The following is a 57,671-nucleotide window of genomic DNA, read 5'->3' on the forward strand; positions in this document are numbered from 1 at the left end:
GAACGCCTTCTTGGATGCGGTCGAAGGCCGGCCGGAGCAGGTCATGCGGATCGCGAGCCTTGCGCAGACGTTCGCGAGCGGCGAAGCGCTGACGGCGAAGCAGGCTGGGCGGTTCCGCCGGTTGCTGCACGAGCCGAACGGAACGCGTCTGATCAACCTGTACGGACCGACCGAGGCGACGGTGGACGTGACGCATTTCGATTGCACGGCATACGAGATGCTGGACACGGTGCCGATCGGCGCGCCGATCGCTAACACGCGGCTGTACGTGGTCGGAGCGGGAGATCGGCTGCAGCCGATCGGCCTGGCCGGGGAGCTGTGCATTGCCGGGGACGGCTTGGCGCGGGGATACGTGAACCGGCCGGAGCTGACGAGCGAGAAGTTCGCCCCGAATCCGTTCGAGCCGGGGGAGCGGATGTACCGGACGGGCGACTTGGCCAGGTGGACGGAGAGTGGGCAGCTGGAGTATTTGGGCCGGATCGACCACCAGCTCAAGATCCGGGGCAACCGGATCGAACCCGGGGAGATTGAAGCGGCGCTGCTGAAGCACGAAGCGGTGACGGAAGCGATCGTGACCGGAGTAAGCGATGCTGCCGGGATGGAGGCGCTGTGCGCGTATTACGTCGCCTCGGCGGAAGCCACGGCGGCAGAGCTGCGGGATTGGATTAGCCGAAGCTTGCCTTCGTATATGCTGCCGACGTATTTCGTGCGGCTGTCGTCGATGCCGCTGACCGCAAGCGGGAAGGCAGACCGCAAAGCGCTGCCGAAGCCGCAGGACGGCGCGATGGAACGCGCGGCGTACGAAGCGCCTGTCGGGCAGATGGAAGCGGAGCTTGCGGAACTATGGCGGGAGCTGCTCGGCGCTGAGCGGATCGGGCGGCACAATCCGTTCTTCGAGATCGGCGGTCATTCGCTCTTGCTCGTCCGCGCGCACAACGAGCTAGAGAGCCGATATCCCGGCGCGCTCAAGCTGACCGATCTCTTCTTATATCCGACCGTATCGAGTCTGGCGGAGCATCTTCAGGCGGAGCTCGTGGGCGACAGAGCCCGAGAAGCCGCTCTGTTAATGCTCCCGCCAAGCTATTTCGCGGGGGCCAGGGATGCGGGTCAATGGCAAACGTTCGACGCCAAGCTGGCGGTCGGTAAGGTGGAAGGGCTGCGAGCGATTGCGGCATCCGCGGGAACGGGGCTGTACCCGCTGCTCGTCGCTTCCTTCTTGTTCGTGCTGTCCCGGCACGCTGGCGGCGAGGAGATCTCGGTCCAATCCGGCATTCCTGGCGGGCGTCTGACGAACATCGCGGGTCATATGTCGAACCCGGACGACTTTGCGGGTCTGCTCGCATCCGTCGCCAGCCGGCTTCAGGACGCAGCGGAGGACAATGGCTCATTCGGCTACCGGCTCGCGGACTTGAGAAGACGCGCCATTCCGAAAGGCGACCGCGGCGTTCTTGCGCTGATCGCGCCTCAAGACGGGCTGGAGATCAGCCCAAGCGGGCTGCATCCCTTCGACATGGCGGCGCTCCTGCGCATCCGTCCGCACGAGGTCGAGTTCCGTTTCGCATATGACGGCAGAAGACTGCGGACAACCAAGCTTCAATCGCTGATCGGCGATTATCTCAAGTTCGCCGCTTATCTGGCAGCGCAAGCGGATCGCCGGACGGCGCAGCCTGCGGTGACGCGGGAGAGGGAGGAGGAGATCCATTGAGTGCCGCTTTTTTGTTTCCCGGGCAAGGATCGCAGTACAAGGGAATGTTCAGCGCCCATAGGAGCCGATATCGCATCGTGAGGCAGACGTTCGAGGAAGCATCGGATACATTGGGCTACGATCTCGCGGCTATGTGCGAGCAAGAGCCAGAGGCGGAGCTCGCCCGGCCATCGGTCGCGCAGCCGGTGCTTCTGACGGCCGGCGTGGCTGCTTACCGGGCATGGACCGAGAAGATGGAGGGCGCTCCTATCGCGCTGGCCGGACATAGCTTGGGGGAATATACCGCGCTTGCGTGCGCCGGAGCCATTCCGTTCGCCACCGCGCTTCTTCTGGTCAGGCACAGAGGCTTGCTCATGGAAGAAGCCTCCGCGGACCGGCAGGGAGGCATGCTTGCGGTGAGCGGCCTGGATCAATCGACGATCGAATCGCTGTTCTCGGGACGACCGGAATGGGGCCGAGATTTGGCGCTTGCCTGCTGCAACAGCACGCGTCAATTCGTTTTGTCCGGCACAACATCCCTCCTGCGCGATGCCGCTTGGCAGCTCGAGACAGTCGGCGCAAGGACGATTCCGCTGAAGGTAGGCGCGGCGTTCCACAGCCCGCTCATGGCCGGCGCCGCGAGCAAGCTGGAAGCCGCGCTGAGAGTGCGTGAGCGCGAATTCAAGACGCCGCGATTGCCCGTCGTCTCGAGCGTGACGGGTGCACCGTATGCAGGCGGAGCAGAGGAGATCGTTAACACCTTGGTGCGACAAATGACCGAGCCCGTGCGCTGGACGAAGGCGATCGGTTGTCTCAAGCGGTGTGGCGTAGATGTACTCATCGATTCCGGTCCCAATCGCACGCTCGCCAATTTGGCAAAGGAGGACGATCCGGCTATCGTCTCGCTCGCGTTCGATGATCCGGCTGATCATACCCGGATCGCCGGTTCGCCGCGGAGGAGTCTGCCGGACGCCGACGCGAACCGCCGGGTGTTGGAAGCCTGCCTGGCGGCCGCCGTGTCGACGCGCAACGCGAATGACGACAGGCAGGCTTATGCCGAGGGCGTCGTCCGGCCTTACCGGGCGATCGAGTCGATGCTTCTGCAAGCGGAGCGCTCGGGAGAGGCGCCGTCGGATGCCGACGCGCGGCAAGCGCTTGAACTGCTGGACGCCATCCTGTTGACTAAGGGGATCGGCGAGCGTGAACGGAAGGACCGATTGCGCGCATGCCAGCGGCGACATAACCGGAAAGAAGGGGAATTATGGGTTTGAAATACGTACGAATGGCGCTCAACCTTATTTTGTATGTGGGCGCGACACAGCTGGCGTTCCGAGCGACGGACTGGATTGCTTCCCGAAGCGGAGAGCTGAAGCGACTATTGGACAACAATCCGCCGGCGCTGCTGATCGTCGTAGCTTGCGAGATCTATCTGCTGCTCGCGCTCATGGCCCGCATCCGCGGCCGCATCTGGAAGAGCGAGCCGCGCCGGCTGCTAGATGCCGTCAAATACAGAAGACTCAGCGCAGGCGAGGTAGGAGGATCGATTGCGCTCGGCGCCGGCTGCGCGCTGTTCTTCTTCGGCCTGATGGAGCTGCCGCTGCTGCCGGACGGGACGCTTGCTCAGCTTCATGATTACGTTAACGTATTCTCGAAGTCGGATGCGTTTATATTTGCGGTGCTGGGCGCCGGCGTGATCGGCGTGCTGTTCGAGGAGATATTTTTCCGCGGCATCCTATTCGGCGAGCTGCTGCGCGGGCTTCCGATGCCAGCCGCTTTCGCCGCGCATGCACTCGTCTATGCCTATTTCCAACCGAATCTAACCATCAGCTTCACCGCGTTCGTCCTGGCGCTGTTCTACAGTTACCTGTATGTCAAGACCGGGTCGGTCTGGTCGACCGCGATTGCGGCCGCCACGCTCAATATTGGAATCGTGAGCGCCAAGGAGGCGGACGTTATTGACGCGCTAGGCAGCGCGCATTCCGCCATTGCGTTCCTTCTGCTGCTGATCGGATCTGCCTGCGTGCTGCTGGGCTTGTTCCTGATCTATCGCCATGGCGGCAAACACGCGAATGCAGGGGGCAAGGTGGAGCGAATAGCTCGGGCGATTGCCTGGGCAGGCGTATATATTGCAATCTACTATGCGGTGTTGAACGGCGTTATCTATGTTTGGTCCCAAGTGCTGACCCGTATTGAGGCGATCCGGCCGTGGCTGAATGACGGATTGAACAATTTGTGGGCGCTTGACTTGAATGATTTGGTTGCGGTGCCCATCTACATGTTCATCCTTAGCCGTTACCGCAAGGCGCCTCTGCTGGCGCACTGCCGCTTCTCCCGTATTGATGGCCGCACGATCGCCCAGATCGGCGCGCTGTCCGTGTCGATGGGCTTGTGGGTTATGGGCGTCTCCAAAATCCCGATCGTAGAAGATACGTTCCCTCAGTTCGACACGTTGTTTAACTCGTTGGTAGGAGGACCATTGCTGACATTTCTTGTCTTTCTGCTCGTCCACTCCGTGTACAAAGAGATCTTGTTCCGCGGCTTAATCTTGAACGCGTTCCACGCCGGGATGCCGCTCGCGGCGGCGCTGGCGCTGGATGCGCTCGTCTACGGCTTGCTGTTCTTCCAGTGGGATCCGGCGCTTACGGTCTATGGCGGCATGGGGACGGTCATTTTCGGCTTACTGTATGTTTGGTACCGGTCGATTTGGGCGCCGATCGTGGCTCAAATCGGACTGTTCGGCACCTACTATGCCTCCTGGCACGGCATTTCTGCGTTCGGGCTCGAATTCGGCGCGGCTCACGTTGTCGTCATCATGATCAGCTCGGCTTCTGTCTTATTCTTCATGATTCGTCTCTGGAAGCAGCGTCCATTGGAAGCACCGGCGCAACCGAGGTCCCCTGGCGTCTTCGAAGGAACCGCGCAAGCAAGCGTATGATGCAAGGGTCGGCTCAAGAGAAAGGAGGAGACGCGAATGTTGGATGTAACGGGCTTTCGGTTCCATGCGGACGATGATGCGGAAGAGACAGAGACGGAGGAATCTCGTGAAGAGATATCGCCGCGGGATATCGCGATCATCGGGATCGGCGTCCGCATGCCGGATGCCAATGATATTACCCAGTTCTGGCGCAACCTGCGCGAAGGCAAGGATTCATGCGCGCCGTTCCCTGCGGCGAGAGCGGCGGATGCGGCCGCCTACATGAGCGCGATTGGAATAAATCCGGATAACGTCGATTATTTCGACGGGGCTTATTTGAATGAAATCGACAAGTTCGATCCGGGTTTCTTCCGCATGTCGCCGCGCGATGCAGCGCTGACCAGCCCCGCCCAACGATTGTTCCTGCAGACGGCCTGGAGCGCGATCGAGGATGCGGGATATGGCGGCGGCAATCTCAAGGGGGCGAGCACAGGCGTCTATATCGGCTGTTCGGCAGACGCCATCCATGATTACAAGCGGCTCATCGAACAGGAGGACCCTTCCGGCATACCGATCGCCATTCCCGGCAACTTGACGTCGGTGATCGCAAGCCGCATTTCGTACGTGCTCGATCTGAAAGGGCCTGCCCTCTCGGTAGATACGGCTTGTTCGTCTTCCCTTGCGGCGGTCCATTTGGCTTGCCAGGCCATCCGCGCCGGCGATTGCGAGACGGCGATCGCCGGCAGCGTCAAGACGCTGCTGCTGCCGGCCGATACCGGCATGCGGGTCGGAATCGAATCCAAGGACGGCCGGGCACGCACGTTCGACGACGCTTCGGAAGGAACCGGAATGGGGGAAGGGACGGCCGCGGTGCTGCTGAAGCCGCTTGCCCGAGCGCTGGCCGACGGAGATTCGGTGTATGCGGTCGTGAAGGGCTCGGCCATGAATCAAGACGGCAGTTCCGCCGGCATCACCGCTCCGAACGCGGCGGCGCAGGAGGAGGCGCTCGTGCAGGCATGGCTATCCGCCGGCATCGACCCGGCGACCGTCTCGTATATTGAAGCCCATGGAACAGGCACCAAGCTGGGCGATCCTATCGAAATCGAGGGCATAAGCCGCGCATTCAGACGGTTCACGGATAACGCGCAGTTCTGCGCGATTGGCTCGGTCAAGACGAACATCGGCCACCTCGATCATGCGGCGGGCATCGCAGGTCTCGTGAAGGCGGCGCTGGCGCTTCACCATAAGGAGCTGCCGCCGAGCCTGCATTTTAACCGGCCCAATCGACATATCGATTTCATCGAATCACCTGTCTACGTGAACGATCGACTGGCGCCGTGGCCGAGCGGGCTAACGCCGCGAAGATGCGGGGTTAGCGCCTTCGGATTGAGCGGGACCAACTGTCACGTCGTTCTGGAGGAAGCGCCGTTAATGCAAGATGAGCCGCAGGCTGCAGGCGTGGACGCGGAAGCTTGTCTATTCGTGTTGTCCGCCCGAAGCGCTGATTCGCTAGCCCGGTCTGCGGGTGCTTACGCCGAATTTCTAGCACAGCCCGGCCATCAAGAGCTCAACCTCGCGGATATTTGCTACACGGCGAGCACGGGCCGAAGCCACTTCGAACATCGGCTGGCATACGTGGTATCGGATACGGAAGAGCTGATCCGTATGCTGCGCCAGGTTGCCGCATCCCGGTACGTCGAGAGGGGTGCGACTGGCGGGTCGCCCGATCGGGTGGCGCCTGTCGAGCCGGCCCGCGAGTTGATCGGGCAAGCGGCAAGAGAAGGCTTCGCAGCGTTGGGCAAGGAGCGGCTTGAACGCTTGGGGCAGCTCTATGAGGAGGGCGCAGACATTCCGTGGGAACAGCTATACGGCTCGGAAAGACGCAGGAGGCTGCATTTGCCGACGTATGTCTTCGATAATGTGCGCTGCTGGGTAGAAACCAAGCGCGTACCGGCTCCGCGAGAGAGCGGCGGATGTTCGGTAAGCGGTGAACAGCATGTTGAGCCAAAGACGATCGATGCTGCAAGCGACACCCGCGCGATCGAGGAGACCATCGCGGAACTGTGGGAGGGTCTACTCGGCGTGCGGCCGGGGGAGACCGATGATTTCTTCGCGCTAGGCGGCCACTCCTTGTCGGCCGTTCAGCTGGCCGCGCAGTTGGGATCGGCCTTCGGCATGGACCTGCAGCCGGCTCAGGTGTTCACTGCGCCGACCGTCGGGGCGTTAGCGGATGAGATCCGGCGACATACGTTAAGCTTACCGGATCGGATCAAGCCTATCGAAGGAAGCGGTCCGTATCCGGCTTCCTCCGCGCAGAGAAGATTGTTCATCCTAAGCGAGCTGCACGACGACAATATCGGCTACAACATGCCGGCGCTGTTGGAGATCGAAGGCGAAGTGGAGGAAGCGCGCTTCATCGACGCGCTGAGGACGCTCTTCGCCCGCCATGAATCGCTGCGCACGACCTTCGGCTGGCAGGACGGCGAGATCGTCCAGCGCATTCATGCCGATGCGGAGCCGGTCTTCGAGCGATTGCAAATCGATGAGAGCGGGATCGAATCGGCCGTCCGTTCGTTCGTTAGGCCGTTCAGGCTCGACCGTCTTCCGCTGCTGAGGATCGGGATGCTGACGACGCCGGAAGGCAGAAGGCTGCTGCTGTTCGACATGCATCACATCATCTCCGACGGCTACTCAATCGGGAAGCTTACCGGTGAGCTCGCGACTCTCTACGCAGGCGATGATCTGCCGCCGCTACGCATTCAATACAAGGACTATGCGGCATGGCAATCGAGCAGGATCGAGTCGGGCGCGCTGCTCGCTCACGAACGTTACTGGCAATCGCGATTCGCCCATCCAGCGCCTCGGCTCCGCTTCCCTTCGGATCGCCTTCCGCATCGCCAACGGCTCGGCTCTGCGGAATACGAAGGGAGAACGGTGTTTTTTGAAACGGACGCAGCGTTAAGCAAGGGGTTGAACGCGCTTGCAGCCGAGACCGGGACGACGCTGTTCATGGTGCTGCTCGCGGTGTTCGGAGTGCTGCTGGCTGAACGCTCGGGGCAGGACGATCTCATCGTCGGTACGGCTGTTGCGGGGCGCACCCGCGTGGAGCTGGAGCCGCTGATCGGCATGTTCGTCAATACGCTGCCGCTGCGCCAGCGGCCTTCCGCGGGCAAAACGTTCAGGCAGTTCCTTGCCGAAGTCAAGGCGGATGCCCGCGAGGCGTTAGCCTTTCAGGAGTACCCGTTCGAGCGGCTGGCCGATACCATGTCAGGCGACGCCGGGGCGGATAACAGCCCCGCGATTCTCGATGTCATGTATATCCATCAAAATACGACACCTCCCGTGCTTCGCTTTGGCGACGCGTCCCTGCGCCCGCATCCATTTGATTTTGGCATCGCGAAGTTCGACATGGCGCTTCAGTCTTGGGAGACAAGGGAGGGACTCGCGTTCGCGCTGGAGTACCGGACATCGAGATTCGAACATCGGGACATGACCGAATGGACGGAGAAATACGTTCGGCTGCTGCGTCATGCTGTGGCGACGGATGATTTTGCGCTTGAAGAAATGTTCACGGGCGCTAAGGCACGGCGCAGACTTGAGGAGACGGACATTCGCGCGCGCAAAGAGACCGTGTTTGCGGAATTTGATTTCTAGGAGGACGAATGGAATGGGGATCGGTGAGCCGAGCATACACGGGTTCGCATTGGAACTTGAACGTGATGAAGACGAGGAAGCAAGACGCTATTGGTTGGCTGAGCTGTCGAACCTTCCTGTGCCGGCTGCTATTCGTCCGGACCGCGGGGATGGCGCTTCGCGAAGCAGCCGCCGAACAGTACGGCTCGGCTGGCCGGATGGCGTGGCCCAGGACCTCATCGCGCTGGCGAGAGGGGAAGATACGCTGCTGCATGCTATCCTCGCGTCCGCGCTTGCGGTCGTGGTGTACAAATACGGGGGCGGCGTCGATTTCGTCCTCGGCGTTCCCGAATACGGCGGCTTCGGCGAGTCTCGGGCGAACGGTCTTCTTCCCATCGCATGCAGACTGAGCCCAGGCATGACCGTCAAGGAGCTGCTGAAGGAGACGAACCGCAAACTGGCGGCGGCTTACCGGCATCAGCATTATCCGATCGCTCTGGCGAGCGGCGAGGAAGGGGCGCATCCGCATCCATATGACCGGGTCGTATGCGGGCTGACCAATATCCATGATGATTCCGCCGCGTGGCAGACGGATACGCATGCGCTTGTCTTCTCGGCGACCCGCACGACGGAGGGACTGGAGGGAACGCTGAGCTGCGATGCCTCTCTATATGGCGAGCAGAGCATCGATACACTTGCGGATGTTTTCCTGCACGTGCTGGAGCAGATGACGGCCGCCCCCGATGGAACGATCGGGTCGATCCAGCCGGCGCGACAACGGGATGCGGCGCTCATCCGGTCGACGTTCTCCCCTTGTCAGGACGACGTCGAAGGGCCAGTGCTCATGCACCGGCTGATTGAGAAGCAATCGAAGTTGGACTACGGACGAATCGCCGTGGTAAGCGAACGGGAGAAGTTGACGTATGGCGAGCTTAACGAGCGAGCCGACTTACTCGCTGTGCGCCTGCGGGAGCGAGGCGCCGGAGCCGGATCCATCGTCGGAATTCTGATGGAACGGTCCGTTGGACTCGCGGTTGCCGTGCTGGCGGTACTGAAGACTGGCAGCGCCTACTTACCGCTCGATCCATCCTATCCCGATGCTCGCCTGACTTATATGCTGGAGGACAGCGGGGCCGCGATTCTGCTGACCGGAGCAGCTGGCGCAGAGCGCCTCTGCTATCGCGGGGAGACGATTGTCTTCGACGCAGCCTTCCAAGAGGGAACGGAGAGTCGTTCGAAGGATGACACGCCAGTCGCTAATCCGATTCAAGACGAGAACGCTAATGCCGGAGCGATCGATGTTCAAGCGGACGTATCGGCCGATAGCCCTGCTTACGTCATCTACACGTCGGGTTCAACAGGCAAACCCAAGGGCGTTGTGGTTGCTCACCGCGGATTCGCCAATTTGGATGCGTTATTTCGGCATACGCTTCGCATCACGGCGAAAGACCGGGTGCTTCAATTCGCGAGCGCCTCGTTCGACGCGTCCGTCTGGGAACTGGCGATGGCGCTGTTTAACGGCGCGGAACTGCATCTGCCGCCGCCCGGAGCGCTGGAGGACTACGAACGGTTCACCGCATATATGAACGAGGCTGGCATAACGGTCGCCACGCTGCCTCCGATATTCGCCGAGCATCTTGTCCCTGAACGTCTGCCGTTGCTGAGGCTGCTTATTACGGCGGGCTCATCGTCGAATCCCGCGCTGGCGCGGCGGTGGGAGCAAGCGGCTACTTATGCGAACGCCTACGGTCCGACGGAAGCGACGGTGTGCGCCTCGATCTGGTTAGCGGGTGCGGAGGCAGAGGAATCGGCCGCCTCTAAGGCGGAGGAGATCCGGCATACGGTGCCTATCGGCAGGCCGATCGCGCACGCTGAGCTGTATGTTTTAGGGCCGGACGGTCAGGAGCAGCCGATCGGCGTGATGGGGGAACTGTATATCGGCGGCCGAGGCGTGGCGCTCGGCTATCTCGGGCGAGAAGAATTGACGGCCGAGAAGTTCGTCCCGAACCCGTATCGAGCGGGCGAGACCATGTACCGCTCTGGCGATTACGCCAGGTGGCTGCCGGACGGCAACCTTGAATATATGGGCCGGATCGATCATCAGATCAAGATCCGCGGGTTCCGCATCGAGACCGGGGAGATCGAGAACGCTCTCCTCCGGCATCCGGCTATTACGGAGGCTGCCGTGATCGCGGAGCGATCGACGAACGGCGACGAGTCGCTCTGCGCTTATCTGGCAGCAGCCGAACCGATTGAACCATCGCGAATGAAAGTCTGGTTGTCCGACACGCTGCCTGCGTACATGATCCCTTCATCCTTCATCACGCTGGATCGCTTGCCCTTGACGGTTAACGGCAAAGTCGACCTGGCCGCTTTGCCGGATAAGACCAAGACGCGCGTTGAAACCTTTGCGCCTCTCGCCACAGACACTGAGCTCGAGTTGTCGCGATTGTGGAGCCAGGCGCTCGGCGGCTGCGTCTGCGGTCCGGACACGAACTACTTCGAAGCCGGGGGCCATTCGCTTCGCGCTGCTCGGCTTATCGCGGACATTCACCGCCGTTTCGGCGTGCAGCTGACGCTCCGCGACTTCATGGCGCAGCCGACGCTGCGCGAGATGGCACGGCGGATCGATTCGCTTGCTGGCGATATAGGCGGTGAGGCGATACCTCCGGCGGGCGTGAGACCGTATTATCCGGTTGCGCCTGCGCAGAGAAGGCTGTTCGTGATGAGCCGGTTCGACCCTGGCTCCGTCGCTTACAATTTGCCTGCGGCTCTGGTCATTGAAGGGGCGCTTGATGCCGAGCGGCTGAAGCGAGCCTTCCGGGACCTGGCCGGGCGACATGAAATATTGCGGACCTCATTCGGTCTCGAAGCCGGCGAGCCGGTGCAATACGTCCATGCGCACGTGCAACTCGAGCTGGAGCAGGAGGATGCGAGGGAGGACGAGTATAGCGAATCATCCTGGCAGACAGCGCTAGGCCGCTTCCTCCGCCCGTTCGATCCCGGCCGTGCGCCGCTGCTGCGGGTACGCGTCTTGCGATATTCGATCTCGCGTCATGTATTGCTGCTGGATATCCATCATTTGCTCGCCGACGGCATTTCGATATCCGTCTTCATTCGCGATTTGCTTGCTTATTACGAAGGAGAGGCAGCGAGCCTGCCATTGCTTCCGCTGCAGTACAAGGATTATGCCAGCTGGCAGTCGGCCCGACTCGCGGAAGGCGGGATGCACGAACAGGAGACGTATTGGCTTCAGCGCTTCCGTCCCCCTATTAAGCCTCTTAGCCTGCCGACGGACTATGCTCGCTCTGCCGATCTGGTGGATCATATCGGGGACTCGGTCTGCTGGGAGATTCCGGCTGAGCATACAGCCGCACTGCGGGAATTGGCCGCAACGGCTGGCACGACGCTCTATACCGTGCTGCTGTCGGGATATGCGCTGCTGCTTGCCCGTTACGCCGGCCAGGACGACATCGTCGTCGGCACGCCCGTCGCCGGCCGCCGTCACGCCGATCTGCAAGAGCTGATCGGGATGTTCATTAATATGCTGCCCATGCGGATCAAGCCGATCGAGCACCTTGCTTTCTCCGATTATTTGGTCAATGTGAAGGACACGGTCATCGAGGCGCTGGAGCATCAGGAATATCCGTTCGACGCGCTTGTTGGCAAGCTGGGGTTGCAGCGGAATTTCGGACGAAATCCGTTGTTCGACGCGTCCTTCGCGCTGCAGAACATGGATAGGGCGCAGATCGAGGCGGACGGACTCGCGATTAAGACGCTTACGCTTCGGATGCAGCCGGTCAAATTCGATCTGACGCTCTGGGCGGAGGAGGAAGGGGACGCCCTTCTTCTGAAGCTGGAATATCGAAGCTCGCTGTTCAAGCGGGAGACAGCGCTCCGAATGGCCGACGATCTGCGGACGATCTATTCCCGGATGACGATGGAGAGGCAGTTCAGATTGGGGGATGTGGCGCTCAAGTGCGACGAAGCCCGGCAAGCCGAGCGAATGCGCCTTGAACGTCTGGAGCGGGAGCTGGATTTGGATTTTGACTTGTAACCGTCCCGCCCGAGCGGGACGAAGGAGGATGCGAGAGTGAACGAGAATCGAAGGATTACGGAGGATAATCGGGAAGCGGACGAACTTTATTGGACGGAGCAATGGTCCGGAGGCATGCCCCGCGTCGCGCTCCCGGGACAAAAAGCGCAGTCGAGAGGATTCTCGAGCGCCGAACGGAGAGTGGCGGTGCCCCCTGAGCTTGCGCACCGGCTAACCCAAGTCGCCAAAGGGAGCGGTCTGGGCCTGTTCACGGTGCTGCTCGCGGCCGGTCAGTCATGGATCAGCCGGCTGACGGAGCAGGAGGATATTCCGATCGCCGTCCCGGCATATGGACGGAGCGAGGAAGAGCGCGGCACATCCGGCGCGAGGCTATTCGTTCGAAATCGGCTTCGGCCGGAGCAATCGTTCCGGGAGGCACTCGCTCAGGCGAAACGGGCATTGACGGATTGCTATCGGCATCAGCGGTTCTCCATGGATATGGGAAGCGGCGCTAATTCCGAAGCTGGAGCAACAATCGCGATTGCGTTCGGCATGATGGGCGTGCATCCGGAGATGGAGATTGAGGCGCTCTTGGACGGCGGTAGCGAAGTCGCGTTCGTCTTCGAGCCGGGAAGCGAGGGGATGGCCCTTGCAATTCATTACAATGAAGCGATCTATGAAGAGCAGGCGATGAGCGGCTATGGCGAAGGCTTCCTGCTCGCGGTGGAGCTGCTGCTCCTGCATCCGGAGATGCCGCTGTCCGCTCTCCGGTTGACGACTGACGAGGAACGAACTCGGCTGCTGTATGACTTCAACGATACCCGAGCGCCATATCGCGACGACTGTACGATACACGCGCTGTTCGAAGCCCAGGCTGCTGCGCGTCCCGACGAGATCGCCGTCATGGCCGGCGGCACGCAGACCACCTACGAGGAACTGAACGCCAAGGCGAACCAGCTTGCGTCCTTGCTTAGAGAGATTGGCGTAGGTCCAGGCCGCTACGCCGCCATCTTGATGGATCGCTCCGTTGACATGGTTATCGCCGTGCTGGCTGTCTTGAAAGCCGGGGGCGCCTACGTGCCGCTGGACCCGGGGTACCCGAAGGCGCGAATCGCCTCGATTCTTGCCTCCCTGTCCATCCGCTGTCTGGTGACCAAGTCTTCGGCGCTGCAGCCATTTCAAGAGCTCGTATGGAAAATGGAGACGCTATCGGACGTCATCTGTCTGGATGCCGCGACCGAGAGAGTAAGCCCGGAGCCCGTGAAGGCGGAGCGGGTGCGCGCGCTGTGGGACCGGGTGACCGAAGAATCGACGAACTCGGTGACAAGAGGCGGGTTCATTAGCAGCTACACCGGGCTGCCCTTCGCGGAGGAGGAGGTCGCCGAGTATCGCGATCGGGTCGTCTCGCTTGCGCTTGCGGCATCCGGTCGGACGGCGAGCGTGCTCGAGATTGGCTGTGGATCAGGCCTGTTGGCCTTCGCGCTTGCTCCTCATGTCGCCCGCTATTTCGGGCTTGATCCATCCGCGAAGGCGCTGGCGCATAACCGTTCGATCGCGGCGGAGACGGGGCTTGGGAATACGGAATGGATCGAGGGTTTCGCTCATGAGCTGGACGCGTTCGAAGCGGAAAGTCTGGATCTTGTCCTGCTCGCGAGTACGGCGCAATTTTTCCCCGGGTACGCGTATTTCGAGCAAGTCGTGGAGCAATCGCTGCGCATTCTCAAGCCGGGCGGCACGCTGCTTGTCGCCGATCTGATGGATTTGCGCCGGAAAGACGAGTTCCGCGGCAGCCTGGAGGCATTTTGGGCAAGCGAACAGGGGGACGGCGTACGAATCGCGCCGGACTACGAGCTGTATTTCGATGAGCGTTATTTCGAGGACTTGCGCGCGGAACACGGACGGATCGCGGAGGTCGAGGTGCTTCACCGGACGGAGGGCTTCCGCAACGAGCTCGGCTACCGCTACGATGTCCAGATCCGGAAAGCCGGATCGGAGGAAGAGGGCGCGTCGCCGCGACAACCTAAACGCAAACGCACTTGGACCGCTTATCACGTCGACCGGCAGCCGGCGTTGAACGTAGATTCTGGCGCTGGGCCGGATCACGAAGCTTATGTCATCTTCACCTCCGGTTCGACAGGCACGCCCAAGGGCGTCGTTGTCCGTCACAAGCCGGTCGTCAATTTGCTCGAATGGGTGACGCGCGAGCACCGGATTGGCCCTGGGGATCGCATTCTCTTCTTGACGCCGCTAAGCTTCGATCTATCCGTCTTCGATATATTCGGCCTGCTGGCAGTAGGCGGGACGATCCGCATGGCGTCGGACGACGAGGTCAAAGATCCGGAAGGGCTGCTTACGATCCTCCGCGACGAGCCGATTACGATCTGGGACTCCGCGCCGGCGGCGCTCCAGCAGCTGGTGCCGTTCATGCGGCCTGGCGAGCTCCCGCGCGAAGAAGCGCCTAGCTTGCGCCTGGTCTTGCTCAGCGGCGATTGGATTCCGCTTACGCTTCCTGATGCGGTCAGGCAGTATTTCACGCGTGCGGAAGTCGTCGGTCTCGGCGGGGCGACGGAGGCGACCGTGTGGTCGAATTATTATCCGATCCGTCAGGTCGATCCCGACTGGGCGAGTATTCCGTACGGGAGACCGATCCAGAACGCCCGCTACTATATTCTGGATGGGCAGCTTGCGCCGCGCCCTTGTCACGTCCCGGGAGAGCTGTACATCGGCGGCGCATGTCTGGCTTCCGGCTATACGGATGCCGCGCTGACGGCCGAACGGTTCGTCCGTGATCCATTCGCTTCGGAACCGGGCGCCGTGATGTACCGGACCGGCGATTTGGCCAAATGGCTGCCGGATGGGACGATGATTTTCCTCGGACGGGCGGACAATCAGGTGAAAATTCGCGGGTATCGTATCGAGCTTGGCGAGGTGGAGGTTCAGCTGAGGCGACATGCCGCGGCGAAGGAGGTTCTCGTCGACGTCTATACAGGCCCGAATGGACATAAAGCGTTATGCGCGTATTACACGGCGGACCGCGAGCTGACGGCTGACGCGTTCCGGCAGCATGCTGCAGGACTGCTCCCGGCGTACATGGTGCCCGCTCACTTTATTCAAGTGCCATCGATGCCCGTGAGCGTCAACGGCAAGATCGATCGGAAGCGGCTTCCCGCACCGGGCGCAGGCCGCGGCGGGCAGGGGAGCGAAGGCGCTGCGCTGACGAGGGCGGAAGCGGCGCTTGCTTCCATCTGGCGGGCAACGCTTGGCATAGAGAAGGTCGGCCCGGAAGACGACTTCTTCGAGCTGGGCGGGGATTCGCTGCAAGCGGTGCAGGTCGTCGCCAAGGCAAGCGAGTCGCGGCTGGGGCTATCGCTTCGGGAGATGCTCCAATACCGCACGCTCCGCGCGGTTGCAGGCCGGATGCGGATCGAAGACGCCCCGGCTGCGGATCGTCTGCCGGATTCTTCATCGCTTGCGGCTGATTATAGCGCTCCGCCCGTTCGGCGATACAATGCTTCTTTCCGGGAACCGGACCTGAACGTGCCCTATTATTATCCCTGCTATCTAGGAGCAATTTATGCGAAGCTGACGCACGAGTACGGCTGCCAGATTCCAAGAAGCTTCTTGCCCATCGGAGACGGGCTTGCTCTATTCACCTATGGTCATCCGGACGACGGCGGGCCAGTCAGCCGCTTGAAATTCGCCGACGTCTGTTCATATGGCGAGTTCCAGCTGGCGACCCGGTTCGGCGTGCGCTCGAACATGACGGTCTTCGCGACGGTGGACGAAGGGCTTGCATGGTGCGAGGCGCGGCTTGCGGCCGGCGAGCTGGTCGTTATGATGGGGAGCTCTTATTATGTCAGTTATTGCAAGGATTATATGATGGACGAAGAGACATTCGCAGGCATGTTGCGGGAACGCGAAGCGCTCGATGACGGGCGGGGACATGAAGCGCCGCATGCCCATATGTTCGTCGTGGTCGACCGCACGGATCACGGATTCGTCGTGTATGACTCGTCGTTCAATTATTTCGGCACGGTAGAGGAAACCGACTTAAGACGTTCGTTCGCCGGCGTAAAGGAGATGGCGTTCATACAGGCGGATCCCGCGATCAAATGGAAAAATGCGGGCAACACGGTCATCGACGTCAAGCTGGAGCATTATGTGCCGCAGCCGGCCAGGGAGCTTGGTATGGAGCTGTTGGAACAATATTGCGCCGTGCATGGGAGCGGCGGTTCTCGCCGGAGTGTCGAACATGGCCAAATCAGACTATTCGGACTGGACTCGCTGCTGGAGACCGCCAAAACGTTCGACGAGGCCGAAGGAAGCGTCGAAGCTGCCGCGTTCTCGCTCGTGATCTTGAATAATTTGAAATATAAATACGTGTTTCTCCGGGACTTTCTGCTGGATATGTCCACGCTCGTGGAGCTTGAGCGCCTCTCGCCGCTCATCGCGGAGACGAAGAAGGCCGTCGACCGGCTGGCGCATTGGTATGGCGTCGCCGATGCGAACCGGGCAAGCTTCGCCGTGCATAGCAATCCGGCGTTCGATGCCTTCCGGCTAGAAGTCTCGCGCGAGCTGACCGAGATGTACAACGCGCAATCGATCGCGTTCGATCGGGTGCTGGAGGAAATTATGCAAGCAAAGGTGGTAGTCTCGTGAAACGGAACTTGTGGGCGCGAGGATTGCGCATTGCGCTGATGTTGAGCGTATTAAGCGGCTGGATGGGGCTTATCCCCGCCGCCGCGAATTCAGAAGCTGAGACTACGTTGACGGTCCATTACAAGCAGAAGGAAGGCGACGCCACCGAATGGAGTCTGTGGGTATGGGGCGAAGGGCAGAACGGGGAACGTTACGCCTTTACCGGAGAGGATGAATTCGGTAAGGTAGCCGTCATCAAGCTGCCTGGCGAGTATCGCAAGGTCGGCGTCATCGTCAGCACGGAGGATTGGAAGAAGGACGGCGGAGACCGGTTCGTCGATATCGCCGGCGGGAGCGGCGAGCTACGCATTATCGGCGAAGGCTATGTCGAAGATTCCGCCGGGCGAGACGTTCCCTACCTCTGGATGATCGTCGCGATCGTGCTCATACCCGCAATTTTGCATGCGATGGAATATGCCCGATCGAGGAAGAGCGAAGGCGCAGCGGGCGGTTCGGCCACAGCCGGATAATGCCGCTCAAGCGAGATTAGAGAAGAGGAAAGATGGATTCGCGGGTAAACCGCTGCCAACGTAGGCGCTGAGCCTGATTGCTCTCCTCGACATGCTTCATCTTTGTGCGATTCCTTACAAATAGCGCCATGCGGCGGCGATGCGGATCTCGATCTGCGTCGCCGTTTTTGTTATCAATGACGGGATATTGTACAAAAAGGCCATTTATCTGAAATACAACCGTTCGCCGATTCTTTAGAATGGGAAGCGAGATAACCGCAGGAGGGAGGCGGGCGTTAGAAAAGCATAAAGTTGTAAGCGCATACTCGATGCACATTCGACGAATTCCATGGAGATAAGGGAGGAAACGAAGGTATGTCACTGCAAGCGAATAGAGCTCATTGGGCAAGGCTGCTCATCTTGTCGCTGATTCTGACGCTGATCCCTGCGCCGCTTAGCTACGCGGCGGAGCGGGGAGACCCGGCCGCGGTTACCGTCAAGGCGTCGGCGATCGAGGGGCAGGAGGACTCGACCAACGGAATTGTACACGGGTTGAGGGCGGAATATTACACGAGCAAGGGGCCGAGTCAATTCGAATTCGACGAGTTGAAAACGACCGCGATCGATCCGCAAATCAATTTCCGCAGCTTCGAGCCGCTGTTCGACGCGCTTGTCGGCCGCAACGACCGGGTCAATGCGCGTTGGACGGGCAAAATCACGCCGGCTTACTCCGAGGATTACACGTTCTCGATGATCGGCGACAACGGCTTCCGGCTGTGGATCGACAACAAGCTGGTTATCGACCACTGGGTCGACGATTGGGACAAAGAACAGACCGGCGCGCCGATCGCGCTGAAGGCTGGCGTTGCCTACGATTTCAAGGTGGAGTACTTCGAGAATTTCGGAGGCTCGAATCTCTACTTGCGCTGGGCGAGCGCGAGCGTGCCGAAGCAGATCGTCCCAAGCGAAGCATTCTCGCTGCCGGACGGATTCGCTTACGACGGACCGCTCTCCGGCGTCATCGACGAAGCGGGGACTACGGCCGAGCTGCAATTCGCCTATCCGCTGCAGACGCTGCCAGAGGGATTCGGCTCCAAGCTCAAGATGTCGCTGAGCGGGCTGGATTGGCCGATCGGCAGCGCCGTCCTCAAGCCCGGAGACAATACGGTCATTCAGCTGGCGTTCACGTATCCGGTGTATTCGAAAGACGCGCAGCTGGTTCACGTCCGTTATGACGGAACGGGCGGATTGCGACAGGAAGACGGACGCGTCATCGGGGCATTCGTCAGCAGCGTCAGCAATCATTCTACCTTCCAGATCGAGACGCCTTGGGCGGACGACGTCACGAAGGAGAACGTGCTGCCCGAATATCCGCGTCCGCAGCTTGCGCGCGAAGATTGGGTCAATTTGAACGGCGAATGGGAGTTCGAGGCCGCAGACTCGAATGACGGAGTGCCGAGCGGCAAAACGCTGTCCGAGCGGATCCTCGTTCCGTTCGCTGCGGAGTCTGCACTGTCTGGCATCGAGCGCGTCGAAGACCTAATGTGGTACAAACGCAATTTCTCGGTGCCGGAGAGCTGGAGCGGCAAGCGGGTGAAGCTGAACTTCGGCGCGGTCGATTATTTGGCGACCGTCTATGTGAACGGCCAGAAGGTCGGCCAGCATAAAGGCGGCTACACGGCGTTCGATTTCGATATTACCGATTACTTGAAGGCTGGCGAGAACGAGCTGATCGTACACGTGCTCGATCAGACCGACGCCGGCGCCGATCAGGCGGTTGGCAAGCAGACGGTGAAGAAGCTCGGCGGCATCTGGTACACGTCGATCTCGGGCATATGGCAGACGGTATGGCTGGAGCCTGTGGCGGCCGCGCATATCGACAAACTGGATATGACGCCGAACATTCAAACCGAGGAGCTCGTGCTGAAGCCGGCCGTGACCGGCGGCGAAGGACTGACGGTGGAAGCGGTCGCGACGAGCGGCGGCAAGGTGGTCGGGGAGGCGGAAGGAGCTGCGGGCGAAGCGATTCGCGTTCCCGTGCCGGATGCGCGCCTTTGGTCGCCGGACGATCCGTTCCTCTACGACTTGGACGTGCGCCTTATAGACGCAAGCGGGCGTACGGTGGACGAGGTCAGCAGCTATTTCGGTATGCGCGAGATCAAGATCGGCGTCGTGGACGGCAAACAGCGCATGCTGCTCAACGGGGAGTTCGTCTTCCAGATGGGGCCGCTCGATCAGGGTTACAATCCGGACGGTCTCTATACGGCGCCAACCGATGACGCGTTGAAGTTCGACATCGAAGCGGTCAAGCGGCTGAACATGAACATGATCCGCAAGCACATCAAGGTCGAACCGGCACGCTGGTATTATTGGGCGGATAAACTGGGCGTTCTGGTCTGGCAGGATATGCCGAGTCTCGAGGATCGCCAGAACAACCAGGGGAGAGACATCTCGCAGGCGACGAAGGATCAGTGGCTGAAAGAATACGAGGAGATGATCGACCAGCTGCGCAGCGTGACGTCGATCGTCGTGTGGACGGTCTTCAACGAAGGTTGGGGTCAATTCGACTGGGGCGGCCAACAAACGCGCGATGCGGTGAACCGGATCAAGGCGTACGACCCAACTCGCATCATTAACAATACCAGCGGCTGGCAGGACTCGGGCGCTGGCGATCTGATCGACTACCACAACTATCCGCAGCCGAACTCGCCGGTGCCATCCGCGACGCGCGCGGCCGTGCTCGGCGAATACGGGGGACTGGGCCTGCATGTTCCAGGGCATGAATGGAGTCCGCTCGTGTTCTCTTATCAAATGATGAGCAGCAAGGAGCAGCTGACGGATCGGTATATTCAGTATATCGACCAGCTGAAGCAGTTCAAGAATAACCAAGGGTTGAGCGCGGCGGTGTATACGCAAATTACCGACGTCGAATATGAGATCAATGGACTTCTTTCGTACGACCGGAAAGTGGAGAAGATTGATTTCGAACGCGTCGCCAAAGCGCACCGGGAGCTGATCGGCGGGGTGGCGAAGCCGGATTTGGCCGCCGCGATCGAAGCCGCGCGCAAGCTGACCGAAGGTCTCGTCGCTGGCGAAGGTCCAGGGCAATATGCTCCGTCTGTAATGGATGCGTTCGCAGCGGTCGTCACAGAAGCGGAGACCGTGTATGCAGACGCGTCCGCAACACCGAAAGCAATCGCTGCCGCGATCGCCAAGCTGACGGAAGCACGCGCCGACTTGTTCGCCGGCGTGAACGATCCGATTGCGGCCGGGGCTGACACGGATAGCTTCGATAGCGCTTCGCTCGATGAAGCGTGGTCTGTCTATCGGGGTGATGATACAAAGTGGAGCTTAAGCGAAAATCCGGGCAGCCTGACGATCCATACGCTCCCCGGCGATAGCTACGAGAATGCCAACTCGATTCGTAACGCGTTCCTGCAGGACGCGCCGAGCGGGGATTTCTCCATCACGCTCAAAGTGACGTCGCCGATCCAGAAAAACCACCAGCAGGCTGGACTGCTCGTGTGGAACAACGAAGACAACTACATTCGGCTTGGCCATGTATGGGATACGAACGGCTCTACGGGTAAGACGCTGGAGACCGCCTACGAGAAGAACGGCATCTACCGGAAAGCGGCCAACATGAAGCCGCATCCGGGCTACGACACCTCTTATCTGAAGATAAGCAAGACAGGCAACACGTACACGAGCTACTTCTGGAATGGCACGGCATGGCGGCAGGCGGCGGATCCGGTAACGGTCGACCTCGGAGGCCATTTGAAGGTCGGCCTCTATGCGATCGCGGCCTTGGACGGCACGTCGATTCCAGCGAAATTCGATTACTTCGCCGTTGAGACATCGCTAAGCGCAGCGAGCGTAGCGGCGGCAATCACGACCATCACGAACCCGGCAGCTGGCGCAGGCAAGCTTGAACTGCCTGCCGTTCCGGAAGGCTTCGCGATCCGGATATCTGATTCCAGCGATGAAAGCGTGATCGCACTGGACGGCACGATCCATTCGCCTGCGTCGAATCAAGCGGTCACGCTCGTGCTTCAAGTGTCGCGCGTCTCGGACGGCAGCACGGCGAATACAGCGCCGATTACGGTTACCGTGCCCGGCCGAGCAGAGCCGTCAAATCCGGCAGCTACGTTGACCGGCACGTCTGCAGCTGAGCCGGGCGGCAGCGTCGAGGCGGTTATCGGCATCGCGGGCTTGGACGATGGGTTCACGACGCTGGACGTCATTGCCCACTACGATCCATCTCAATTATCGTTCGACCTGGTCGCCTCCGGGGATGGGAGCAGCCGGACGTACGTCCTGGCGGATTCTGCGTTCAGCGAGCCTCGGGATGGGTTCCGCGTCGTCGGCACGGCGGTGAAGCCAGCCGAGGGTACGATCCGGATTCTCATGGCAAGCGTTGGGGCCGCGCAAGAAGTTGATGATGACGGCCCGCTGCTGAAGCTGATCGGCAAGGTGAAGCAAGGAAGCGGCGCAGGCGCGACGATCGTCCGACTCGATAAGTTCGATATCTCGAAGGACGGCAGCCTGACCGAGATCGATCATTCTGCGGAGCAACGCATCGCCATCGGCAGCGGCAGCGTCGATAAGCGCGCGCTGCGCGAAGCGATCGCTGGCGCGCGGTCGCTCCTTGACGCGGCCGTCGAAGGCGCGTCGCCTGGCCAGTATCCGGCTGGGTCCAAAGCCGAGCTGCAGGTCGCGATCAACGCCACTTCGAGCGTGCTTAACGCTTCATCCGCGACGAAGGAAGAGGTGGCTGTTGCGCTGAACGTCATCCAAGGGGCCATGACAAGGTTCCGCAATTCGGTTAATCCGAACGTGTCGACCGACAAAACGGCGCTGCTCGCCGGCATTGCCGCGGCGCAAGTCCGTCTGGACGGTGCGGTAGAAGGCAGCAAGCTCGGCCAGTTCAAAGCTGGCGCGAAGGCCGAGCTGCGCGCGGCGATCACGTCGGCTGCGGCCGTGCGGGACAACGCGGGAGCTTCTCAGCAGACGATCGATGGAGCGGTATCCGCGCTTGCGCAGGCGGTCGAACGCTTCAAGACGCGGATCGTCACGCTTATCGAAGGGCAGACGCAGGTCAGCATCCGGGATCTGTCCCTGTTGGCGAACGATTACGGCATTACGAGCGAAGATCGTAATTGGCCTAAGGTTGCGGCAGCCGATCTGTTCGACGAAGGCAGAATTACGATCCGATCCTTGGCTGGCGTCGCCCGCATGATTTTGGACGATTGGTCGAAGGCTTAAACGCGGCTTAGGGACGCGTTTCCTCACTAGGGGTTATCCTGACAGCGAGCAAGGCGCTATCGGGATAACCCTTATTGTATGCGAACAAGTCGAAGCTTGCGAGGGAGGGCGACAAAGGACAGAAAAGTATAAACAAAATCGGTAATTTGTAAATACAGCCCGAAGACGTCATTTGTATAGTTAGGGTGTAAACGTTATCTATCAATCGGGAGGGTTCGAACGATGAGACGAAAAAGAGGGCTATGGTTGACGCTGGTGGGCATGCTGGCATTCTCGCTGATGGCGGGATGCAGCAATAGCGGCAATAACGGGGGCAACAACGGGGGTGGCAACGAAGGAAGCGACAAACCGGCGCAGACGACGAATGGAACGAATGCGGCCGAAGCCGGATCAGGCGGCGGGAAGCTCGTCGTCGGCTTCGCTCAGATCGGCCAGGAGAGCGGCTGGCGCGATGCCGAGACGGCCTCGATCAAGGAGACGTTCGAGAGCGACTCGAACTTCGAGCTGAAGTTCTCCGACGCGCAGGGCAAGCAGGAGAACCAGATCAAGGCGATTCGCACGTTCATCGCGCAGAAGGTGGACGCCATCGGCCTCGCGCCCGTCGTCGAATCCGGTTGGGAGACGGTGCTGAAGGAAGCGAAGGATGCGGGCATCCCGGTATTCCTGCTCGACCGCGGCATTACGAAAGGCAACGAGGACTTGTACACGTCGTTCATCGGATCGGACTTCATTCTCGAAGGGCAAAATGCGGCCAAATGGATGGTCGAGGAGTTAGGCGCGGATGCGAAAGTGAACATCGTGCAGCTCGAAGGCACGGTCGGCGCGAGCGCCGCGAACGACCGCAAGAAAGGCTTCGAAGATGCGATCAAGGACAAGGCGAACTACAAGATCGTATACTCGCAGACGGGCGACTTCACCCGAGCCAAGGGCAAGGAAGTCATGGAAGCTTACTTGAAGCAAAGCAAGGATATTCAAGTCGTCTATGCGCATAACGACGATATGGCGCTCGGCGCGATCCAGGCGATCGAAGAAGCGGGACTGAAGCCGGGCACGGACATCAAAATCATCGGCGTTGACGGGGTTAAAGCGGCATTCGAGGCGATCGCGGCAGGCAAAATGAACGTAACGGTCGAATGCAATCCGCTGCTCGGACCGCAGCTGAAGCAGGCGATACTCGACCAGAAAGCCGGCAAGACTCTGGACAAATGGATCAAGTCCGAGGAGGACGTCTACGCCGGACAGAAGGCGATCGACGCGCTTCCGAACCGGAAGTACTAAGCAAGTTTAACGGGGAGCAAACGGGCGAAAATGCGAAAGGAATGTCCTTTACGCATTTTCGCTTTCTATATTAAGATAGCTGTATTCCAAATGGAAATGGGCTCAAAACATGGTCAAACGCCTACTTGCGGACCGGAGCATCCGGTTCAAGCTGCTGCTTTATTTCGTGCTGATCCTAGCCGGATCGATTACGGCGATCAGCTTCATCGGCGGTTCGATCTACAAGAATGCCATCGAGCAGCAGGCCAACAAGCAAACGCTGCAAAGCATGAACCAAGTCAAGAGCCACGTGCAAGTGTATTTGGACGAAATGGACAACATCGCTTTCTATGCAGCCAGGAACGCGGACGTGCTCGAATTTCTTCGCGCGGTGTCCGGAGAAGGGCCGCACATGCGCTCGGTTCGCGAAGGCATCGCCGAATTGACGGACGGCTTCATGCAGGCTCATCCGGAAATCGCGGGCATGGCGTACGTCAGCGCATCCGGCCATCATGCGATCGTGAATTTGGAAACGATTACACGCGATCCGCTGACAGCGGAGACCTGGTACCGGGAAGCGATCCGGAAGCCGGACGATATGCTCATGATCAGCCACCCGATAGGCCGCAACGTCCGCAATACGGCGAACATGAGCTCGGACGACATTTTGACGTTCGCGAAGGCGGTGAAGGACCCGGCATCGGGCGCGCCGGTCGGCGCCGTGCTGATCGATATGCGGCTTGGCATCATCCAGCGCATCGTCGAGGCCGGCGCGCCGGGCAAGAGCGGCTTCGTGTTCATCATGGACGAGATGGGCGGCATCGTCTATTCGCCCGTCAACCGGATCGTGTACCGGATATGGGGCGGCGATATGACAGGCGTCTCCGGCAGCGGCGTACAGCATATCCAGGGGGAGCCTTATCAAATTCTGTACAACACGTTCGCCACGAGCGGATGGCGGATCGTCGGCGCGTTCCCGCTGAACGAGTCGCTCGAGGTCGTCACGAACATTCAGAAATTCACGTTCATGATCGCGCTTCTCACGCTGCTGGTCGCCATGGCCGCATCCTGGTATTTGACCAATTCGATCGTTCGCCCGATCGGGAAGCTCCGCAGCCTGATGAAGAAGGTGGAAGAAGGCGAGCTTGCGCTGCGTTTCCCGAGCAAGACGAATGACGAGATCGGGCAGCTCGGCCACAGCTTCAACAACATGGTGTCGGAAATCAACAATTTGATCGAGCTGGTCTACAAGGAGCAGCAGTCGAAGCGGGAAGCGGAGCTGAAGGCGCTTCAGTCCCAGATCAAGCCGCACTTCCTGTACAACACGATGGATACGATTCAGTGGATGGCGATCGACCGCGGGGCGGACGATATCGTGGAGATCGTCTCGGCATTAACGCTGCTGTTCCGCAACAGCTTGAGCAAAGGACAGGAGATCATCCCGCTGCGCAGCGAGCTTGATCACGTCCGCAGCTATTTGACGATTCAGATGGCCCGCTACGAAGAGAAGCTACGCTGCGAGCTGGATGTGCCGGATGAGCTGTTGGGTCGGCATGTCGTCAAAATTTTGCTCCAGCCGCTCGTCGAGAACGCGATCTATCACGGCATCAAGCCCAAGGAAGGCGGCGGGACGATCCGCATAACCGGTTCGGCGGATGAAGAGCGGATGACGCTCGTCGTGGAAGATGACGGGCTCGGCATCCCGCCGGATCGTCTCGCGCGGATGAACGAAGCCTTGAAGGCGGGCCGCAAGAGCGCGGAGGACAACGGGTACGGCCTATATAACGTCAACGAGCGCATTCAGCTTATTCACGGATCCGCTTATGGCCTCGTCGTGGAGAGCCGGCAAGGCGTCGGCACCAAGGTCATGCTGCGGCTGCCGCTATTACATCGTCATCACATGGAGGAATAGAGATGTGGAAACTGCTGATCGCGGATGATGAGCCCAAGATCCGAAGAGGGCTGGCGAAGGTGCTTCCTTGGGAGGAGATGGGGATTACGGTCGTTGGCGAGGCGGAGCATGGCCTGCAGGCCGTGGAACTATGCGAAGCGCACGAGCCGGATATTTTGTTCGTCGACATTTGCATGCCCCATCTGAACGGCTTGGAATTCATCGAACGGCTGCGGCAAACCCGTCAGGACGGCATCGTCATCGTCATCTCGGGACACGACGAGTTCCGGTATGCGCAGCAGGCGCTCAAGCTCGGCGTCTTCGATTATTTGCTGAAGCCGGTCATGAAGAGCAAGCTTGAGGACGTCGTCGGCAAGGCGGTGGAGACGCTGCGCGAGGCGCGGCACGAACAGCAGAAGCGGCATTTCATCGAGCATCAGCTAGGGCATCATTCGGCTGCGATCCGCAGCACGTTCCTGAACAGGTGGATCGGCGGTCAGCTCAGCCGAGACGAGATCGAGCGGAATTTGGCGTTCTTCAATCTCGGTCTTGGCGGTCTGGTGCAGCTCATCGTTCTCAAGGCAGTGCCGAATCTGGACATCGGCGAGAAGCGCAGAGTGTGGGACAAAGGGCTGCTTGCGTTCTCGGTGCACAATATCGTGCAGGATCTGCTCGCGGACATGAGCGTGCCGGAGCATGTCGTCTTCACGGACGCGAAAGGACATATTCTCATCGTGGGCAACATTGGCGGCGGGGATTGGCATAGCCGATGCGGCGTCCTTCAAGAGCAGGTCGAGCGACTGCTCGAGAAGCCGATTCTGATGGAACTGTCCCCGGCGCTGCATGGCGTCGCGGAGCTGGCGGACGGTTACGCCAGATTGGCCGCGATCATGGAGAATAAATCCAGCCTAACGCCAATCGTGATGCTGACCAAGACATATATCGAGCGGCATTATCAGAATCCGGCGCTTACGCTGGGCGACGTCGCCGAGGGCATCCAAGTCAGTCCGACCTATCTCAGCAAACAGCTGAAGAAGGAGCTCGGCTTGTCCTTCATCGATTATTTGACCGAGGTGCGCATTCAGAAAGCGATTCTGCTTCTGAGCGACCCGCACCTGAAAGTATACGAGGTGGCCGAGAAGGTCGGATACAGCAGTCAGCATTACTTCAGCAGCGCTTTCAAGAAAGTGACCGGGACGTCGCCGACCTTGCACAAGCGGGGCGTAAGCACATGACCCGAGGGCTTAAGTTGTTCGCCTTCTGGGGAATGGCGGTCGCGGCGCTTCTCGTCTGCGCGAAGCTCGCCTATCCGGCGCTGTTCGCGGCAGAGCGGCCGGCGGAGCATTACAACTATGTCATTGGCGTCTCGCAGCCGAACTTGAGCGATCCGTGGCTGATCGCGATGAACGAGGAAGTTCGCGAGGAAGTGAACAAGCATCCCGACATGCAGGTCATCTTCTCGGATGCGGCGCAGAGCAGCGCGCAGCAGCGGCAGGACGTGGAGAAGCTGGTCAGCTATGGCATCGATCTGCTGATTATCTCGCTCGACGATCCGCTGGCGCTAACGGAGACGATCAAGCACGTATATGCCAAAATTCCGGTTATCGTCCTTGGCCGCGGCGTGACAGGCTATGACTACACGCTCTATATCGGGACCGATAACGAAATGATCGGGCGCAAAGCCGGCGAGTATGCGGAGGAGCTGCTCGGCGGGCGTCCGGGACGCGTCATCGAGCTGCAGGGCGTTCGCGAATCGCCGACGGCGGAGGAGCGGAGCAACGGGTTCAGCTCGGCGCTGGAAGGGACGAAGCTGTCCATCATCCAGCGGTTCAACGCGGACTGGCAGCGGGATAAAGCGGAGGATGTGCTCGCGACGTGGTTCGCTCGCGGCGGCGATGAGGCTGACGTCATCTTCGCGCATAACGAGGCGATGGCGATCGGCGCCTATCAAGCGGTGAAGCGCCACGGCATTCCCGGCGTGTCGATCATCGCGATCGATGGCGTCAACTTGGCGGACGGCAGTCGCCGACTCGTGGCGGACGACATGCTGACGGCGGCGTTCACGAGCCCGACCGGCGGCAAGGAGGCGATTCGTTACGCGATCGATATCCTGAACAAGGAGAAGGGCATCCCGAAGAAGATCATTTTGCGCAGCGAGAAGGTGACAGCGGCGGACAAGGCGGGCGTAGGTACCGCCGCGCGTGCAGGAACGCCAATGAAACCGAATGATGGACGACCGATCCGGCTTGGCTTCGCGCAGGTTGGCACGGAGAGCGGCTGGCGGATCGCAAACACGAACTCCGTCGTGAGCGCGGCGCGTAACGAAGGAATCGAGCTGCTGTACGAGAACGCGGAGCAGTCGCAAGAACGTCAGATCGAGATGATCCGTTCCTTCATCCGTCGGAAGGTCGACGTGATCGCATTCTCGCCGAAGACGGAATCCGGCTGGGACGAGGTGCTCGGCGAAGCGCGGGCGGCCGGTATTCCAGTCATTCTCTCGGACCGGGAGGTAAAGGCGGCGGACGACACGCTGTGGACCGCTTATATGGGATCGGATTTCCGCGATGAAGGAAGGCGTGCGGCGAATTGGCTAGTTCAAGAAGTAAGCGGGGACCGCGGCTATAATGTCGTCGAGCTGCAGGGTACATCCGGATCTGCGCCCGCGATCGGACGCAAGCGGGGCTTCGACGAAGTGCTAAGCGGTGATAGGCGCTTCCACCGGCTTGCTTCGTACGAGGGCGACTTTACGAAGGCGAAGGGCAGGGCGTTAATGGAGCAAGCGCTTCGCGAGCACGGGCGCGAGATCGGCATCGTCTATGCGCACAACGACGACATGGCGCTCGGCGCGATCGAAGCGATCGAAGCTTACGGCCTGAGGCCAGGCAAGGAGATCTGGATCATCTCGGTCGACGCGACCCGGGCGGCGCTCAAGGCGCTCAGCATCGGCAAGCTGAATCTTGTCGTCGAATGCAACCCGCTGCTTGGGCCGCAGTTGATGAAGGCGGTGAAGGATTTGGCGGCGGGGAAGGAGCTGCCGATGAAGATCGTCACGGCGGAGGGGATGTTCACGCCGCAGAGCGCGAAGGTCGAGCTGGGCAATCGAGAGTTCTGACGAGAGCATGAGGAAGCTGGATAATTGTAAGTTCTGATGAGAGCAGGAGTAAGCTGGATAATTGTGAGTTCTGATGCGAGCATGAGTAAGCTGGTCAATCGGGAGTTTTGGCGAGACCAAGAGGAGCAGGTTGAGGTTGAGAATACAGCTGGTCGAAGTTTCAAGAATGATCGCAAAGAAAAGCCGTGTAAACCCAAAAATAAGTCCTTCAGGTTAATGTTGCGGATGCTTTACGATGACGGTAAAGATCGCAGCCATGAACGCATCGCGCGTTCGCGGCTGGCATGACTAATAAGGGGAAGAAGGACGATCATGACGCAAAACCTGCATTATTTGCCGCAATTGGGCGGTGCCACATACCAGAATCCGCTGACGGTCGAGGTCACGGCACACGATCATGTGACAGAATCTCAAGTGCTGCCTGATCCTTACGTGCTGAAGCATAACGGCGAATATTTTGGCTATGCCACCGGCGGATCCGGCGTCAAGCTGCTCCGATCTAAGGATCTGGTCAGCTGGACTTATCATGGCTATGCCCTGCAGCAGGAAGGGTACAAGAATTTCTGGGCGCCGTCGGTTATATATGAGAACGGTACTTTCTATATGTACTACTCGTCGATGCCCGAACATGAAGAAGATGTGCACCTCGAATACATGAAGGTCGCTGTCTCGAGCTCGCCCGAGGGACCATACCGATACGTGAAGACGCTCTTCGGCAATTTCAGCATCGACGCGCATGTCGTTCGGCAAGAAGACGGCGAATTCTATCTCTATTATTCCGTCAACGATTATACCGGCACCGCGGAATCACGGCCGGGAACGGTCATTTTGCGAGACCGGCTGGTTGATCTGTTGACGCCGGAAGGCAAGCCGGAGCTGGTGCTGACCCCTTCGATGGACGAGGAGATATTCGCGCGCGACCGGTTCGGCGACGGCCGCGATTGGCATACGATCGAAGGCGCGTTCTATCTCCACCGTCGCGGCAAGCATTATGTCATGTACAGCGGCAATGCGTTCACGCATGAGCATTATTACGTCGGGTACGCGGTGTCGACAGACGGGCGGAATTGGCGCAAATATCCGGACGACTACACGTACTCCCCGGTTATTCGTCGGAATGAGCGCGTGGAGGGAACCGGTCATCATTCGCTCGCCATAGCGCCAAATAATGTGGACCTGTGGATGGTCTATCATGGCCGCGATGCGGCGATGCCGCTCGATCCTGCGCGCGAACAGCGCCAGCTGCGGATGGATCCGCTGCTCTGGAATGGCGAGCGAATGTGGACGCCCGGACCGACGTACGCCCCGCAGGATGCGCCGGCCATGCCGACATTCCGGGATTTGTTCGAGGATGCGGACGGCGGGGGGCCGGCTGAAGTCAGATGGAAGGTGCTGCGCGGGGAGTGGGAGCAGCGCGATGGCGAACTGACCCAGACGAGCCTTGCCGGTACCGGGGCTATCATCTCCACGACTACGTTTCGTAATTACGTTGGCGAAGTTAGCTTGAAGGGGCACCACCATTTTACCGGCGGCCTCTATGGCGTCTACGCTTGTTATCAGGATGAGCGCAATCATATCCTCGTCCAGCTCGATGCCGGACGAAGAACCTTGTCTATGTTTGAGGTGCGCAGCGGGATCAGAGGGCAGATGAGCGAAGCCGCGCTTCCACAGGATTTCCGCTTCGATTGCTGCCATTCGCTGCGAATCGAGAAGGTTGGCGGCTTCTGCCGCGTTCTGCTCGAAGGGCTGCCGCGACTTAGCGAAAGGTACGGACTGCAGGCGGGGGCCATCGGCCTAGCCACCCGCTACTCGGCAGCATCGTTCGCATCGGTCGAGGTGACGGGCCATCTGCAATTCTTGGAAGGTGCCGACGAGGAGTTCTCGGCGCTGTTTGAAGCGGCAGATGCAGGCGGTAAAGCCGTCGCGTGGACGTTCGAGCAAGGTGCGTTCATCTGCCAGGCAGATCGACCTGCAGTCGAGCATGCCATCTTCTCGACCGATAGCCTGCCGGCCGGCTGCCAAGTCCAAGTTGATTTCGCCCACGAGTCGCAGGCCGCAAGCCGATCGGTCGTCTTCTACGCAGCTTACGTGGACGCGACGAACTACTTGAAGTTCGAGGTAGACCTCGCTTCGGCTGAGGTGCGCGGCCAAATGTGCCGCGCCGGCGATAAGCTGGATTTGCCGCCGATCCGGCTCGCAGGAGGCTTGGAGCGGCAGGTGCTGCATTCATTCCGGTCCAAGAAGAGCCATGAGCGCTTATTCGTCATGCTGAACGAGACGCTCGTCTACGACGATCTGGCCGCGTTCGAGGGCGAACGGCTCGGATTTGGATGCCGGGGGAGAGCGCTGTTTGAGGGAATTACGGTGACGGAGCTGACTACCGCTGGTGAACCGCGACGATGAATATTGGCCGCTAACGCTGTCCGAGGGACGAAGCTGCGTTAGCGGCTTTTTTTTGCGCGCTGCAAATGACAGATCTTGGTTAATCTGAGACGACAAATTTATGTATATTTTAGGTAGTAAGACTTATTTTTGAATGATAGAATCAAGTGGGACATTTTACCTGTGCTAGATTGCGAGAATGATCCAGTTCTTTAGTCCGAAGGTTAGTCAAGTTTGCTGTTACTAGTTACATGAAAAGACGAAAAGGAGCACTCGGGGGATGAAACGTTGGGCTGGCTTGGGAGTCGCGGCACTGATTCTTTTTGCATATCCAGGTTCAATAGAGGCGGAGTCGGCGTGTATCGGGAACTGCGTACAAGTCTTATCGCATTTTGATCCAAACCTGAAAGGAAGTATTGTCCTCGTTAAAAGCGGGGGAAGCAGCTCCGGAGGAAGCAGTTCCGGCGGGAGAAGTTCAAGCGCTTCGAGTTCCGGCGGGAAGAGCTACGGCGGGAGCAGTTCGATTGGTTCGAGTTCCGGCGGGAAGAGCTACGGCGGGAGCAGTTCAAGCGGCTCGAGCTCAAGCTCGAAGAGCTCCGGGGGCAAGACTTCCGGAGGGAAGAGTACCAGCGGGAAGATCTCCGGCGGCAGCATAAGCGGATCGATCGGTCAGTCCGGCAATTCGTCACAGTCGATTACGAAGCGGTTAACCGCTGCCGAAAAACAATTGAAAAAACTCGGCAAAGCCGATGGGGCGAGAAATGGATATGCGGATGCTTACGCGGGCAGCACGACGATCATTTATTACGAATATAAAGATCAGGCCTATGTGGAAGAGTACGATGAATCCTATCATGCAGCGTATATAGCAGGTCAGAAGAAGCTGCAGCAGGATATCGAGAAAGCCGCTAAAGAGGGCTACGCATTAGGTAAAAAGACCAATCAGTTGAAGATCCCCGAAGCGTATAAGAAAAGCGATAAGGTGTCGGATGCGTTCAAATCCTATTTTTACAAGGCCGTTGCCGAACGTGATCAAGCGATCAGCATAAAGCATTATCAAGACGGGGTGAAGAATGGGTTGAAGGATGTGCACCTCCCGCCGAAAAAAGCAAAAAAGGTATTCGTGGACGCCTACGAAAAAGGCTACGCGAAAGGGCAGTCGGATCTAAAAGCGTACCAAATGAAACAAGGCAGAAATGCGGCCTTTCAGCTGCTGGCTTATAAAGAACCGATGACAGCCAATCCGAAATTGGCCGGGTGGTATCGCGAAGGGTTCGATGAAGCGCAAGATGATGTTCAAGTATCGAAAAATAACGCGTTCTTACTCGGCGCGATCGGGCGGACATACGTGTATCCGGACGACGCCAAGTTGTCGGAAGCGGTGTATAAGCGAGCCTTCCTGAGCGGACAGGAAGCGGCCCGGAAATTTAAGATATTTCTTCGGTCTGTCATCTTCGTCACCGTGGCATGCTGGCTGCTTCGGCGATTTATTGTAGCTTGGAATTCCAGCAGATAAGGGAGCGGGTTGAGGTTGAATTTATATATCAAGCTTTGTCATTTGGTCGAAGACGGATTCATCTTCCTGCTAACGCGCAAACGCAGTGCGGAAGAGAGGAACGTGGTCAGAGGCAAGGTCGCCGTCTACCGGGGGCATCAAGCGCTGCTGCGCCAAGATCGATTGCGAAGAAAGCGGGAAAGAAGAGCGGCGAAAAAACGGTAGGGATTTGCCCGACAGGCAAATTGCGATCTATCGCACATCGAACCGATTCGAGAACATCGCCCCGCGAAGCCGCAGACTGACAATGATTTGACCCGGCGTAGCGGTGAAGGAGAGGACGCCGTCATGCTTGATTTCCGGCGTGACGAGGTTGCGCAGTTCGCTCGCGTCGCCCTTCATCGCCGCCAGATAGATCGACCAGGCGTAAGCCTTGTCGCTCGCCAGCTTCTTGTACCAGGGGAGGAGGGAAGCGGCCAGGCGGGTAACGCTTTTGGCCGTTTGATCGCGACGTTTGGAATTCGCCTTTTTTGCTTTAGCGGTAGAGTTGGAGGGCGATTCCATGCTTGTGGCGGGTTCCTTACGAGTCTGGGCATCTGTGTTCGATTCTGTACCTGTCTCTGTATTCGACTCTGTATCTATCTCCGAAAACCACTCCGGTTTAACTCCCGCCTTTATGCTCACAGTACGGTCTGTTTGCTTCTTCGATAATGGCTTCGCATATGGCTTCGCGTATGGCTTCGCATATGCCTTCGCTTTCAAACTCCCCGGGTTAGATTTAATTGCCCCTGAAATCAAATTCCGCTTTCTATTTACATGAACAGTCGTTAGACGTCCGCCAAAGACGATTTTCTCACGTCTCCCGAGGGGACCGCACCGTTTCCGGGCAGCGCCCAGGGCTGAGCCCTGCGCATCCTTCGCCATCCCGATCACTCCCGAGCGTTTTGGTATACGGTATGCGACTAAGCAGGCGTTCGCTTGGATGCGCAGCGCGGAGATCAGGTCTTCCAATTAGGCGATCGCGATGAACGGCAGCAATCACAACGCTGCTTCCCAGTGAACGGGAAGCCATCCTTTGATGGCGGCTTTGATCGTGACTGCCCGGAACGGAGCAGATGAAGGATTCTGTAGAAGCTGGAGGTGAATGCTGCAACCTGTCTTGGACAGGGCGCAATCCAATCACCTTCAGCGTTCGCCTTTGTGGAGTGATTCCGACCTTCGTACATTTCAATCAGGGAATCATGGAACAACAGCGAGCGGAAGAACCTTCATTTGCGCAGTGGAAATCGGCAGCCTCTCCTACAACCGCAATCACTTCAGCTTCCCGTTCACCTCCTCGATGGCAGCCTCCAGCCCCAGCTCCTCATACCTCGCCAGCGTCGCTTGCCACAACCGCTGCGGATCGCCTTGGCTCAAGATCGCTTCCGTCAAATCCTCGAGCGGGCGGATCGCGGCGCTCAGCTTGTCCTTGCTCGGCGTGGACAGCGAGACGGCGGTATAGCTGAAGGGCACGGCGGTGGCGTGGTTGAGCAGCCAGCGCATTTCTTCGAGCGACGCTTGGATATTCCGTTCGCCATAGTTGATTTTGTTAATGACGTCCATCCGGTACGTCCGCTCCATCCCCCAGGAGGCGAGGGATTGGAAGACGTTCGTGGACGGGTACAGCTTCTGGATGCTCACCGGCTTGCCGGTCTTCTCGTCCAGCGGCCGCGTAATGACGATCTCATCGCCTTGCATGACGTAATCTTTGCCTTCGATACCGTAACGCATGAGTCGAATGCCTTCGGGGGAGAGCAGGTAATCGTACAGCCGCAGGATGCGGTCCATTTTGGCGTCGTCGACCTTGGCGCTGAAATAGCTCTCCGACCAGTAGGTCGGCGCGACGTAATAGTAGCGATTGCCGTCCTCCGCCGGCCACAGGCGCATGATTTTGACCGCGTCGTAAAAGTCGGTGTCCGGATTATATTTGTTCCACAGCGCGACGAACTTGCTCAAGCTGTCCGGCGTCGCCTTGTAGGCGAGCGCGCCGGCTTTGCCTTGGGCGAATTTCTCGGTCGCATCGTCCTCTTTCAGCAGGAAGAACTCCTCATCCAGACCGCCGCTTCGCTGCAGACTGTCATATTGGGCGACGACGCGGCTCATGCGCTTGGAGGCGTAGTAAGGAATCCATTCGTTGTTCTCCTGCACCCATTGGCTGACGCCGAATTGCGGGAACGCAGGCGAGAACACCCAGGAGAGATAGGGCAGCCCGGCAGCCGTGAGGCCGACCGTGTCGCGCGCGCCATTGCGGTCGGGGTCTTCGTCGGCGAAGCGCCGCATCGACTGCAGGAATTGCTCGAAGTTCTGCGGATCGGGCATGGCCAGCTCGCTCATCCAGTCTTTGCGGATAAAGACGACGCGGTCGAGCATCCACAGATCGTTCGTCGGATACGCGATCCGGGGCAGCATATGCAGCTTGTTGTCGCGCCGAAGCGCGCGGGTGTCGGGAATCTGGGAGAGTTCGTAGACGTACGGATAAGGGCTGAGGTCATCGGGAAGAGGACGGATCAAATTCTGTTCGATCCAATCGGCGTATAAGCCGGGCGACTCGCTTACGACCGTATGCGCGAACACGTCGGGCAGCTTATCCGTGGCGGCCCACACTTTGAATTTCTCTTTATAGTCGGTCCAGCTGACCTGCACAGGCTTCAGGGAGATGTTGAGATTGCGCTCGATGGTGCGGAGGATCGCGTCACCAGGGTCGAAATAGCGCTTGATGTCCCAATAGGCGATGGAGATGGGCATCGGATCGCTCGCTTCATTCGGCGTATCCTTCGGCGTGGCGTCGGCGTCGCCGGGGTCGGCCAGGTCGCCGCAGGCATGGTTCATCGACAGAATAACCGCGATCAGAAGCGCAAAGCCGGACAGGCGGAGCATGCGCATCGTTCATCCTCCTCGGAGCCAAGGTGAGTAACTTCTCTACAAAAATAGTAATGGATGCGCGCAATTCTGTAAATAAAACCTCGTAATTCCACATCAATATGGTAGAATTTGATCATCTTGAAGGTGGAAAGGGGGCATGGGATGAGTTTTTACCGCATGTTATCGATTCGAACGCAGCTGTTCTTGATGGTTGCCGTCATCGCCGTCGTCATGCTGTCCATCATCGCGGTCACGTACATGCAGATGGCAGGCATCATTACGCGCAACAATGAACGGTACACGAACGACATTATCTCGCAGATCCGTCAGACGGTGCACGCGAACAAAGACGTCATCGACCGGCTCATGTCCAACATCGCCTTCGACGCCGACGTGCAGAACTTTCTAACCCGGCCGGATATCGCGGAGATCTACGGCACGTCCAAGAAGGTGAACCGGCTGTTCCTCAATATGAGCAACTTGAAGGAAGGCATTCTGGACATCGTCGTCTACGGCGAGCAGAGCCGGTGGTACGATCTCTACGGCGGCAAGAAAAAAATCATGCCGTTCGTCAACGCCATCATGGCGCGGGACGCCCCTTATTATTTCGGCATGCAAAATTTCGGCGATACGTACCCGAGCGTGAACTGCTATTTGATCGGGATGAAAATACGCTCCTACCAACCGGGCGAACAGTTCAACGCGGTTATCGGCACGCTCTTCTTCATTCTCGATCCGAAGGCGCTGATCGGACAGGAGGACGGCGAGCAGCTAAGCGAGGTCGCGACGGAATCGTTCCTGATCGACCGGGGCAACAAAATCATGTCCAGCCGCGATCCGCAGCAGGTGGGCCTCAAGCTGAATGCGATCATTGCCGAAGGGCAGTCGGCGGACGGGGCGCGCAACGTCGAATTGAACGGACGCCTGTATATCGTGCAGACCGAGGATTTGCCGGAGATTAACGGGATGATCGTCAGCATGATACCCAAGGCGGAGCTCATGCGCGACATGGTCCGGATTCAGCGGGTCGAAGTCATGCTGCTTGTCGCGGGCGCGGTCATTATTCTCCTCCTCGTCATGCTGATCATCAACAACCTGCTCGTCCCGCTCAAGAAATTGATGTCGTTCATCAGCACGATCAAGCGCGGCGATCTGAACAAGCTCAAGAAGCGAATCCTGCTGCGGGGGTATGCCGAGATCACGGTCATGTCCACCGAATTCAACAATATGCTCGACCAGGTAGACGGCCTTACGAGGCAGCTGCTGGAGACGAATGCGATGCTGTACGAGGCGGAGCTGACGAAGAAGCGGTCGGAGCTGCTCTTCCTGCGGAGCCAGATTAACCCGCACTTCCTTTACAACACGCTCGAGATGGTGAAAGGGATGGCGGCGGTAGCAGGCGCGAAGGACATTCGCGAGATCGCGCGGGCGCTCGGCGAGATTTTCCGCTACAGCATTAAGGGCGGGGATATGGTGCCGCTGCGCGCCGAGCTTGCGATCGTACGGTCGTACATGCAAATCCAGCAGCTGCGTTTCGGCGACCGGTTCGACGTCCGGTACGAGCTGGACGAAGCGGCGATGTCGCAGCCGGTGCCGAAAATGATTTTGCAGCCGATTGTCGAGAATGCGGTGTTCCATGGACTGGAGCTGAAGGAGGAGCCGGGCACGCTCGTTATTCGAACGAGCATGAATGCTCCGGGATGTTTAACGGTCGCGGTAGAGGATGACGGCATCGGGATAGAGGCGCCACGGCTTGCCGAAATTCAGCAATCGATAGGACGCGCGTTCGCGGGTAGGACGCCGCAAGCGCCGGCGGCAGCGGACGAAGCGGGTGCCAGCATTGGGCTGGCCAATGTTCATCACCGACTTCAGTTGACCTATGGTCCATCCGGCGGACTAACGATCGAGAGCGCGCCGGGCATGGGCACGACAATCCGGCTAACGATGCCGATAGGGGGAGATCTGGATGTTCAGCGTATTGATCGTGGATGACGAGAGCTGGGTGGTCGAAAGCTTGAAGGCGAGCGTGGAATGGGAGAACTATGGATTCGAGATTGTAGGCGAAGCGTACAGCGGACTGGATGCGATGGAGCAGATCGTCGGCAAGCGGCCGGACGTCGTCTTCACGGATATCCGGATGCCCGGCATGACCGGACTTCAGCTGATCAAGCAAGGCATGGAGTCCGATAACCCGCCTGTCTTCGTCGTCGTGAGCGGTCACGCGGAGTTCGCCTATGCCCAGCGCGCATTGAATTACGGCGCGGCTGCATATTGCCTGAAGCCATATGACGAGCGGGAAATCATTGACGTGCTGCTCAAGCTGAAGAAGAAGCTGGAGATGTCGCGTTCCATGTCCGACATAACGCTGCTGCAGCTGATCGGCGAAGGGACGGAAGCGAGCTGCGCGTTGCTGAAGCGGGCATGCGAGCAGCGCGGCTTCCGATTGGACGGCCCGGGAGGAGGCGCGGCGGCAGCGTGCATCGGAGGGAGCGGAGAGTGGTTGGCCGGCGAGCGGACGCTTGCAATCCGGATCGGCAAGCAGCGGATGCTGCATCTGCTGCCTTATGATCGGCTGGAGCATGCGCTGAGCCGACTGGGCGGCGTATTGCCGGAAGGGATGATGGGGATCGGCGTCAGCTTCCGGATCGGCGAGTACGAGAGAATCAAGGAGGCGGTCGACTGCGCGGTACTGCGCGCGAATCAATATTTCGTCACCGGAACCCCCGGCATCTACCATGAACGGGAAGGGGCGAACGCGGCGGTTCACGAGCTGATGAAGAAGATTAGCCTGTCCATGGCGGGCAAAGACTTGCCGGCGCTCCATGCAGCCTTCGATGAAGCCGTTAGACTGTTCGGACAGGGCAGCCTCACAATCCGGCAAGCCTTTCACTTCTATAATATGACGATCGCGTTCCTGCAGCGCGCGGAGGAAGACCAGCGCGAAGGGCTGCTGCTTGGCTACGAGCAGCTGATGGAGGCGTTCCCGAACGTCACCGAGATGATCGCTTATCTGCGGTCGCTGTCCATGAAGAGCATCAACGAGGCGATGCCCGCGGAGACTGTCCAGACGAGCAATGAGACGATGGCCGCGATGTTAGCATACGTCAAGGCAAACTACGACAAAGATATTTCGATCCAAAGCTTAGCCCAGCGCTATTACATCCATCCCAATTATGTCAGCCAATTGTTCAAGAAGGAAGTCGGAGAGACGTTCACCGCTTACATGACGAGGTTGCGAATCGCCCGCGCCTGCGAGCTGCTCGCGACGACCAATCTGATGGTGACCGAGATCGCCGAACGGGTTGGCTACGGCGACTATTACTATTTCACGCGAATTTTCAAGAAAGCGACTTCGCATACCCCGACGCAATATCGGGATCGATCCGCCATGTCGAAATTGTGAAGGACCCATGAAGAAACCGGCAAGCGTATCGACAATTTTAAGCATTCGTATGTACGCTTATTAGATTTTTGTGTTATGAGTTGCATTTGGTTGCGTTCGATATGTACAACATTCTATATGCCAAGTGAATACAGGTTTGGCCGCGCGGCCCCTACAATAAAGATACAAGCCGCACAGAACCTATCGGAAGCGTCAAGGCGGCCGGTGGATCGTAGGGCAGCTCATCAATGGGGAGGATGAAGATGAAGACATCGAAACGTCTGACGGTTATGCTTGCGCTCGTCATGCTGGCGACGGCCGGGCTATCGGCCTGTTCCTCGGGCAATTCGGGAGGTAACGCTGGGGGCAATTCCGGCGGCAACGCTGCCAAGACATCCAATGCGGTCCAGAACGATGGCGCGGCGGGCAACCAGACGACCGTCGTCAAGGAAGAGGAGCCGCCCAAGGAAGAGAGCTTGGATTTCGGCGGTCAGCCGCTCCGGATCGGTCAATGGTGGGGGATGGACGCGTACTTGAACGATGAAGAGAAAGCGAAGCAGAAGAAGGTCGAAGAGAAGTACAACACCAAGATCGAATACGTCACCGTGCCGGACACGTCGTCGCGCCTCATCACCTCCTCGGTTGCGGGCGAGCCGTTCGCCGATATCGTCATGCTGCCGATCCGGGACGCGTTCCCGAAGATGGTCATCAGCGGGTACTTGGACCCGATCGATGATGATGCCGACCTGACCCAGCCGGCGTTCGCGTCGAACAGCGTCACGATGACCAACGGCAAATTCCAAGGCAAGCAGTACGGCATCTCGGAGCCTTACGCGGAGACCCACGGCTTGTATTACGATAAAACGCTGCTGCAGCAGCTCGGCTTGCCGGATCCGTACGAGCTGCAGGAGAAGGGCGAATGGACGTGGGCGAACCTGTTGGACATTTTGAACAAGGTGAAGGCTGCCGGCAAGGTGCCGCTCTACTTCGACAGTGAATCGCTGCTCGCCTCCGTCCTCATCTATTCGAACGAAGGCAAGATCGAAGACGAGGCGACGAGCAAAATCGCGATCGACGAGCCGAATGCAATGGAAGCGCTTCAATTCTATAGCGACCTGTTCAACGTCCATAAGGTGATGAAGGTGGCAGACGGCGCTTCGTTCGGCAACGGCGATACGGCTTTCGTCAACGGCTACCGCTGGGATAATCTTGGTTACGTCAAGGATAAGCCGAATGATATCGGCTACGTCTACTTCCCGAAAGGGCCGAAAGCGTCCAATTACGTCGTTCCGTACGACAAAATGAACTTGTGGTTCATTCCGAAGGGCGTCAAAAACCCGAGAGCGGTACTCGCCGCGTTCTCGGAGCTGTTCGAGTTCGATGTCGTCAAAGGCAAGGACATCAAGCTGCAGAAGGAAGAGCCTAACATGAAGAACAAGGAATCGCTGGACACGATGCGCAAGATGATGGACAGCGAATTCAAAATTATCAACTACAAGGCGTACGTGGGGCTTGCGGACGTCATCGAAGAGGCGTTCAAGAGCATCGCTTCCGGCAGCGAGTCGCCGTCCACGGCGATCGCCAGGGTCAAGCCGATGGCGCAGGCGGCGATCGACGTCACGACCAAAAAATAATAACCGCTGATGAGGACGGAAGCGGCGGTACCCGGGGCGGTTGGAAGCTTGGGTACCGCCGTTCCTTCTGGAGAGGGGACGCAGGATGAAGAAGGTTACGTTGCGCAGGTCGCTGCTCGTCGCGCTTCTGGCGGTTAGCGTCTTGCTCCCGCAGCCTGCCCCGTTGACGCCGGCCAGTTATGCCAGCGGGCAAGCGGCAAGCGCGGACTTGCAAAGTGGGGCGAACGTGAAGCTAGGCTCCACGGCGAAGGATGGTTACGATCGATACATCGCTCAATATGCGGAAGTGCCTACGCCGAAGCAAGCGTTGATTGTGATGGCGCGCGCGTTCTCCGAGGCGCATGGAATGAACCCTCGTCAAGTCGTCGGCGTGGAAGGCGCGGACGGCGGGGTGCTGGAGACGGGCGAGAGCGGCACAGTAACCTGGGCGGTTGACGTGCCGGAGGACGGCTTGTACCAGATGTCGGTGCGCTACCGCGCGATGACGGGCAAAGGGTCGGATATGACGCGCGAGATTTGGATCGATGGCAAGCCGCCGTTCGCCGAGGCGAAAAATATCGTGTTTCAGCGGGTATGGAAGAACGACGGCGAGACCGTCCGCGACGAGAAAGGCAACGATATGTACACGCCTCAGGCCGAGGCGCTCCTATGGCAAGAAGCAGTGGCGCAAAGCTCGGATGGACGCTACAGCGAACCGTTCCGATTTTATTTGTCCAAAGGCAAACACAACCTGTCGCTCGTCTCCGTGAAGGAGCCGATGATGATCGATTACATAAAGCTGGACCAGCCCAAGAAGATCCCATCCTATGAAGAAATCAAGGCGGATTACGAACGGGAAGGGCGCGAGGCGGCTTCGGACGTGTTCGTGAAAGTGCAGGGCGAAGCGGCCGGCATGAAATCCAGCTCCTCGCTCGTGCCGATGATGGACCGCAGAAGCCCGGCCACGGAACCTTATCATGTCTCGAAGGTCCGGTTAAACACGATCGGCTCTTACGAGGCCGGACAGTGGATCGAATGGGAGTTCGACGTGCCGAAGGACGGGTTGTACAACATCGGCGTGAAATACGAGCAGAACATCTCGCGAGGGGTGACGTCATACCGGAAAGTCATGATCGACGGCGAAGTGCCGTTCGCCGAAATGAAAGCGGTCCCGTTCGACTTCGGAACGGGCTGGCAATTGAACGAGCTTGGCCCAGGGAACGGAGACGAGCCGTATCTCTTCCACTTGAGCGAAGGCAAGCACCGGCTGCGCATGGAGGTTACGCTCGGGGACATGGCGACGTACTTGCGGACAATCGAGTCGAGCGTGCTTGCGCTGAACACGATCTATCGCAAAATCGTGATGATTACGGGCACCGTGCCCGATGAATACCGGGACTACCAGCTGGACGTAAAGCTGCCGGAAATAATCGGAAAATTCAGAGAACAAGCGGACGTCATTGCCGCAATCTCGGCGCAGCTCGAGCGAACGAGCGGGGGCGGCGAGAATACCGGAACGCTCAACCGTCTCGTCTATCAGCTGCGGGATATGGCCGATCATCCCGGCACGATCGCAAGAAGGCTGGAGACGTTCAAGTCCAACACCAGCTCGCTCGGCACCTGGGTGTACACGATGAAAGAAATGCCGATGTGGATCGACTACATCGTCGTCGCTTCGCCGGAGAAGAAGATGCCGCGCGCATCCGCCTCCTTCATGGCGAATGCCAAACATCAGATCGGCACGTTCTTCGCGTCGTTCTTCAACGACTATAATGCGTTCGGCTCCGGCAAGCAGGGCGCCGAGTCGATCAAAGTATGGATAACGACGGGCCTCGACCAAGCCAAGATGATGAAGCGGATGATCGAGGAGACGTTCACTCCATCGACCGGCATCTCCGTCGAGCTTCAGGTCGTGACCGAGCCGGTGCTGCTGCAGGCGATGCTTGCGGGCCGCGGGCCGGACGTCGCGTTCGCGGTGCCGGACGACAAGCCGCTGAACTACGCGCTTCGCGGCGGCGTCGAAGATTTATCCCGCTATCCGGGTTTCGCGGAGCTGAAGACCCAGTATCACGACAGTTCGTTCGTGCCGTACGAATTCAACGGCGCGACGTACGCGCTGCCCGTCGAGCAGTATTTCCCCGTCCTCTATTACCGCAAAGATATTCTCGAGGAGCTGGGCTTGACCGTTCCCCAGACATGGGAGGACGTCTACGCGATGATCCCGGAGATGCAGAAGCATAATCTGCTGTTCGGGTTCCCGATACAAGTGCTGGTGAAGACGGGCTCCAACGTTCAGGAGAACGCGAGCCTGCCGATCAATCAGACTTACGGGACGCTGCTCTTCCAGGAAGACGGCGAGCTGTATCAGGACGGCAACAAGAAGAGCGCGCTCGATACGGAGAAATCGGTGCAGGCGTTCATGCAGTGGTCGGAGCTGTACACGACCTACAAGCTGCCGCTGACGACAGACTTCGTCAACCGGTTCCGCAGCGGCGAGATGCCGATCGGCATCTATGACTACAACCGGGCTAACGTCGTGAGCGTGGTCGCGCCGGAGCTTCAAGGCATCTGGGATTTCACGCTGGTGCCGGGCACGCGAACGGCGGACGGCTCGATCCGCCGGGACGTGCCGACTTCCGGCAGCGGCGCCGTCATGTTGAAGAGCAGCGCGCATAAGGATGCGGCTTGGACGTTCATGCGCTGGTGGGCGGAGGCGAAGACGCAGGCGCGGTACGGCTGGGAGAACGAGGCGCTCTTCGGGCCGGCCGGGCGGATCGCGACGGCGAACCGCGAGGCGGTCGATCTGCTGGCCTGGCAGGTGAAGGACTATCGGACGATCATGGAGCAGTGGGAGTGGGCCAGGGGCATCCCGCAGGTGCCCGGCGGCTATTTCACCGGACGTCATCTCGACAACGCCTTCCGCAGCGTGGTCATCTCGAACGAAGACCCGCGCGAAGCGATCGATAAATACACGATCTACATCAACGACGAAATCAAGAAGAAGCGGGAAGAATTCGGATTTCCCGCCGACTAGCCGACAAGGGGGAGAGGACCATTTCGGAACCGGTCCGTGTCAATGCCAAGCCAAGCCGGCTGCTCCCGCCGCCCGTTCGCGGGATACGATCCGGCAGGCTCAAGGAAATCGCGCGCGAGATGATGATGATGAGACAGGGCTATGCGCTCATGGCCCCGTTCTTCCTGCTGTTCTTCATCTTCACCGCGTTTCCCGTACTCATGGCTTTCGCGCTCAGTTTTACCTATTACAACGTCCTGGAACCGCCGAAGTGGGTCGGCTGGGACAATTATGCGACGCTGTTCATCAAGGATGACGTGTTTCTGATCGCGCTCAAGAATACGCTGCTGTTCGCCCTGGTTACCGGGCCGCTCAGCTATATCGCCTGCTTCCTGCTGGCGTGGCTGATCAACGAGCTGTCGCCGAAGATCCGCGCCGTCGTGACGCTGCTGTTCTATGCGCCTTCGATCTCGGGCAATGTCTATCTGATCTGGCAGGTCGGCTTCTCGGGCGATTCGTTCGGATACGTCAATGCGTTCCTGATCAAATGGGGATTCATCCTGGAGCCGATTCAGTGGCTGCAGGATCCCAAGTACATGCTTCCTATCGTCATGCTCGTGCAGCTGTGGCTTAGTCTGGGCACCGCCTTCCTCGCCTTCATCGCGGGCCTCCAGAGCATGGACCAGACGCTGGTTGAAGCAGGCGCGATCGACGGCGTGCAGAACCGGTGGCAGGAGCTGTGGTTCATTACGCTGCCGACGATGCGTCCGCAGCTTATGTTCGGCGCCGTCATGCAGATTACGAGCTCGTTCGCGGTGGCCGACGTGGCGACCAACATGGTCGGCTTCCCGAGCCCGCAATACGCGGCGCACACGATCGTGACGCACTTGAACGACTACGGGTCGATCCGCTTCGAGATGGGCTATGCGTGCGCCATCGCGACCGTGCTGTTCCTGATGATGCTCGGAACGAACATTCTCGTGCAGAAGCTGCTGCGGAAGGTGGGTGATTAGCCATGATGAGAGCCGTTCTTCGTTTGGGGAGAGAGAAGAAAATCAACCGGTCGCTGCCGGTCGATATCGCGCTCTTCGTCATTCTGGCCGCCGTCGGCGCGTTCATGGCGATCCCGTTCGTCTTCATGATCAGCACGGCGCTCAAGTCGCTTGACGAGCTGTTCTTATTCCCGCCGACCTTCATCGTCCGCAATCCGACGTTCGATAACTTTTACGATTTGTTTCTCATTTTCTCCAATTCTTGGGTGCCCTTGACGCGGTACATGTTCAATACGCTGTTCGTCTCGTTCACGGGCACGGCCGGCCATGTCATTCTGGCTTCCATGGCGGCGTATCCGCTGGCAAAGCTGAAGATCCCAGGCCGGAATTTCCTGTTCTCGCTCGTCGTCCTCTCGCTCATGTTCGCTCCTCAGGTGACGGCGATTCCGAACTACTTGACGGTCAGCTGGATCGGGCTGCTGGATTCGTACGGGTCGCTGATTCTGCCGGCGTTCGCAACCTCGCTCGGGCTGTTCTTGATGAAGCAGTTCATGGAACAAATTCCGGATTCGCTGCTTGAGGCCGCGAAGATCGACGGCGCGAGCGAGTACCGGATCTTCTGGCAGATCGTCATGCCGATCGTTAGACCCGCTTGGCTGACCTTGATTATTTTCTCGTTCAAAGGGCTGTGGGGTACCGGCAGCGGCTCACAAGGGGCCTCGTACATCTATAGCGAGCAGCTGAAGACGATGGACTACGCGTTCAGCCAGATCATCTCGGGCGGCTTCGCACGTTCCGGCCCGATGGCGGCCGCGACGCTCATCATGATGATCGTGCCGATCGCCATCTTCGTCTTCACCCAAAGCAACGTCATCCAGACCATGTCCACGTCAGGCATGAAAGATTAGAGGGGGGCGCACGTGAGAATGCGAAAGATAACCGGCCTGCTGCTGGCGATGGCGCTTCTGACCGCATGCCTGGCGGTTCCGGCGGCAGCGGAGGAACCGGAACATACGTACAACTATTCCTACTGGCGCGAGGCGGAGCCCGCTCCATTGCCGTATACGGCGGAACGAAGCATCAACGGCTCCGATCTGGGCATCGGCCCGTTCTTGAATCCGCAGGATGTCTACGTCGGCGCAGATAGCCACATCTACATCGCGGATACGGATAACGACCGGGTGGTCCATCTGGACGAGACGGGACGCTTGGCCGGCGTGATCGCCGGATTCAAGAACGATGGCAAGGATGACGCGTTCAACAAGCCCCAAGGCGTATTCGTCGACGGCGACAAGAATATGTACGTCGCCGATACGCAGAATGGGCGGATCGTGCGGCTGAACGAGGCGGGCGAGCTGCTTCGCGTATACGGTCCGCCCGTGTCGAGCGTCATTCCGAAGGATTTTCAGTATTTCCCGAATAAGGTGTCCGTCGATCGGACGGGACGGATCTACGTCGTGGCTAAGGGCGCCTACGAAGGGGTCATGGAGATCAATAGTCAAGGGAATTTCCGCGGCTACGTCGGGACGAACAAGGTGCGCTTCAGTCCGGCGGATCTGTTCTGGAAGCGGCTCGCGACCAAGGAGCAGAGCAGTCAGATGCAGCTGTTCCTGCCGGTCGAGTTCGCCAATCTTGATCTCGACGATCGCGGCTTCCTGTACGTCGTCTCCTCGGAGGCGAACGCCGCGGCGCCGATCAAGCGGCTTAACCCGGGCGGGGAAGACGTGCTGCGGCGCGAAGGGTATTTCGATCCGGTAGGAGACGTCGCCGCGCTGCGGGTCAGCGGAGAGCAGCAGGAGGCGGTCGCGAACGCGGGCAGCTCGATCTTCGGCGACGTTGCGACGGACGAGAGCGGGATGTATAGCGGGCTCGATACGAAGCGGAACCGCATCTTCACCTATAACCGCGACGGCAGCCTGCTCTATCAATTCGGCGGCTTCGGCATGACGGACGAAGCCTTCGTGAAGCCGACGGCGATCGACGTGCAGGGAGACCGTATGGTCGTGCTCGACGCAGGCATGAACCGGCTGGTCCTCTTCAATCCGACACGCTATGGGGCGTTGATCCGGACCGGCGTCAAGGCGCATTTCGCCGGACGGTCCGACGAAGCAGCCAAGACGTGGGAGCAGGTGCTCCGGTTGAACGCCAATTTCGATATCGCGTACATCGGGATCGGCAAGGCGCTCTTGAAGAAGGGCGATAACAAAACGGCAATGGCGTATTTCAAGAACGGCAACAACCGCAAGTATTATTCCGAGTCGCTCGACCGCTACCGTTCCGAATACGTGTGGAATCATTTCGGCGCGATCATGACTTCGGCTATCGGCTTGTTCGCCGCCGCCGCTAGCGGCCGCGTCTATTGGAGAAGGCGCAAGCCGGCTGCCCATTATATCGACAACGGCGTCTGGACGACGCCTCTGCGCACGATCGTACGTCCGTTCAGCGGATTCTGGGAAATGAAATACGAGCAGAAGGGCCGTGCGTGGATCGCCCTGCTGATCCTGCTGCTGCTCGTCGTGACCATGATCGTGAAACGCCAATATACCGGATTCGTAGTCAATTTCAACAAGCCGGACGAGTTGAACAGCTTGGACGAACTGAAGTTCATCGTCCTCCCGTTCCTTCTCTTCTGCGTCTCTAACTGGTCGCTTACGACGCTGATGGACGGCGAGGGCAAATTCCGGGATATCGTGATGGCCGTCGGCTATGCGATGCTTCCGCTCGTCCTTATCTTCCTGCCGCAGACGCTGCTGAGCAACCTGGTGACGCAGGGCGAAGCATCATTCTATTACTTACTGGATACGATCGCCTACCTGTGGTTCGGCTGGCTCCTGTTCATCGGGACGATGACCGTTCACCAGTATTCGATCGGGAAGACGGTGCTGACGCTGGCGCTGACCGTGTTCGTCATGGCGTTCATCGTTTTCTTGGGCTTGCTCTGCTTCAGCTTGCTGCAGCAGATGCTCCTGTTCGTCAAATCGCTGTACCGCGAAATCATCGTGCGTTGGTAAAGGAGGGATGGGAATGAAACGCAATACCATCAAGTGGCTCGTCTGCGCCATCTCCTGTGCCGGAGCGGCGGCTTTCCTGATCCTGCACTGGACGTCTGCGCCGAAGACGGAGACCGCGTCGGCAATAACCGGTCAGGCGGGTGATGAGACAGGGGCGGAGGCGGCGGATTCGCTCGCGTTCGCGCAGCCTGCGGGCCTTCAGCAAGTAACGGAGAACGATACGCTTGCGCTCCTGCTCGATCCGTCCACGACGGAGATCGCCGTAAGAGACAAGCGAAGCGGTCAAATGTGGTATTCAAATCCGCAGGACCGCGATCAGGACAAGAAGGCGGAGGGCCCAAACCGGGATAACTTGTCCGCTCAATTCTCGATCGCATATAACAACGACAAAGGCCAGAACTTTATCGCGAACAATTACGCCGAGTCGGTCAAACGCAAGCAGTTCAGCATCGCCCGGACGGAGAAGGGCGTCAAAATCGCGTACCGACTGGGCAATTTTCAGCAAGGACTCGAAGCGATCCCGTCGTTCATCTCCAAGGCGCGCATGGATGAGAAAATTCTCGGCAAGCTGGCGGACGAGAAGCAGCGCTTCGAGATCGAGAAGAGGTTCTTCCTGGACGAGGAGACTCAAATCTACAAACGCAAGGAAATCCCGGACTATGTCGTGGCCGATATCGTCGCGATTCTCGAGCAAGCCGGGTACACCTTGGAGGACGCCAAAGCCGACAATGCCGCGAATAATGCGGGAGGTGAGCAAGCGGCGGCTACCGCGAGGTTCACGATTCCGATCGAATACGAATTGGACGGCGCGGAGCTCCGCGTGCGGGTGAGCGCATCGGAAGTGAAGGATACGCCGGCATTCCCGATTCAATCCATTAAGCTGCTGGAGATGTTTGGGGCCGCGGGTGCCACCGAGCAAGGGTATATGTTCATTCCGGACGGCTCCGGCGCGCTAATCCATTTGAACAATGGCAAGACATCCGCGCTGCCATACGACATGCCCGTGTACGGGAGGGACCGCACCTTGCTGGTCCGCGAAACCGAAGGCGCGCAGGCTCCTGAACCCGCGTCGCCCCGCTTCCCGGTCTACGGGATGAAGAAGGGCGACCATGCTTTCCTGGCGATGATCGAGCAAGGCGATGCGATCGCTTCGATACAAGCGGATATTAGCGGGCGGGTGAACGCGTACAATCGCGCTTATTCGGAATTCCTGCTCAAGCCGATGGAGATGTTCACGTACCGGGTCGGCGCGGTGGCGAAGAACAGCCCGCTGTTCCCCGAGATGTACAACGGCAACATTGAAGTCCGCTATGCGTTCTTATCCGGCGCGGAAGCTGACTACTCCGGCATGGCGAACTATTACCGCCGCGCGCTCGTCCGCCAAGGAGAGCTGAAGCCGATGCAGGGCGAGTTATCTTCGCCGTTTATTCTGGAGCTGGCAGGCACGATTGACGTGCGGAAGACAATATTGGGCGTTCCTTATACGTCCTCGGAGGCGCTGACGACGTTCAAGCAGACGCAGTCGCTGCTGGAGCAGTTGAAGCACAAGCGGGTCGATCATATCAAGCTGCGTTACTCCGGCTGGTTCAACGGCGGGATCAACCATGACTACCCGAATGACGTGGAGATCGAGCGCGTTCTTGGCGGGGCGAATGGATTAGGGCAGCTGAAGGCTTATGCGGCAGACAACGGGATTAAGCTGTACCCGGATGTGGCGTTTCAACGCGTGTACCGCAGCGGAGAAGGGTTCAAGCCCAGCCGCGACGGCGCGTCGTTCCTGTTCCGGGAAGGAATCAAGCAGATGCGGCGCGATCCGGTCACGACGAATAAGGACGGGATGGACTACTACGTGCTGTCGCCGAAGAAGCTGACGGGGCTCGTCGATGATTTCCTGAAGGACTACCGGAAACTTGGATTGAACGGATTGTCATTGCGTGATCTGGGCGAAGACGTGAATTCCACGGTATCGTCGCGCTCCACGCTGGACCGGCAGGCAAGCGCGGCGATTATCGAGCAGAGCGCGGCTAAGCTAGCGGAAGGCGCCGGAAGACTGATGGTCAGCGGCGGCAACGGACCTGTTCTCCCCTATGCGGATACGGTTGTTCATGCGCCGCTCACCGACAGCCGGTTGTATTTGACCGACGAAGAGGTGCCGTTCTATGAGATGGTCGTCCATGGCTTCGTTGATTATGCGGGTTCGCCCGTTAATTTAAGCCGCGATCAGGACTACGAGACGAATCTGCTCAAGTCGCTGGAGACAGGGGCAAGTCTGTATTATCTATGGTTCGCTGGCGACCCTGCTGCCGTGCGCAGTACAGACTTCGACGATCTCTATGCGGCCCATTATTCCAATTGGTTCGAGGAAGCGATTCGCGGCTACCATGAGTTGAACGAAGCGGTCGGGGACGTGCGGCTGCAAGCGATCGTCAAGCATGAGAAGCTGGCGGACAACGTCTACCGGACGACGTATGAGAAGGGCAAGACGGTGACCGTCAATTATAATTCGCAAGCCGTGACGATCGATGGGGTTCGCATTGAGGGACGCGGCTATCGCATTGGAGGGGGGAGAACATGAGCAAGATGCGTATTCGCCTGCCGTGGAAGCTGCGCCCGGACGGGCGGAGCCTGTCGATGTCCGAGAAGAAATCGTGGCTGGGCGTGCTGTTCGTCAGTCCGTGGTTCTTCGGCTTCGTCTTCCTCTTCGCGGTCCCGCTCATCCAATCGCTTCTGTATAGCTTGAACACGCTGGAGGTCGGGCTGGAAGGGTTCGATACGACATTCGCGGGCTTGCGCTTCTACGACGAGCTGTTCACGGAGCATGCCACCTATACGCGGCTGCTCGTCGAGTCGCTGGTTGATTTGGGGATCAACATTCCGTCGATCGTCGTGTTCAGTCTGTTCGCGGCGACGCTGCTCAATCAGAAATTCCGCGGAAGGGTGCTTGCGAGGGCGATCTTCTTCCTCCCCGTACTGCTCGCCACGAATCTGATCACCGTGGAGCAGAGCAGCGACATGGCGATGGTCGCGCAGAACGTCAGCGGCGCGGATGGCGGAGGCGTGCTCAAGAGCACGGAGCTCGAAGCGCTCCTGCTGCAGTCCGGCTTCGGCAGCGGCATCACGTCTTACATAACCGGTTCGGTCAACCGGATCTATGAGATCATTAGCCATTCGGGCGTCCAGATCCTCATCTTCCTCGCGGGCCTGCAGTCGGTGTCCCCGGCCTTGTACGAAGCGGCGAAGATCGAAGGGACGACAGGCTACGAGGCGTTCTGGAAAATCACCTTCCCGATGGTCAGTCCGCTCATTCTGACCAATCTGGTCTATACGGTGATCGATTCCTACAATTACAACAAACTGAGCGTGCTCATCGGCGATACCGCCTTCGACGCGCTGAACTTCAGCTTGAGCGCGGCGATGTCGTGGGTGTATTTCGCGGTAACGGGTCTTCTGCTGCTCGTGCTGGTCCGCCTGGTGTCGACGAAAGTGTTCTACTATGAATGAACGGAGGAGATGCGCGTGAAAGAGTCGATCCTACGATCCGGGCGAGCGGCGGCGCGCTTGATCGGGCAGAAGCAGCCGCTGAACAAGCTGCAGCATGCCGCTTGGGTGCTGCTGCGCGCGGTGCTGGTGACAGGGCTGTGCTTCGTCATTCTGTACCCGCTATTCTTTAAAATCTCGATCTCGTTCAAAGCGCGAGGCGATATGCTCGATCCGACGGTGCTCTGGATACCGAAGCACTTCACGCTGGATAATTTCCGCTTCGCGGCCGACACGCTGCGCTATGCGGAGACATTCACGAATTCGCTCGTCATCTCGCTGCTGACGACGGTGCTGCAGATCGTATCCTGCTCGCTGGCGGCGTTCGGCTTCGCACGGCTAAAGTTCAAGGGCAGCGGCGTCTTGTTCGCGCTGGCGGTATTCACGATCGTCGTGCCGTCGCAGACGCTGATGATCCCGACGTACTTGAATTACCGTTATTTCGATCCGGCCGGGATCTTCGGCTTGTTCGGCGGCGGGCATGGACTAAATTTGCTCGACAGCTATTGGCCGTTCATCCTGCAGGCCATTACCGGGATGGGCATCAAGAGCGGCTTGATCATTTTCATCTTCCGGCAGTTCTTCCGAGGGATTCCGAAGGAGCTGGAGGAGGCGGCGTATATCGACGGCTGCGGCGTCTTCCAGACGTTCTGGCGCATCATGCTGCCCAATGCGGTGCCCGCCATTATCACGGGTTTCCTGTTCTCGTTCGTTTGGATGTGGAACGACAATTACTACGCCGGTCTGCTGCTGACCAAAATCAAAGTGCTGACGACGACGCTGCCGATGATGTGGACGGCCACCCAGTTCGAGGATGGCCTGTACGGCTACATGATCAAGAACACCGGCGAGCTGCTGTTCATAGCGCCGATTATCATTTTGTACATGTTCGTGCAACGGTACTTCACGGAAAGCATTGAACGGACTGGGCTTGTCGGCTGACGCATACCTATGTTATGAACGTGAAGAGACAGCCGATATGAACAGCGCGTATGAGGCGCTGCAGGAGGAATCGACGATGGAGAGAAAGCTGCGGTTTCGAGAAGACGGTACGTTTACGATCGTGCAATTCACGGATTTGCATTGGAAGAATGGGGACGAGGCAGACTTGCGAACACGTTCGCTGATGGAACTGGCAATCTCGGAGGAAGCGCCCGACCTGATCGTCTTTACGGGCGACGTAATCTACAGCAGCGAATGCGACGCCCCGCTCCATGCAATACGGGAGGCGGTATCGGCCGCGGAAGCGAGCGGGATCCCGTGGGCGGTCGTGCTTGGCAATCACGACAGCGAGGCGGACGTAACGCGCGAGGAGCTGCACCGGTCTCTGCTCGGTTATGGCGGCAGCGTAACCGGCGATACGCCGGGGGTGACCGGCTGCGGCAATTATACGATCGCGGTGCGAGACAGCGGTGGCACGGAGACTGCCGCCGTACTATATTTCCTGGATAGCGGGGACTACTCCAGACATCCGAATGTCGACGGCTATGCGTGGATAGCCAAGGATCAGATCGACTGGTACGCGAGCCAGTCCCGAGCCTTCGCGGCCGGCAATGACGGCAACCCGCTGCCGGCGCTGGCGTTCTTCCACATTCCGCTGCCCGAGTATGCGGAAGCATGGGAGCAAGGGGGCTGTCGCGGAAGCAAGCACGAAGCGGTCTGCTGTCCGAAGCTCAACTCGGGGCTGTTCGCCGCGATGGTGGAAGCAGGGGATGTCATGGGGACGTTCGTCGGCCATGACCATATCAATGACTTCTCCGGCGAGCTGTGCGGCATTAGACTGACCTATGGCCGGGCATCGGGTTACAACACGTACGGCAAAGAAGGATTCCCGCGCGGAGCACGGGTGATCCGGCTGCGAGAAGGCGAGCGTTCGTTCGAGTCTTGGCTGCGGCTGGATGACGGCAGCGTGGATTGGCAGACTGACGAAGCGGCGATAGAATAGCGGTTGATTGCGGCATTGCATGGCAAAAAGGCGCCGATTTGTCGCCGTATTCTACGGAGTCGATTCCAACGGGAACAATACGGCGCCCTTACAAGGAGAGGGGAAACGAAGATGAAAATTCATTTTCTCGGTACGGCGGCCGCGGAGGGGTTCCCGAACGCGTTCTGCCGGTGCGAAGCTTGCGCGAAGGCGCGCAGCTTGGGCGGCCGCAATATCCGGACGCGCAGCTCCGTCATCATCGACGATGTTCTTAAGGTGGATTACCCGCCGGATTCGCACATGCAGGCGCTTCGCGACGGGATCGATCTCGGCGCCATCGAGCATTTGCTGTTCACCCACACGCATTATGATCATTTCAACCCGGAGGATTTGTTCAGCCGGATCGAAGGGTTCGCGCACGGTCTCGACGCGCCGCTCGCGATATATGGCAACGACGCCGTCATTGCCCGCAGCCGCGCGGCGATCGGATCTTATGCGGGGGAACGATTCCGGTTCCAGCTGCTGCGGCCCTTCGAGCCCTTCGACGCCGGCGATGCGCGGGTTACGCCGCTGCTGGCGGACCATGACCGCTACGAGAATTGTCTGCTCTATTATATCGAGAAGGGCGGCAGGACGATTTTCTACGGCAACGATACGGGCTGGTTGCCGGAGGCAACATGGGCGTGGCTGCTGGAGGGCAGACGGATCGATCTGGCTATTCTCGATTGCACGCACGGTTATACGGGCAACGACCGCAACCCGAATCATATGGGCATCGAGACCGTGCTGGAGGTGAAGCGGCGGTGGCAGGAGAGCGGCGTGCTGGCCCGGGACGGTCAAATCTACGTGACGCACTTTACGCATAATTCCAGGCTGCTGCATGAAGAGTTCGAGCGGATCTTCGAGCCGGCCGGCATTCAGGTCGCATATGACGGATTAATCATTCACATCTGATGGCTGCGGGAGGCAGCGGCAGCTGCACGGAGCACTGGGGGAAGTAACGGTTGACTAATGAAGAGACAGACAGTCAAGACGGCGAACGGGCGGTCGCGATGGTCGGCGCCGTCAGCGGGCTGGCATTGTTCGGAGATGCCATGCTGTACGTCGTGCTGCCCGTGTATTGGAAGGAAGCGGGGCTCGAATCGCTTTGGCAGGTCGGATTGATCCTCTCGATTAACCGGTTCGTCCGGCTGCCGCTTAATCCGCTTATCGGTTGGCTGTACAATCGGCTGCCGCTGCGAGCGGGCTTGTATGCGGCGGTGCTGCTGGCCGCCCTGACGACGGCAGGCTACGGCATTTGGGAAGGATTCGCGGCATGGCTCGTCCTGCGCGCGCTATGGGGCATCGCTTGGTCGCTAATGCGCATCGGAGGTTATCTGACGGTCATCCGCTGCTCCGATCGGACGAATCGGGGGAGGCTGATGGGACGGTATAATGGCGTCTGGCGGTTGGGTTCGCTGGTCGGGGTCCTATTCGGCGGCATATTGGTGCCTATGGCCGGACTTCAACCGATCGCCATCTTGTTCGGGTTGTTCGCGCTGACCGGTCTGCCGTTGATCGCGCTATATATCGGCCGCAGTGGCACGGAAGACGCTATCCGACTGACGAAGAACGGCGGGGCGGCGGTGAAGCATGCCCGAATCTGGACGCGACCGGTCAAGAAAATCGTCGTGTGCGGCTTGCTGGTCGCCACGCTCCATGCCATATTCGGGTCTACCTTAAGCTACATGATCGCCTCCACTTACAGCCAAGGCGAGCTGTTCCTCGGCATCGTAATTAGCAGCACCGTGCTTGCCGGCACATTGGAGGCGATTCGCTGCTTATGGGAGCCTTTCCTTGGGGTATGGTTCGGCCGATTGTCCGACGGACCAGCCGGGAGGATTCCGCTGCTCATGCTGTCCGCGGCAGCGGCAGCGCTCGGCTTCGCGCTCGTGCCGATCGAGATGCCGCCGCTCGCTTGGCTGCTGATTGTGCTCTATGTCAAAGCAACGGGCACGATGATGACGACGATCGTCGACGCGATGGCGGCCGATGTCGCCAAGTCTTCCGCTGTCGCGATCATGACAGCCTATTCGGTCGCGACCGACCTTGGCGCAGCTGTCGGACCTGCCTTGATTTATTGGGCGCTGGGCCGAGACTTCGGGCTTCTGCCCGCTTTGCTGATTTGCTCGGCGGTCTTCGTGCTTATCGGCTGGTCGTACCGCAAGGAATATCGAATGGAAAGAAGGGGAGAGGAATGGGCAGGACAATGAGGTTTAGGGAGGATGGCACGTTCGTCATCGTCCAGTTCTCGGACGTCGAGTTCATCGACGCGGAGGATTACGATCCCAAGACGCCGGCGATCAATGCCGAGACGAAGGAGACGATGGTCGCGGTGATCGAGGCGGAGAAGCCGGATTTGATCGTCTTCGCCGGCGACGTGACGGCAAGCGCGCGCGGCCGGGATCCGCTCCAATCGCTGCGCGATGCGGTCACGGTGGCAGAGGAGCGCGCCATCCCGTGGGCGGCGGTGTTCGGCAATCATGACTCGGAAGGGGAAGTGACCCGTCAGCGGATGCACGAGGAGCAGCTTGCCCATCGGCATTGCATGGCGAGCGCCGACCCGCCAGGGGTGAGCGGAGCCGGCAACTACACCATTCATCTGTTGAACGAGCAGGATGAGGTCGCCTGCGCACTGTATTTCCTGGACAGCGGCGATTATTCATCATCGCCGCGGGTGGGCGGCTATGACTGGATCCGGCGCGACCAGATCGATTGGTACGTCGGACATTCCCGTACGCTTGCAGCTTCGAACGGCGGCTCGCCCGTTCCGGCGCTGTCCTTTTTTCACATCCCGCTGCCCGAGTATCGCGAAGCATGGGAGACGCAATTTTGTCTTGGTCACGGCTCCGACGGCATCAGCTCGCCGCGCATCAATTCGGGCATGTTCGCCGCCATGGTCGAAGCGGGCGACGTCATGGGCGTGTTCGTCGGTCATGACCATTCGAACGACTTCTGCGGCACGCTGCGCGGCATCCGTCTCTGCTATGGCCGCTCGACCCGCTATGTCAGCTATATCGACGGAGAACGCAACGACCGCTTCAAGACCGGCGCCAGAATCATTCGGCTGGAAGCGGGCAAGCGGGAGTTCGAGACGTGGATTCGCCAGCACGACGGGACGATCGCCGAGCTGCCGGTTCATGAGCCGTAAGGCGTGCTAGCAGAGGCGATAGGCTAGTAGACGCGAACGGTGAAAGGATAGCGGGCTGAAGGAGGTCGGAGGAACCGATGGGACAGCATGCAAGCAGGGCGGATTGGCTGCTCGATCCGTCTAGTTTCGTCGCGAGGTTCGAGCATGGCAAGCATAGCGACGAGATTATGCTGACGAACGGGCTAATTAGCCGGACGTGGAGACTGGCGCCGAATGCGGCGACGGTCGCGTTCGACAATCTCATGACGGGCGAGACGATCATCCGGGGCGTCAAGCCCGAAGCGTGGATGCGGCTTGATGGGCAGGACGTCGCGATCGGCGGATTGACCGGACAGCCGGATTACGCCTATTTGCGCGAAGAATGGGTGGATGACTTGAAGGCAGATTCTTCCGCCTTCGCGTTCGCAGGTTATACGGTCGGACAGACGAAGGAGCGATTCCCCTGGAAGCGGACCGATCATTCCGGCGCGGCTGCTTGGCCGCCTCCGGGGGTATCGCTTGTTATTGACTTCACATCGGATGATCCTCGTTATAAAGACGTATCGGTTAATGTCCATTATGAGCTGTACGACGGGATTCCGCTGATGGCCAAGTGGATCGATATTCGCAATAATGGCAGCGAGACGATCACGCTGGATTCGTTCCGGAGCGAGCTGCTCGCGGTCGTGGAATGGGATTCCCCTGTCGAGACGCCGGATCGGTGGGATTACCCGAATCTCCACGTGGAGAGCGACTACTCGTTCCAAGGCATGGCGCAGCGCAAGGCGAACCGGACGACGCAATGGACAGCGGATCCGGACTACGCGACGCAAATCAATTATGACCGGCAGACGCCCGCGCTGCTCGTCAGCGCCCCGCCGGTCGGGCCCGATGCGAGGATTAGCCCTGGCGAATCGTTCGAGTCGTTCCGAACGTTCATCCTCGTGCAGGATAGCACGGACCGTGAGCGCAAAGGCCTAGCCCAGCGGCGGATGTACCGGACGCTCGCGCCCTGGACGCAGGAGAATCCGGTCTTCATGCACGTGCAAAGCATGGACCCTGACGTTATTCGCTCGGCCGTCGATCAATGCGCGGAAGCCGGGTTCGAGATGGTCATCTTATCCTTCGGCAGCGGCTTGGACATGGAGAACGACGATCCTCTCTATCTGGCGGCGCTGAAGGAGCTAGCCGATTATGCGCACGCGAAGGGAGTCGCGCTCGGGGGTTATTCGCTGCTGGCGAGCCGTTCAATCAGCGCGGAGGATGATGTGGTCAATCCGGCTGGGGCGTACTATGTGCATTCACCTTGTCTG

32 protein-coding genes (1 of these 32 running past the window's edge) are annotated in these 57,671 nt (G+C 59.2%); 30 read left to right on the forward strand and 2 right to left on the reverse strand.

What is annotated here, in order from left to right:
* The 15 genes from ACFFSY_RS10895 to ACFFSY_RS10975 form a co-directional block, all read left to right on the forward strand.
* Positions 1-1,705 (forward strand): AMP-binding protein (locus tag ACFFSY_RS10895; protein ID WP_377493714.1); only part of this gene is annotated, 1,705 nt, incomplete at its 5' end.
* Entirely contained in the window at positions 1,702-2,955 is a 1,254-nt protein-coding gene (locus ACFFSY_RS10900; RefSeq protein ID WP_377493717.1) for an ACP S-malonyltransferase, read from the forward strand. The genes ACFFSY_RS10895 and ACFFSY_RS10900, both read left to right, overlap by 4 nt.
* On the forward strand, positions 2,952-4,619 hold the full coding sequence (locus tag ACFFSY_RS10905) for a type II CAAX endopeptidase family protein (protein ID WP_377493719.1): 1,668 nt from the start codon (positions 2,952-2,954) through the stop codon (positions 4,617-4,619). Before ACFFSY_RS10900 ends, ACFFSY_RS10905 begins: the two co-directional genes overlap by 4 nt.
* Before the next feature lie 36 nt (positions 4,620-4,655).
* Complete coding sequence (locus tag ACFFSY_RS10910) at positions 4,656-8,252, forward strand: condensation domain-containing protein (RefSeq protein ID WP_377493721.1); 3,597 nt, start codon at positions 4,656-4,658, stop codon at positions 8,250-8,252.
* A 13-nt stretch (positions 8,253-8,265) separates the two neighbouring features.
* Positions 8,266-12,288 carry a non-ribosomal peptide synthetase gene (locus ACFFSY_RS10915; RefSeq protein WP_377493723.1) on the forward strand — a complete coding sequence of 1,341 codons (4,023 nt, stop codon included), beginning with the start codon at positions 8,266-8,268 and terminating at the stop codon, positions 12,286-12,288.
* Between the two features lie 36 nt (positions 12,289-12,324).
* Positions 12,325-16,926, forward strand: a complete 4,602-nt coding sequence (locus tag ACFFSY_RS10920) for a non-ribosomal peptide synthetase (RefSeq protein WP_377493725.1) — start codon at positions 12,325-12,327, stop codon at positions 16,924-16,926.
* Entirely contained in the window at positions 16,923-17,435 is a 513-nt protein-coding gene (locus tag ACFFSY_RS10925) for a pullulanase-associated domain-containing protein (protein ID WP_377493727.1), read from the forward strand. Before ACFFSY_RS10920 ends, ACFFSY_RS10925 begins: the two co-directional genes overlap by 4 nt.
* Positions 17,436-17,789: 354 nt before the next feature.
* Entirely contained in the window at positions 17,790-22,679 is a 4,890-nt protein-coding gene (locus ACFFSY_RS10930; protein ID WP_446686131.1) for a sugar-binding domain-containing protein, read from the forward strand.
* A 222-nt stretch (positions 22,680-22,901) separates the two neighbouring features.
* Entirely contained in the window at positions 22,902-23,957 is a 1,056-nt protein-coding gene (locus tag ACFFSY_RS10945; protein WP_377493729.1) for an ABC transporter substrate-binding protein, read from the forward strand.
* Positions 23,958-24,066: 109 nt separating this feature from the next.
* Positions 24,067-25,848: a cache domain-containing sensor histidine kinase gene (locus ACFFSY_RS10950; RefSeq protein ID WP_377493731.1), complete on the forward strand. Its 1,782-nt coding sequence runs from the start codon at positions 24,067-24,069 to the stop codon at positions 25,846-25,848.
* A gap of 2 nt (positions 25,849-25,850) precedes the next feature.
* Positions 25,851-27,062, forward strand: coding sequence for a response regulator (locus ACFFSY_RS10955; protein WP_377493733.1), 1,212 nt, complete (start codon positions 25,851-25,853; stop codon positions 27,060-27,062).
* A complete protein-coding gene (locus ACFFSY_RS10960) occupies positions 27,059-28,939 on the forward strand; it encodes a substrate-binding domain-containing protein (RefSeq protein WP_377493734.1) in 1,881 nt (626 codons plus the stop codon). Before ACFFSY_RS10955 ends, ACFFSY_RS10960 begins: the two co-directional genes overlap by 4 nt.
* A gap of 312 nt (positions 28,940-29,251) precedes the next feature.
* On the forward strand, positions 29,252-31,342 hold the full coding sequence (locus ACFFSY_RS10965) for a glycoside hydrolase family 43 protein (RefSeq protein WP_377493736.1): 2,091 nt from the start codon (positions 29,252-29,254) through the stop codon (positions 31,340-31,342).
* A 259-nt stretch (positions 31,343-31,601) separates the two neighbouring features.
* The gene (locus ACFFSY_RS10970; protein WP_377493738.1) at positions 31,602-32,837 is read left to right on the forward strand and encodes a hypothetical protein; all 1,236 of its coding nucleotides are present in this window, start codon (positions 31,602-31,604) and stop codon (positions 32,835-32,837) included.
* Positions 32,838-32,852: 15 nt separating this feature from the next.
* A complete protein-coding gene (locus tag ACFFSY_RS10975; protein WP_377493740.1) occupies positions 32,853-33,041 on the forward strand; it encodes a hypothetical protein in 189 nt (62 codons plus the stop codon).
* Between the two features lie 27 nt (positions 33,042-33,068).
* Here ACFFSY_RS10975 and ACFFSY_RS10980 read toward each other — a convergent pair whose 3' ends face one another.
* Together ACFFSY_RS10980 and ACFFSY_RS10985 are read right to left on the reverse strand one after the other, a co-directional pair.
* Positions 33,069-33,380, reverse strand: coding sequence for a hypothetical protein (locus tag ACFFSY_RS10980; RefSeq protein ID WP_377493742.1), 312 nt, complete (start codon positions 33,378-33,380; stop codon positions 33,069-33,071).
* A gap of 747 nt (positions 33,381-34,127) precedes the next feature.
* Positions 34,128-35,738 (reverse strand): type 2 periplasmic-binding domain-containing protein, encoded by a 1,611-nt coding sequence (locus ACFFSY_RS10985; RefSeq protein ID WP_377493744.1) that lies wholly within the window; start codon positions 35,736-35,738, stop codon positions 34,128-34,130.
* Between the two features lie 141 nt (positions 35,739-35,879).
* Between ACFFSY_RS10985 and ACFFSY_RS10990 the strand changes: the two genes are divergently transcribed.
* From ACFFSY_RS10990 to ACFFSY_RS11060, 15 genes are all read left to right on the forward strand, one after another.
* Positions 35,880-37,709 (forward strand): sensor histidine kinase, encoded by a 1,830-nt coding sequence (locus ACFFSY_RS10990; protein WP_377493746.1) that lies wholly within the window; start codon positions 35,880-35,882, stop codon positions 37,707-37,709.
* Positions 37,684-39,120 (forward strand): response regulator, encoded by a 1,437-nt coding sequence (locus tag ACFFSY_RS10995; protein WP_377493748.1) that lies wholly within the window; start codon positions 37,684-37,686, stop codon positions 39,118-39,120. The genes ACFFSY_RS10990 and ACFFSY_RS10995 overlap by 26 nt, the downstream gene beginning before the upstream one ends.
* 242 nt (positions 39,121-39,362) lie before the next feature.
* Positions 39,363-40,733, forward strand: a complete 1,371-nt coding sequence (locus ACFFSY_RS11000; RefSeq protein WP_377493750.1) for an ABC transporter substrate-binding protein — start codon at positions 39,363-39,365, stop codon at positions 40,731-40,733.
* An 85-nt stretch (positions 40,734-40,818) separates the two neighbouring features.
* The gene (locus tag ACFFSY_RS11005) at positions 40,819-43,746 is read left to right on the forward strand and encodes an extracellular solute-binding protein (RefSeq protein ID WP_377493752.1); all 2,928 of its coding nucleotides are present in this window, start codon (positions 40,819-40,821) and stop codon (positions 43,744-43,746) included.
* Positions 43,747-43,865: 119 nt separating this feature from the next.
* The gene (locus tag ACFFSY_RS11010) at positions 43,866-44,738 is read left to right on the forward strand and encodes a carbohydrate ABC transporter permease (protein WP_377493754.1); all 873 of its coding nucleotides are present in this window, start codon (positions 43,866-43,868) and stop codon (positions 44,736-44,738) included.
* Positions 44,739-44,743: 5 nt separating this feature from the next.
* Positions 44,744-45,625: a carbohydrate ABC transporter permease gene (locus ACFFSY_RS11015; RefSeq protein ID WP_377493796.1), complete on the forward strand. Its 882-nt coding sequence runs from the start codon at positions 44,744-44,746 to the stop codon at positions 45,623-45,625.
* A gap of 18 nt (positions 45,626-45,643) precedes the next feature.
* A complete protein-coding gene (locus tag ACFFSY_RS11020) occupies positions 45,644-47,728 on the forward strand; it encodes a YIP1 family protein (protein WP_377493798.1) in 2,085 nt (694 codons plus the stop codon).
* A 13-nt stretch (positions 47,729-47,741) separates the two neighbouring features.
* Positions 47,742-50,303 (forward strand): DUF5696 domain-containing protein, encoded by a 2,562-nt coding sequence (locus ACFFSY_RS11025; protein WP_377493756.1) that lies wholly within the window; start codon positions 47,742-47,744, stop codon positions 50,301-50,303.
* A complete protein-coding gene (locus ACFFSY_RS11030; protein ID WP_377493758.1) occupies positions 50,300-51,229 on the forward strand; it encodes a carbohydrate ABC transporter permease in 930 nt (309 codons plus the stop codon). The genes ACFFSY_RS11025 and ACFFSY_RS11030 overlap by 4 nt, the downstream gene beginning before the upstream one ends.
* 15 nt (positions 51,230-51,244) lie before the next feature.
* Positions 51,245-52,207, forward strand: a complete 963-nt coding sequence (locus ACFFSY_RS11035) for a carbohydrate ABC transporter permease (RefSeq protein WP_377493760.1) — start codon at positions 51,245-51,247, stop codon at positions 52,205-52,207.
* 37 nt (positions 52,208-52,244) lie between these two features.
* A complete protein-coding gene (locus tag ACFFSY_RS11040) occupies positions 52,245-53,210 on the forward strand; it encodes a metallophosphoesterase family protein (protein ID WP_377493762.1) in 966 nt (321 codons plus the stop codon).
* 111 nt (positions 53,211-53,321) lie between these two features.
* A complete protein-coding gene (locus ACFFSY_RS11045; RefSeq protein ID WP_377493764.1) occupies positions 53,322-54,143 on the forward strand; it encodes an MBL fold metallo-hydrolase in 822 nt (273 codons plus the stop codon).
* Between the two features lie 50 nt (positions 54,144-54,193).
* Positions 54,194-55,441 carry an MFS transporter gene (locus tag ACFFSY_RS11050; protein WP_377493766.1) on the forward strand — a complete coding sequence of 416 codons (1,248 nt, stop codon included), beginning with the start codon at positions 54,194-54,196 and terminating at the stop codon, positions 55,439-55,441.
* Positions 55,438-56,379: a metallophosphoesterase family protein gene (locus tag ACFFSY_RS11055; protein ID WP_377493768.1), complete on the forward strand. Its 942-nt coding sequence runs from the start codon at positions 55,438-55,440 to the stop codon at positions 56,377-56,379. Before ACFFSY_RS11050 ends, ACFFSY_RS11055 begins: the two co-directional genes overlap by 4 nt.
* Before the next feature lie 77 nt (positions 56,380-56,456).
* A protein-coding gene (locus ACFFSY_RS11060) for a hypothetical protein (protein ID WP_377493770.1) crosses the window boundary here: on the forward strand, positions 56,457-57,671 show its 5' portion. The gene runs 891 nt beyond the window's last position; 1,215 of the gene's 2,106 nt are visible here — the first part of the coding sequence; it begins with the start codon at positions 56,457-56,459; its stop codon lies off the right edge, out of view.

This window comes from Paenibacillus aurantiacus, assembly GCF_042431225.1.
GTDB lineage: Bacteria > Bacillota > Bacilli > Paenibacillales > Paenibacillaceae > Paenibacillus_Z > Paenibacillus_Z aurantiacus.

Excerpts from the sequence above, each read along its gene's own strand:
- ACFFSY_RS10910 (WP_377493721.1), top strand. The coding sequence starts at position 4,656 with ATGTTGGATGTAACGGGCTTTCGGTTCCATGCGGACGATGATGCGGAA.
- ACFFSY_RS10915 (WP_377493723.1), top strand. The coding sequence starts at position 8,266 with ATGGGGATCGGTGAGCCGAGCATACACGGGTTCGCATTGGAACTTGAA.
- ACFFSY_RS10930 (WP_446686131.1), top strand. The coding sequence starts at position 17,790 with ATGTCACTGCAAGCGAATAGAGCTCATTGGGCAAGGCTGCTCATCTTG.
- ACFFSY_RS10945 (WP_377493729.1), top strand. The coding sequence starts at position 22,902 with ATGAGACGAAAAAGAGGGCTATGGTTGACGCTGGTGGGCATGCTGGCA.
- ACFFSY_RS10950 (WP_377493731.1), top strand. The coding sequence starts at position 24,067 with ATGGTCAAACGCCTACTTGCGGACCGGAGCATCCGGTTCAAGCTGCTG.
- ACFFSY_RS10955 (WP_377493733.1), top strand. The coding sequence starts at position 25,851 with ATGTGGAAACTGCTGATCGCGGATGATGAGCCCAAGATCCGAAGAGGG.
- ACFFSY_RS10960 (WP_377493734.1), top strand. The coding sequence starts at position 27,059 with ATGACCCGAGGGCTTAAGTTGTTCGCCTTCTGGGGAATGGCGGTCGCG.
- ACFFSY_RS10965 (WP_377493736.1), top strand. The coding sequence starts at position 29,252 with ATGACGCAAAACCTGCATTATTTGCCGCAATTGGGCGGTGCCACATAC.
- ACFFSY_RS10970 (WP_377493738.1), top strand. The coding sequence starts at position 31,602 with ATGAAACGTTGGGCTGGCTTGGGAGTCGCGGCACTGATTCTTTTTGCA.
- ACFFSY_RS10980 (WP_377493742.1), bottom strand. The coding sequence starts at position 33,380 with ATGGAATCGCCCTCCAACTCTACCGCTAAAGCAAAAAAGGCGAATTCC.
- ACFFSY_RS10985 (WP_377493744.1), bottom strand. The coding sequence starts at position 35,738 with ATGCGCATGCTCCGCCTGTCCGGCTTTGCGCTTCTGATCGCGGTTATT.
- ACFFSY_RS10990 (WP_377493746.1), top strand. The coding sequence starts at position 35,880 with ATGAGTTTTTACCGCATGTTATCGATTCGAACGCAGCTGTTCTTGATG.
- ACFFSY_RS10995 (WP_377493748.1), top strand. The coding sequence starts at position 37,684 with ATGTTCAGCGTATTGATCGTGGATGACGAGAGCTGGGTGGTCGAAAGC.
- ACFFSY_RS11000 (WP_377493750.1), top strand. The coding sequence starts at position 39,363 with ATGAAGACATCGAAACGTCTGACGGTTATGCTTGCGCTCGTCATGCTG.
- ACFFSY_RS11005 (WP_377493752.1), top strand. The coding sequence starts at position 40,819 with ATGAAGAAGGTTACGTTGCGCAGGTCGCTGCTCGTCGCGCTTCTGGCG.
- ACFFSY_RS11010 (WP_377493754.1), top strand. The coding sequence starts at position 43,866 with ATGATGATGATGAGACAGGGCTATGCGCTCATGGCCCCGTTCTTCCTG.
- ACFFSY_RS11015 (WP_377493796.1), top strand. The coding sequence starts at position 44,744 with ATGAGAGCCGTTCTTCGTTTGGGGAGAGAGAAGAAAATCAACCGGTCG.
- ACFFSY_RS11020 (WP_377493798.1), top strand. The coding sequence starts at position 45,644 with ATGCGAAAGATAACCGGCCTGCTGCTGGCGATGGCGCTTCTGACCGCA.
- ACFFSY_RS11025 (WP_377493756.1), top strand. The coding sequence starts at position 47,742 with ATGAAACGCAATACCATCAAGTGGCTCGTCTGCGCCATCTCCTGTGCC.
- ACFFSY_RS11030 (WP_377493758.1), top strand. The coding sequence starts at position 50,300 with ATGAGCAAGATGCGTATTCGCCTGCCGTGGAAGCTGCGCCCGGACGGG.
- ACFFSY_RS11040 (WP_377493762.1), top strand. The coding sequence starts at position 52,245 with ATGAACAGCGCGTATGAGGCGCTGCAGGAGGAATCGACGATGGAGAGA.
- ACFFSY_RS11045 (WP_377493764.1), top strand. The coding sequence starts at position 53,322 with ATGAAAATTCATTTTCTCGGTACGGCGGCCGCGGAGGGGTTCCCGAAC.
- ACFFSY_RS11055 (WP_377493768.1), top strand. The coding sequence starts at position 55,438 with ATGAGGTTTAGGGAGGATGGCACGTTCGTCATCGTCCAGTTCTCGGAC.